Below are 57,671 nucleotides of genomic sequence, written 5' to 3'. Positions count from 1 at the left end.
TGCCTCCAGACTCAATCACTAGAGAGTCTGTCGCCTGCCAGTCTGAAACCTGTTGTCCATCATACCAGATACTCTGCTCCAAATATACCGACACGGACTGAGGCCCATTATTTGAAACCTTGCTTTCAAGCTGGGTTTCCACCCACCCAGCTCTTTGTTCCTTTAGCTTAGGACTTGCTATCGTAATCCCATACAAATCCAGATGCACCGAATCTGTCATCAATAATTTTACTTCTCGATAAATACCGCTACCAGAGTACCAACGACTGCTAGGTTGCTTATTTTCCACAAAAACCGCAAGCTGGTTGGCCGTCCCATCATTTCTTAGATAAGGGGTGATATCATAAGAAAAGGGTGTGTAGCCATTGGGATAATAGCCCAACACTTGTCCGTTAATATAGACTTGGGCATTCATGTAAACCCCGTCAAAGAGCAAACGCACCGAAACAAGACTGGCATCTTCTTCCAAGTAAAACTGTGTCCGGTACCAAGCTTGACCCCCGTTTAACTGACCACCCTCATTTTGCGCTGGCGAATACTGATCAAAATCATTGTAAATACTCCAGTCATGTGGTACTTGAATGGCCTGCCAATTTTCCCTCTGAAAATCCGGCGCCAAGGCCTCTTCTTTCCCCACCTCTTGACTAAAAAACCAGTGATTTCGTAAAACTTCTTCTCTTCTCATACAAGCATTCCTCGTTAAACAAGTCTATTGACTTGACTATAGCACAAAACAAAAGCGCTTTCAAGACTTCCTCCATCACTCCCTAAATCCTCAGAAAAGATTCTATAATTTGTGGAAAAGTCTGAAAATCACTCCATGTTCATATAAACTGTCATTTTCAAGAAACAAGGTCAAACCTTACAAGAGCGCAAAAAACACCTCTCTGAATGTTCATTCCAGAGAGATGTTCCTTTTGTCTTAGCTATTATAAATCGACTGTCTAAAGTCATCTGAATCTTTGAGATAAGCTTTATAAATCGCTTTTTTCAGTTTTTGAACGGGTGTTTCGATAAACATAAATTTCTGAGCTGTTGTGTTTCCTGCTTTTATTTGAGCAAGTTCCTCTTTAACAGCTTTATTCATAAGCTCTTGTAATTTTTCTTTACTATCAATCACTTCTTCTTTTCCGTTGTAATTTATAGTAATTGGTGTTAACTTACCTAATTTCTCAACACGCTCATTTATTTGCTCTTTTTTGAACTCAGCATATGTTTTTCCTAGAATTTTATCAAAAATATATTTATCTGATAACGGTACTCCCTCTGCTTCAGCTTCTTCTTTAAACTGATTTGATACATAAGGAACAAATCCTTCATAGTAGCCCAAAGCAGCCATCAATTCAAAGGCTTGTTTTCTAAAGGTGATGTCCCCACTCATACCAGAGTCATTTTGACTAACACCATAAATGGTATCAAACATATCAACGGTATAGTAACCATTTGGTGCAATTTTACCTTTATCCTTAAAGCCAGCAATGATATAACGATTGACCAGGATATGATTGTCAATTAAACTATCAATATCTGTCAAGTTTTTGGCATCTTCTAAGGTCAGAGCTTGAATCTCCTCACTCTTATGAGTCGGTTTAACTGCTGTATTACGGTAATCTATCCATCTTCTAAATGGTGAACTAATAGGAACTATTTTCTTGAAATATTTAGTTTTTTCTTCATCAGTTAGATTTTTCGTTGCCTCAGCTTCTAGATAATCTAGAGTATAAAGGACATCAAAACTTCCCTTCATGTAAGATTGCAAATCTTCTGCCGTTTTAAATCGATCAGGTGTCTTATTGTAAAATCCATCCTTATCACTCTCATCATATACAAAGTTGAGATTGAAATAAGTATCCTTTTCTGGATTATAGGAGTTTTCAAAAATACCACGCGCATAAAACTCTGCGGCTGTACCATCTCGACGACCGTGATTATTAAACAAGACCGTTCTATCTAGTAAGTGCGTCATTTCATGAGAATAAGTCGCTGAACCTCTATCATCCAGAACTCTATCTATAAAGTAACGGACGCCTAATCCATTAGCCTCAGCTCCCACCTTACTTACTGGAGAATAGTAATTCATAGGAGTCATAAATTGGTCGACCCCCTTATCAGCTCCACTACCAGTAGCTGGTGACCAAGTGCTATCAATCTGGGCATTCGGATTACTTGTATATTTCTTCATCGTATCAATAATCAAGCGATTTGTCAGCAACTTATCACGATTTTCTGGTTTTGTTATACGATAAAGAGTATCAACATAGTTGGCTTGTTGTACAGCCGCCTTTTCAATTAAAGACTTGACTCTAGCAAGCTCAGCCTGGTACTTAGTTGGATTAGACTGGGCGAGAGAAGTATCTATATAGGAACCAATATTACCGTAAGTAATCGTCGCCATATTACTAATCACATAAACATTTGGTTCTTTCACATTCAAAAGTCCCAAAATAGCAGCCATATTAGCCTCTTGTTTACGAGGATCCTTTTCCCCAGCTGTCAACTTGCTATACAGCCCGACATGCGCTGAAGGATTTTCCTTAGATGGTTTTTCAACAATCATAGCTTGGCTAGATTTTTTAAGCCAGGTATCCGCATCATCTGACATAAAGAGTTGGCGATTGCTGTCTAAAAATTCCTTCAAGCTAGCCTTACCGGTGATAGTCGATAAATATTTTGTAAATGTTTGAGGACTATTGGTCAATTTCATCTCTTCATAAGACATGGATCCTAATTTTTTCAAACTAGCCAAGGCTGTCATTGTCTTATTGCCAAATGAACTTGGATTAAAGGCCAGAATATCACGAATATTCGTGTCCCCAAATTGAATATTATAAAAACGATTGATATAAGACAGTCCCAACAAAATCTGCTCTTTGTATTGCTCCAGCTCTTGTTTGACCTTGCTGCGATTTTTAGGGGTATCTCCTATAATTCCTAATGTATGCGAGGCAATCTTTTTGAAACTTGACTCAGCTTGCCTCTTCGTCTGATCAAAGCTTTCTTGGATTGACAGTTTTTGAAGATACTCTATGCGCAACATATCTTTGACCTCTTGGTCAGTAATATTTGGTTGTGTTTTTCTGAGAAAGATTTTACGCAGGGTAATATCTCGAGGATCATAGGTAGGCTCTAACTGTGCTTTTAGTTTACTGTCATGTAAGAAGTCTACTGACCTCGCGCTTGTGGTCAGAGCAGACACATCCACAGCATCTTCTCTCTCACTATTTGTTGGAAGGATGTGTGGTTTATCCTCCTGACTACCAACTAAAACAACTCTCGGTTTCATTGGTTTTGTTATTTGACTCACTTCTCGAGGATTAACCAATTCACCAGTTTGTTCATTGATAGCGTAGGTTCTGGTCAGTGTATTCTCACCAACTTCTCCTTCAGAGGCTACCTTTTCCATCTTTTTAGCAAGAGAAGAATCCTCTCTTCGTTCCTCAGTAACAGCAATCGGTTGTATTACTTTTTCCACATTACCAACTTGAATCACTTTATCGACTGCTGGATTTACTTGTCTAGTGGTGTCAGATACCGTCACCTGACCTGTTGCCTGGTCTAGTTGATAAGTCGTCCTAGTTTCCACCGAACCATCACGCCCTGCAACCGCTACTTCCTCTTTTCTGAACTCCAAAGCAGGATTCACCTGGTAGATCATTTTATGAGATAGGACAGTGGTTTCAACACTCGGTTTAGTTCCAACTTCTACAACTTGATCAACTTTGTTGGCTACTATTTTGACAGTTTTACTCTCAGAAATATTGCCACTTGCTTGATCTTTGGTATAGGTAGTAGTAACTTGTTCTTGTCCCTCAACACCCGAAATTTTTACTCTTGTAACGCCGTGGTCTAGCGCTTCATTCTTTTCATAAATGGTTTCATAAGGAACAGCTTTGGTCTCTACTTTGGTCTGAGGAATTTGAGTGTCTTCTTTAGTACCAACCAAGATTACTTTTTGTCGCATAGCTTTAGTTATTTCAGTTTTCTCAATTGGATTTGTTAACTCTCCTGTCTCCGGATTAACTTCATAAGTTTTAGTGACGGTTGTTTCCCCTTGCTCACCTGCATCTTCAACCTCTTCTTTTCCTTTTGGAAGTTCAGGGTTATCTTTTCTCAACTCGGTGATTTCTATAGGTGACACGATCTTTTCTACATTTCCAACTTTTACTATTTTGTCTTTAGCTGGAGTGTTTTCTGTTGTAGTTTCTTCTGAGATAGCTCCTGTTTCTTGATTTACTGTGTATGTTGTAGTTGATACTGTACGCCCTTTTTCACCTGGTGTTTCTACTTTTTCCTTATAACTTAGCGTCTCATCTGCTACATATCGTGTTTCAAACGGAGTATCCTTTATTTCAACCTTAGACTTAGTTCCTACTGCCGTTATTTTCGCTTGCATTGGCTTAGCGACTTTTGTCGTTACATCTGGCTCAGTCAAGTCTCCTGTTTGTTCATTTACTTTGTAAACTTTTATTGTTGTCGTTTCTTCGTCCTGACCTTGATTTCTGACTTCTTTGACACCTTTATCAAGTGACTCATCCGCAACAAACTGTTCACCTCTTTTGGTTGTTGAGGTTGTTTCTTCTACATTTCCAACCTTAACAACTCTATCTACTGGATGTTTTTCTATCTTTGTTGAAGTGTTTTCTACTATTTTCCTAGTACTTTCATCAAAACTGTAAGAAGTAGTTGTCACTTCCTTACCATTTTCGCCTGCTACTTCTACTCGTTGCTCTTTGTAATTTAAAGCTGGCGATGCTGTATAGATTGTTTTATAGTCCAGTACTTTTTCTTTCATTACTGGACTTGGGACAGTTGGTTGCTCTTGGGGAGCTGAGGGTTCAGGCTGAACAGCTGGAGCTGGTTCGTTTCCTTGACTTGGGTTGACCTCTGGAGATTGATCTTCTTCGCGTCCTGATTCCATGGCTGGGGTTGCTGGTTCAGAATCTTTGGTCTCAGCAGTTTCTTTAGATGGTAGCTTAGACTCAGTACCTTGTTGGACATGAGTTTGATTCTCCTCGCCCCCTGATTCCATGGCTGGGCTTTCTGGCTCAGAATCTTTGGTCTCAGCAGCTACTTTAGATGGTGGCTGGGACTCAGTACCTTGTGGGGCAGACTCACCAACATCTTTTACCCCCTCAACTGAATTCTCCAGCTGTTTCTCCTCACCCTTTTGTTCCGCAAGAGATTGATCTTCTTCGCGTCCTGATTCCACGGCTGGGATTGCTGGTTCAGAATCTTTGGTCTCAGCAGTTTCTTTAGATGGTTGATTAGACTCAGTACCTTGTGGGGCATGAGTTTGATTCTCCTCGCCCCCTGATTCCATGGCTGGGCTTTCTGGCTCAGAATCTTTGGTCTCAGCAGTTTCTTTAGATGGTTGATTAGACTCAGTACCTTGTGGGGCAAGAGTTTGATTCTCCTTGCCCCCTGATTCCACGGCTGGGCTTGCTGGTTCTGGTTGCTTCGGCTCGGCTTTGGGTTTGTCAGGTGTTTGTTTCTCTCCTGGTGTTGCTTCTGTACCCGGCGTTTCTTCTGCTCCTGGTCCTGGTTGTCCTATTCCATCAGCTGGTTTTTTCTCTGTTTCATTCTCTACTATTGGAGTTTTTTCAGGTTGAACTGGTCTACTTTCCTCAGATTTGGGTTCAACTTCTTCCTTAGTCCCAACTGCAATCACCTTGTTCACCGGTTCTTTTGTGATTATATTTTCTATAACTTTGCTAGATTTTTCCCCATTAACGATAGTGACTTCCGTATAGATGGTGCGTTCACCAACAACACCTTCTTGAACAACTTTAGTTTGCCCTTTAGCTAAGGTTGCATCTTCTTGTTCTATCGTTTGGAAAGCAACCTCCTCTGCAGTGACTAGCAATTCTGGTTTCTCTACTGTGGCATTTAACACACCTTCCTCAGGACTTGTTTTATAATCACTATTATCTTCTGCTTTCGGTTGTTCTACTTTGGGATTTCCTGCAACTTCTTCCTTAGGCCCTATAGGCACAATTTCATCAGGAGCTTCAACAATTTTCTCAACTGCGTAGGATGGTTGAGGAGATTGCACAAGGTCTTCAGTCGAGCTAAAATGAGATGCAGTCTGTGGTACAATCTTCTTAGATTGAGGTTCTGAACTGTCCTCCTTTTGAGATAATGCTGGCGATTCTACCTTATCAACAGAAAGTTCCTTGCTAGCACTATCTCTTACCAAATAATATCCCGTAAATTCATATCCTTGGACTCTTTCAGGACTTGGTAGAAACTGACCTTCTACTCTCTTAACAAGGGCTGGTTGCAATTCTACCAGATTTTCAATAGCAGAGATGGATACTCCCCATCCACCAACAGCAAAGACGCTCACAAGGAAGTAAGACGCTCCCTTTTTTCTCTTGATTAAAGTAAAGGAAAGCAATAATAATCCTGCCCCCAAGATAAACATCCCATCATTAGAAAACAGACCTGTTTCTGGTAATCTTGTAGCCAATTTTCGATAGATAAAGTAGTATTCTTTTCCCTCTTTTACCTCAATCTTATTTTCCTCAAACCATTGCAACTCAGATTTCAGCTTTTCAGATAAATCCTGCTCATCCAAATAATGACTTGAAATTAGTGTTGAACTCGTTTCTGTAGCCTGTACAGGTTGAGCACCCATACCAGCAAAAAATAAACTCGTTCCTAGCAAGACTGAACAAGCTCCTATTGCATATTTCCTCAAAGAAAAACGCTGCTTTCTCTCAAATTGAAATTCTTTCATCCCATCTCCCATCATTCATTATTACTGTATATTTAGTATATCAGAAATAGTCTATATTCACAAATCTTTCTAGTTATTCCCTTATCATTCCAAGTTAAGGGCAACAACATACAATAATTTTTATTTAATACTCTTCGAAAATCTCTTCAAACCACGTCAGCGTCGCCTTGCCGTAGGTATGGTTACTGACTTCGTCAGTTCTATCCACAACCTCAAAACTGTGTTTTGAGCTGACTTCGTCAGTTCTATCCACAACCTCAAAACTGTGTTTTGAGCTGACTTCGTCAGTTCTATCCACAACCTCAAAACTGTGTTTTGAGCTGACTTCGTCAGTTCTATCTGCAACCTCAAAGCAGTGCTTTGAGCAACCTGCGGCTAGCTTCCTAGTTTGCTCTTTGATTTTCATTGAGTATAAATGTATATCAATATTTTTTGTTTTTCTTAATAAACGCAATGCAAAAAGAGCCTGTTGCCAAGCTCTTTAGTCTATTATTTCTTCTCAGCGCGAAGAGCTGACAAGATTTGTGTACGGATATCATCCACACCATTTGGCGTATTTGGTAAAAAGATAGTTTGATTTCCTTTAGAGGCAAAGGTGTTCAAGGTATCCAAATACTGGTTGGTCAATAGGATGGACATGATTTGTTCTTCTGTCATGCCAACATTGGCTTCCTTGAGTTCGGTGATAGACTCTGCTAAGCCATCCACAATTGCCTTACGTTGTTGGGCAATCCCCACACCATGAAGGCGGTCTTTTTCTGCTTCGGCTTCAGCTGCAGTGACAATTTTAATCTTATCGGCTTCTGCCAATTCTTGCGCTGCGACCCGTTTGCGTTGCGCCGCATTGATTTCATTCATGGATTGCTTAACTTCTGCATCTGGCTCCACCTTAGTAATCAAGGTTTTCACGATAATGTAGCCGTAAGTGGTCATTTCTTCTGCTACTTGGTGTTGAACTTCAAGGGCAATCTCATCTTTTTTCTCAAACAATTCGTCCAAGGTTAATTTGGGAACAGAAGAGCGAAGAGCATCTTCGATATAAGATTTAATCTGAGATTCTGGACGCATGAGTTTATAGTAGGCATCTGTCACGCTCTGCTCATTGACACGGTACTGAGTCGCTACATTCATCATCACGAACACATTGTCCTTGGTCTTGGTCTCAACCACAATATCACTTTGCAGCAAGCGCAACTGAATGCGTGCTGCAATCGAGTCAATCCCAAAAGGCAAGCGAATATGAATACCGCTGTTGGAAACCTTTTGGTATTTCCCAAAGCGTTCAATAATCGCCACCGACTGCTGACGAACCACATAAACTGTACTCAGTGTGACTATCACCAATAGGAGCACACAAACAATCAGAAAAATCATGAAAAATATTGCCATAATGGAACCTCCACAAGTATTTTTCTAGTATTATATCACATTTAAAGAAGGCTGTGCCGTTTTTACTGCGATTTTTCCTGAAATGTCAATAATTAGAGGTGAGACTGCATTTCAAGTTAGTAATCTCTTTTTTTCACTGCATTAACTTCTATAGAATCTTCATCCATAGTCAGAGAATGACTTGCCTTAACTTTTCTCTCGTGCTATACTATTTATGAAATTAATGAATAGGAGATATTTCATGAAATCAGCAAAAACTACTGTTACAATCCTTTCTGCACTTGCATCTGTCGTCTTATTATCTAGTTGTGCAACAAAGTCTACAGAAACACAGACAAGCAATAAGAGCTCATCTGATAATCAGATTACAATGACATATGACCAACTACGGTCAAGAGAAAATACTATGTCAACCCTTTGGTATCAAAAATCAGCTGAAACCAAAGCCTTGTATCTACAAGGTTATAATGTTGCCACAGATCGTCTAAAGGAATTACTGAAAACAGAATCAGACAAGCCTTATTCAATCATTTTGGACTTAGATGAAACAGTCTTAGATAATAGTCCTTATCAAGTTCAAAATATCAAAGACGGAACAGCATTCACACCTGAAAATTGGGATATTTGGGTTCAAAAAGCTGCAGCAAAAGCCGTCCCAGGAGCCAAGACGTTTCTTCAATTTGCCAATCAAAACGGCATCCAAATTTACTATATTTCTGACCGCTCAGTTAATCAAATAGATGCTACGATTAAAAATCTAGAAAACGAAGGAATCCCTGTACAAGGGCGTGATCACCTCATGCTCTTAGAAAGTGGTGTAAAATCCAAAGAAGGGCGTCGCCAAGCAGTTCAAGAGAAAACTAATCTAGTATTACTATTTGGTGATAACCTCGTAGACTTTGCAGATTTTTCGAAGATTTCTGAATCTGACCGTGATAAACAACTTGAAGAATTGCAAAAAGAATTCGGTGAAAAATTCATCATCTTCCCAAATCCAATGTACGGATCATGGGAAACAGCTGTCTACGCTGGCAATAAATTGGATGCTAAAGGTCAAGTGGAAGAACGCCAAAAGGCTTTGCAAGGTTTTAATAAATAAAACAAATAAGCTGATTCTATATAAACTAAGGTTAACTTACAATCTTCAAAAAGTGGATAGGAAGGAATTCTGATAATCAGAAAACTTTCCTATCCACTTTTTTAATTGATATAACATCAAGCTTTTATACATCTGATACTATACGTTTTTCTGATTTTAAAGACTTTGTCGCCTAGACCCTATATTTCAAGCATTAAGTGACCTTGATGATATAAATTTATTGTGGTATACTATTTTTGTCATCGGTTACCGATTACGTTCCTATGGGTTCGTGAGAGGAGGTGAAACTAATGAGCCTTATCATAGAGCTCGCTCTTACTATTATAGCGGATGTTATAGCTGGAATTATCTTGTATTTCGTCTGCAGATGGCTAGATAGTAAGGGGTAGACCGAGTGACTAGCCTATCAACACCCGTTAAATCGCTAAGATACGTCAAAAAAGCCCTTAACTACGGCAATAGTTAAGGGCTTTGGTGTTCTAATGAACCTTATCAACTAACTACATTTTAGCATATAATCTACAATAGTTCAAGCATTAAGTGACCTTGATGATCTAAATTTAGTGTGGTATAATACTTTTGTCATCGGTTACCGATTACGTTCCTATGGGTTCGTGAGAGGAGGTGAAACTAATGAACCTTATACCAGAGCTTGCTCTTACTATTATAGCGGATGTTATAGCTGGAATTATCTTGTATTTCGTCTGCAAATGGCTAGATGGTAAGAAGTAGACCGAATGACTAGCCTATAAACACCCGTTAAATCGCTAAGATACGTCAAAAAAGCCCTTAACTATGGCAGTAGTTAGGGGCTTTGGTGTTCTAATGAACCTTATACACTAACTACATTCTAGCATATAAGCCCAAATATTTCAAGAGTTTTATTTATTATTTAAAGTTCCTTAGCTCTGAAAGGTATTTGATTTTTCATCAATTCATTTAAAAATACTATACAAATTTCTTTACATTTTCCATAAGTGTGATATAATGAACTCAATAAGATAACTTGTGAAGGATAAACGCTGGGTCCCAGAATGGGGTAGACTGAAAGGTTGAGCATTCCTATGTGCCTGGGGTTATCTTTTTATTTTGATTTTTTAAGGCTCTCTACAAAGTTTAGAGGGTCTTTTTCTATTTCTGTAATGATAAAGTCAACAAATTGCTGTGAATAGGTATAGTGCTCAGACTTACCTATTTTATGGCAATATGCAAATTTCTCGTCAGTTTTTATTGAATAGAAATCAATGATTAAGGTTAGAACATATTGATTGAAACCAGATTTATAATTTAATTTGATATTCTTCTTGTTTAATCGATCATTTACAACTGAGATGATATTCCCGTATGAATATTTGTGAGTCTCTGATGGATCTTTTAAATCTTTTACTATTGCTACTTGAGAGGGAGATTGATTTGCAATTGAGACAACGAAGTCAGCTTCAGACTTTTTCTTTGTGATGTATAGGTTTTGTTTTACACCGATTGCAAATTTATCTGAATTATACTCAGAAACAAGAACATCTATAGCATTTGCTTGCTGAATAAACTTTTCTGCAATTTCCGCTGGGTATTTTAGTCTGATTTGTTCATTTGTCAGAGGCTCATAACTTGCTGATATAGTTAGGAAATTTTGTGCAATGGTCTCAGTGATGTCTCTACCATGAAATCTCTGAAGTTCATTGACATAGTTAAGTACACACGCTTGAAATAGTGGAGCGTACTTTAGTTCGTAATCCTCTGTAATATAATGTGTGCTGATATTTCTAAGCTCAATAATACGCTCCAGATTTAGTCGAATTCGTGTACTATCATCGGAATAAATTTTCTTGATAACATTTTCAAGGCTGAGAGTTCTATCTGGATTATCCTTAAAATAGATTGATAGATTTCTATTTAGCATTTCAGACTTCAACATCAACTCCCAAGCATTACATATGAAAAAACTGAATCCTTCAATACGATATTTGATTGTAGGCTTGTTGTAAATTTCCAGCCCCATAATAAAGGCCTCAACACTTTTATCAACAAGTCGTTGACTTAAATTTTTCATATTTTTCTTCCCTCCAATCTAACTATTAAGCAATCTTTTTAATAAAAACAGTTGCTTTTTATTTTTTTCTTATTCATTTGTCAAATTTGCTGTTTTTACAGTTTAGTTTATAAAGTCGGATTTCCCTTCCTCCATAATTTTCTTTTATAAAACATCAAGCCCTTAACTGACATCTGATTACTAAACAGGTAACTTACGAAAAATACGCAGACATATCAGAATTACAAGAGAATTTCTAATATCACTATATCGCTTCTTTTATTAAAGACTAACTTTTTTGTTAAAATGTTTATACTCAACAAAAATCAAAGAGCAAATTAGAAAACTAGGATTATATATTCCTGTAGAATATACCAAAACACCCCTTAACTATCGCACTAGTTAAGGGATTTGGTGTTCTAATGAACCTTGCCTATCGATTTTATTCTAACATACAGGTCCAGATATTTCAAGAGTTTTATTTATTATTTAAAGTTCCTTAGTTCTGAAAGGTATTTGATTTTTCATCAATTCATTTAAAAATACTATACAAATTTCTTACATTTTCCATAAGTGTGATATAATGGACTCAATAAGATAACTTGTGAAGGATAAACGCTGGGTCCCAGAATGGGGTAGACTGAAAGGTTGAGCATTCCTATGTGCTGGGGGGTATCTTTTTATTTTGATTTTTTAAGGCTCTCTACAAAGTTTAGAGGGTCTTTTTCTATTCCTGTAGAATATACCAAAACACCCCTTAACTATGGCAGTAGTTAGGGGCTTTGGTGTTCTAATGAACCTTATCCGATAAAATTATTCTAACATACAGATCCAGATATTTCAAGAGTTTTATTTATTTTTTAAAGTTCTGGAAAGGTCTATAATGAAGTTAGCCATCTAGTATCAAAAAACCAACTAGCTCCTATGAACTAGTCGGTTTCTAATCAATGTGCCAACATTTCTTGGGCGATTTCTTGTCCAGATAGGTTATCTGGGTAGTAGGTTGGCCAGTTATCCATTTCTTCAAAGAGGGCTTCTTGGCTGGTGCCTCCAAAGAAGATATGGAAATGTTCTGCCTTAACTGGGGCGATATTGTGGTCACTAAACTGAACATACTTGAACTGTCCAGCGTCCGCATCTGTCGCTTCAAAGAGGAAGCGCACACCACGATTACCTTTCTTGTAAGTTAAGATTTTCTTTCCAACATACTTATAAGTATATTTCTTACTTTGTCCACCTTGAACAAATTCCATAGTGTTATCAGTAATATTAATCTTAGTCACATCTGTCTGATAGCCTTTTGTATAGTAGGCCTTGTACTCAGCCTGAGTCATCTTACCAGTCAACTTAGCCTTGTAGTCAAAGACTTGATCAAAAGTTCCATCTTCAAGGAAAGGATAAACTGATTGCCAGTTACCTGCATAGTCACTCAAGGTGCGGTCCTTGACGTCTGCATCCTCAAAGTAACCATTTTGAACTGTCTTGGTATTCTGCCTTTTCAGGCTCGATTGCTGGACCTTCTTGGTCCGTTGTTTGTTTCAAAGCCTTGAGGTTTTTCTCCATGATAGAGATGTAATTTTCTCCCGCCTTGGTGTCCTCTTCTGTCAGACTTTCTAAAGGATTAAGGACATCTGTTTTGACACCTGCCTCTTTTGAAAGTGTGTTAGCAAGGGCTTGTGAGGCATTTTCTTCAAAGTAGATATAGGCGATTTTATTTTTCTTGACGTACTCTGTCAATTCTGCCAGACGTGCAGCTGATGGCTCTGCATCTGGTGAGAGACCTGAGATTGATACTTGCTTGAGACCGTAGTCCAAGGCAAGGTAGTTAAAAGCTGCGTGCTGAGTCACAAAGCTCTTTTGTTTGGCTTGAGACAAGCCTTCTGCATAAGCCTTATCCAATGTTTGCAATTTTTCGATATAGGCAGATGCGTTCTTTTCAAAGGTCTCTTTTTTATCAGGATAATCTGCCGATAAGCTGTCACGGATGTGCTCTACTAGTTTAATGGCACGAACTGGTGATAACCAAACATGGGGGTCAAACTCATGGTGATGGCCTTCTTCTCCATGGTCATGGTCTCCCTCTTCTTCCTCACCACCTGGCAAGAGCAACATATCGCCTGTCGCCTTGATGGTTTTCACTTTTTTCTTATCCAAAGTATCTAGCAATTTAGGAACCCAAGTTTCCATGTTTTCATTTTCATAAACGAAGGTATCTGCATCTTGGATTTTGGCAACTGCCTTGGCAGACGGTTCGTATTCATGGGGTTCTGTACCAGCACCGATGAGGAGTTCTACATTAGCAGTATCTCCTGCGACTTGCTTGGTAAATTCATAGACAGGGTAAAAGGTTGTCACGATATTGAGTTTGCCATCTGCCTGTTTTTGATTGGAACAAGCCACTAAAAACAAGGCACATAAACTGGCTAGCAATAAGCTAATTTTTTTCATCTTAGTCTCCTATTTGATAAAACGTCTTACTAAACTAATTAGTAAGAAAACAGTTACAAAAATAATGGTAATACTTGCACTTGCAGGTGTTTCTGCATAGTAGGAAATGTAAAGTCCTGCTACCATTCCCAAAAATCCAATAGCACTGGCTAACAGCATAACCGATTTAAAGTTTTTCCCCAGACGCAGGGCAATACTAGCTGGCAAGACCATGATAGTCGATACCAGAAGAGCTCCCGCAGCAGGAATCATAAGGGCAATGGCCACCCCTGTCACCATGTTAAAAAGAATGGACATGGTACGAACTGGCAAGCCATCCACAAAGGCCGTATCCTCATCAAAGGTCAGGATATACATCGGACGAAGGAAGAGGAAGGTCAAAATCAAGACAACCGCCGCAATGACAAAGAGGGAAATGACCTGCTCTTCACTGATAGTCACGATCGAACCAAAAAGGTACTGGTCCAAACTCATAGAACTGGAGCTTTTACCCTTGCTCATGACAATCAGAGAAACAGCCAGACCTGTTGACATGAGGATAGCTGTCCCGATTTCCATAAAGCTCTTGTAAACCGTACGGAGATACTCCAGAAAGACCGCCGCAATCAAGACAATGGCAATCGTAGAAACAGTCGGAGAAATCCCCAGAACCAGACCAAAAGCTACACCCGACAGCGAGACGTGGCTAAGAGTATCACTCATCAAACTCTGACGACGCAAGATAAGGAAGGTTCCAAGAACTGGCGAGAAAAGACTCATAGCAATAACCGCCAGAAAGGCGCGTTGCATAAAGTCATAAGATAATAAACTAAGCATGGCCCACCTCCTGTTCATTCTCATGAACGTTGAAACAACGCCATGGTGAGTCTTGGTTACGGACTAGATGGATATTGCGGTCCGCATAGTCCTTAACTTCTTCAGGGTCATGGGTAATCATCAAAACAGCCTTGCCATGATGATGGGCGCTGTGGTGCATGAGTTCGTAAAATTCATTTTTACTTCCTGCATCCATCCCCGTTGTCGGCTCATCTAGGATAAACACATCTGGATCCGAAGCAAACATGCGCGCAATCACCGCTCGCTGCTTTTGTCCCCCAGATAGAGAACCCAAGCGTTTGTCTCGATGTTCCCACATGCCAACTGAGTCCAGACTAGCCTTGATATGCTCCTCATCATGAGCATTCAAGCGACGGAACCAGCCTTTTCTCGGATAGCGACCCGACTTGACAAATTCATAAACCGTACTTGGAAAACCAGCATTAAAACTGGCAATCTGCTGGGGAAGATAGGCTATTCTCAATTTATTTCCCTGAGTATTTGTCTTTGAAATGGTCACCTTTCCAATGCGTGGCTGAAGAATTCCAAGACTGGCTTTGATCAGTGTCGTCTTAGCCGCCCCATTCTCCCCCGTCAAGGTAACAAATTCCCCACTATCAACACTATAATTGATATGTTCAAGAACGGGCTCCTTATCATAATAGAAGGATAAATCCTCTACCGTAATATATCTCATTATTTGATTTCTCCTACTAAAGCAGTCAAAAACCGCTGGATCACTTTTTGTTCATTTGGAGTAAACTGAGTCGCCACTTGTTCATAGGTTAAAAGTGTATGCTCATGGTGATGATGATGCTCCTCAGCGATTGGACGAGCCAAGTCAGTCAACTGATAAAAAACCACACGCGCATCCTTAGGATCTTTAGATGTTTCCAACATCCCTTCCTTGACCAAAGACTTAATGGCCTTGGTAACTGCCGCCTGACTGACATTGAGGCGACGTGCCAATTCTGAATTTGTTAAAGATTCCTCTGACAAAAGCATGAGAATGTGCTCCTGGGTATTGGTCAGGGCCACCTCACTAGTGCAATGACCTATTAGGATTTCATGTTGGTTTTCCGCCTGTAAAATCACCTCATTCAAAAAGCCATCGATATCCTTCGCTAGCTGTCTCATATCTGACTCCTTTCCTTTTGAACTTCTCTTTTTTAAGAGAAAAATACTATTCTGTTGAATTTTGTTTACCAGTTAATTATATCACAAGCAAAAAAAGAGTCAAGAAAAAACGTAAAAATCAGCTTCATTCTTGAACTCTTCTATATTATGATCTATTGAAATTCTTTGACATCTCCATCGTATGTCGCCCAGTCTTTGCTGAAAAAGCGCTCATTCAGATGGTAAGTCGGAGCTGGTGTGGGATTGGATAGGAAAGGATCAACTGCCTTGTCAAAAGCCAACCAACCCAACCAACCAAGGTGGATGGTATCCTTCATAAAGAAAGGATCCCCGCCATCCTTAGAAAAATCTGCTATATTGGTAAAACCTTGACTCTCTAACTGGTAGCGAATCTTCTGCACCGTTTGTTGGTACATATCCTCTCGTAGACCAGCATAATCCATCCATTTTTTATTAACAGGTGGAATGATAAAAATCGGGTTTACCTTGGATTTAGAAAACTGGGTTAAAACTAACTGCAGGTCATTATACTCTGGCGACTTGAGATAGGTGAAGTTTTTCTGAGAATCCTTTAATTTCTTCAAATCCTTCTTAATCTGCTTATTATAGAAATCATTCTCCATTCCCAGATCATTATTGGAAGTATTCTTTTCTGCATCTGATTTGACAACATCTTCTATTGCTTGATAAGAAAACTGGTCTGGCAAGGTCTTTAAATACTTAACTACATGCTTACCATAATTAACATAGCCTCTAACTGAAAACTGTCCAAAAAAGGAAGCCTGGCGTTCATTAAACCGAGCCAATAATTCAATCGTCTCATTGTCTGCCGTCGACAATTCTTCTTTGCTTGCCAACTTCTGAACCAAATCCTTCATAGCTACGTTGGGAAACTGCTGTAGTAAGCGAGTCGCCGCATATTGGCTAGCCTGATCTCCAGATTGATGTTCCAGAAAACTGGTCAACTGGTCTCCATTAAAATACTGCTGGAAGGCTGCTGGCTCATAGCCATTTTTACTGAACCACTGAGGTGAGATAACATACACAACTTGTTTATTCTCCAGTTGTGGCAACATCTGTTGCATTCCAAAATACTGGTTAAGCGATGCAGCTCCCCTCTGTCCTAAAAGATAAGGACGGTAGGAGCGATTGTATTTCTCAGCTAATACCGCAGGATGAGCACCGTCAAAACGAAGCCATTCACTAGAGCCAAAGAAGGGAACAAAACGTGTATTTGGATCAGATAGTGCTCTGACTTTTTGACTTCGCTCCTTAAAACTATCGATAGTAGTAGCCACTGCTGAACGCTTTTCAGCTCCTAGATTATGACGCATCTCAGTAGGATAAAAGAAAATGAGCAGAAAAACCAACAAACCAGCTATCAAGACCGGTCCGAAGATCATCCATAAGCGTTTAAGCATTTTGTAGCTCCACAATACCAGCTATGATTTTATTAGCTGTATTCCAGTCGTCGCGACCAAACTCTGTTACAGGGACACGAATGTCAAAACGGTTCTCAATCTCTACAATCAACTCAACCGTTCCCATACTATCCAAGACACCTGCATCAAAAAGATCTTCATCCATCATGTCAGAAACATCTTCCATAAACAACTCATCAATAATTTCGATAACTTCTGATTTGATATCCATATTTTATTTCCTTTTATTTTTTAAACCATAAATCATTCAAGAATCCAGAAAAGATTAAGAATGACAGCATGACGACATGGAAGGTGACAACCATGCCAAGCAACTGAATCCAGCGATTCTCAGGTAGAGCAGGCTTCCCTGCTTTTTTCCGCTCCTTATTGAGCGTTTTTTTCTTGCGAATCCAAGCGTCATTGATGACCAAGCCTAATCCATGAAAGAGTCCATAGGCGATGTAGTACCAAGTCACTCCATGCCAAAATCCCATGATTAGCATATTGACAACGTAGGCTACACTTGAGGTTACATTGCGATTTTTAAAGACCTTCTTTCTGGTCAATACCATGACCATTCGCATAAAGACAAAGTCACGGAACCAGAAAGACAGACTCATATGCCAGCGATTCCAAAACTCCTTCAAATCCCTTGATAAAAAGGGCTTGTTAAAGTTGATAGGGCTACGGATTCCCATTAAATTTGAGATGGCTAAGGCAAACATAGAATAACCTGCAAAGTCAAAGAAAAGTTCCAGACCAAAGGTATACATAACTGCCAAGGCATAGAGGTTAAAGAAGCCACCTGACTGCAAGGCTAAATTCTTCAAAGGAGGCAACAAGGTTTCTCCTAAAACATGAGCTAGGATAAACTTGTACAAAAAGCCCCACATGATATAGCGAACAGATTCATCCAGCATATCCATCAACTCATCCCGCTCAGGAATGGCCTGATAATTTTCATTAAATCGCTTAAAGCGATCGATTGGGCCACTTGAAAAAGTCGGCATGAAGAGAAGGAAACGAAGGAATTCCCAGAGGGTAAAATCCTTAATCACTCCATCTCTCAGCTCGATGATAATCCCAACCGAACGAAAGGTCAGGTAAGAAATTCCCAAAAATCCAAGCAAAGACTGCGTTCCATTGATAGCTGGTTGCACCTTGACAAAGATAATCGGAAGGAGGGACAGAAAACTAACTAGGTAGAAGACCCACTTGCCATCCTTACTTTTTCGATAATGCTTGTAGAAGAGTACGAGCAATATTTCCCAGCACAGATAAATACCCAAGGCAGCCAACTGATTAGTCTTCCCACCTACCAACATGGTGACGATAAAGAAGAGACTAACCAGTACTTCATACCAGGCAAAGCGTTTCTTGAAAAAGAGGCCGATAAAGATGGGCAAGGTTGCAGCAATCACATAGACAAAATACTGAGGATTGCCATATGGCTCTAAATGAGGAAGCTGTTGAAAGAACTCCATCATCTCTTATTCACCTCGTTAATCAATCCTTTGATGTCAATCTTTCCATTTGGAGTCAGTGGCAAACTGTCTCGGTAAAGGAATTTAGATGGCATCATATAGGACATCATGATGTCTGTCAAATCTTCCTTAATGGCCTTGGTAATATCGATATCACGCTCAAACTGCTCACGCACACCATCTTTTAAGATGACATAGGCCAGTAGATTTTGTACCTTGTGGTCCTTGTTATAACGTGGAACAGCAACAGCAGACTCGATAAAGCGAGACTTATTGAGGTTTTGAGAGACATCTTCTAACTCAATGCGGTAACCGTTGAACTTAATTTGGAAGTCCATGCGTCCGCCGTAGAGAAGCAAGCCTTCATCTGTCATGGTTCCCACATCGCCTGTGTGATAGGCTGGCAGACCTTCAAACTCAAAGAAGGCTTCTGCTGTTTTTTCAGGATTGTTCATATAGCCTTTTGAAACAGCTGGTCCAGAAACAATGATTTCTCCCTGTTCACCATTTGGCAGTTTATTTCCTTCCTCGTCAATGATAAAGGTTGGAGAATCAGCCTTGGTATAGCCGATTGGTAGGCGTTTGAGAGTCGCCAACATCTCGTCTGTCACAGCAACAGCTGACAGAGCCACTGTCGCTTCTGTTGGACCATAGGCATTGATAATACGGGAATTTGGGAAACGTTCACGCAATTTTTGAGCCGTTTTGACCGTCAATTCTTCGCCATCAAAGTAGAAATGCGTGATTCCAGGCATTTTTTCGCTATTAAAGTCTTCAGACAACATGGCCATATCTGCAAAAGAAGGGGTTGATGTCCAGATAGCAATCGGCAATGAAAAGATAGTCGCAAAGAGTTGCTTAAAGTCCTGAGTAATGGCAGATGGAAGAGCGAAAAGCGTCCCACCAAGTGCCAAGGTCGGTGCCCAGTACATGACAGACAGGTCAAAAGAATAAGGTGGCTGAGCCAGCATTTGCGGACGACTTGGCGTCGCAAATTCCTTATCCGTAATCATCCAGTTGGTAAAGCTGAGGAGGTTATCATGGGAAATCTGCACTCCCTTTGGCTTACCAGTCGTACCAGAAGTAAAGATGATATAGTAATTATCATCGCCCTTGACTGGATGCGTGATTTCATAGTTATTCCCTTGAGCAAAGGCTTCTTGAACCTGAGCTAGATTCATCATCGGTGTAGAAACCTGCTCTAATGGAAAGTCTGAAATGGCAATAATCAAACTTGGCTCCGCTACTTCTAAAATAGCTGAAACTCGCTCCAAGGCCGAATGGCTATCAATTGGAATGTAGGCGTGACCTGACTTAGTCAAGGCTACAAAAGTTGCCAACATTTCATATTCTTGGCCACCAAAAACGACCACAGGAGACTTCTCTGGCAAATTCAACTGGTCAATAACTGCAGCCAAACTATCCGAATCAGCCTTTAAATCGCCATAAGTGTGTTCCTGCCCCAAAACATTATAAACAGGATAGCTAGGCTGGGTCTGAGCAAAATGCTCAATGGTTTCAATCATATCTGCTATTGGTTTATTTGACACAATAGGGATTCTCCTTCAAGTTAAAATTCATTATAGATAAAGCTTCCTTGACCCTGACCAAGATAGCTAAAGAAGTAAAGCAGCCCTAGAAAGATAAGAAAATACAAGGCTGTCCGACCAAGAAAGAGGTACAATTCTTTTCTCTGTTTCATCAAGAAAAACCATTCATTTCTGTAATTTTTCGCTAAAATAAGAGTGATTCTTACTAGCTTATTTTTCTACCATTGTACCACTTTATATAGTATTTTTTCAATTGTTTACCGTATGTTTCCAATAGATTTCAGCTTATTTTAAGGATTATGCGGTTTTTCTATGTATATTTTAAAAGAAAAAAGCCTGAGATTTCCATCTCAAGCTCTATCAAAATAATTATTTTCTAAATTAGAAAAGTGAGAATACAAGCACAGCCAAGGCTGCACCAATAACAGGTCCCACAACAGGAATCCAAGCGTAAGACCAATCTCCGTCTCCCTTGTTTGAAATTGGAAGGATACTGTGCATGATACGAGGACCGAGGTCACGCGCAGGGTTCAAGGCATAACCTGTTGTCCCACCTAGTGATAGACCGATACCAACAATCAAAGTCCCCACTGCGAAGGTTCCGATTCCTGCTTGAAGGTCATAAAGTCCCAAAGCAAAGATTGTTAATACCAATACAAAAGTTCCTAGGATTTCACTAATCAAGTTTGATACAGTATCTTTGATAGCTGGTCCTGTGCTGAAAGTAGCCAAAATGTTTCCTGCATTTTCTTCTGCCTCATAATGCGGTTTGAATTGCAACCAAACCAAAATCTGACCCAGCATAGCTCCTGCGAACTGAGCTAGGATGTAAGGGAAAACGGAAGCCCAAGGCAAACCACCTTTCAAGGCCACACCGATGGTCACAGCTGGGTTTAAATGAGCTGGACTGAGCTTGCCAGATACAAAGACCGCAACGGCAACTGCAATCCCCCAACCCATAGTAATCACAATCCAACCTGAGCTGTTGCTCTTGGTTTTTGGAAGAACCACACCTGCAACAACACCATTTCCTAGAAGAATCAGGATTAAAGTCCCTAAAAATTCTCCAAATAATTCACTCATCATTTTTCTGTCTCCATTAAAAAGAAGGGGCGGGCGACAAGGAGTCCTACCCTCCACCTCTTTTATTTTTTCTTAATTTTTTAATTCTGCTAAGTCATTTTGAGCGAGAGCCGCTTCGACATCCGCACGGTATCCTGCTTTTTCTTCTTCTGACCAATCATAGAATCGTCCCATTTCATCCAAAACTGGTTCAACGATGCTATCCAAGCTATCACGCATAAAAAGCATATGGTTGGTACGACGAAGAAGGAAATCAACTGGGCTCAGAGTCAACTCATTGCGCATTGCATAGTGAAGGGACAAGGTATCTGCCAAGCTGAGTCCTGGTGCTTGTTCTAAACTATGAGCAAGAGCAAAGACTTTCGGTGCATTTGAACCGTAGAGATTTGCGAGATAGTGAGCTTCCTTGCTATCCAAACCACGTGACACTCCAAGTTGCGCAAAGGCTTCGATTTCTGAGTCCACATTTGCTGGGTTCAATTCTCCACCTGAAACAGGGTAAGTCTTAGAGTTGATCAGTTTAAAGCTACGATCAAATTCTGCTTTGAGGATGTCAACCACGCGCTCCATAGCTCCTTCAGCCATCTTACGGTAGTCTGTGATTTTACCACCAGCAAGGGTCAAGAGACCATTATCATCTCGGTCCAAGCTAGAACCACGAGAAACTGCAGATGGGTCCAAATGTTTCTCAGATGTGCTGCTTTCAAGCTTGCTGACAGCAGATTCAACATCTTCACGCGTTTTTTCTTTAGAGAGATAAGATTCAACAGTCGCAATCAAGTTGTTAAAGCTTTCATCACTGATGGTTCCGTTATTTCCTCCATTGTAGTCAGAAGCGCTATTGCCTGCGATCAATGGGCGAAGACCTGCCCAGCTACTTTCGATATCATCAATGGTAATGTTAGCTTCTGGGAAGCGGTTGTTGACAATACCAAGTAGATAATCTACATCTTCCTGAGTCACTTTTGGATGTTCCAAATCACCTGTGTAATCTGTATCCGTTGTACCAAAGTAAGTCTTGTTTTCACGTGGGAGAACAAAGACCATACGACCATCACCCAAACCTGTGTCAAAGTAAACTGGCTGTGAAACCTTGATCTTGCTTGAATCCACGACTAGGTGAACCCCCTTAGTTGGGCGCATTTGTGAGAATTGTGTTCCCTTATTAGACAAATTACGCACCTTGTCGCTCCAAGGACCTGTTGTGTTAATCACCAGACGCGCCTTGATTTCAAAGACTTGGTCTGTCAAGAGATCACGAGCTACAACACCTGTAATCTTGCCACTTTCGTCAAAGAGGAAACCTTCTGCCTTCACGTGGTTAGCAATGAGGGCACCGTCTTGGTTAGCACGTTTGATATTTTCAATCACGAGACGCGCATCGTTGTTACGGAAGTCAAGATAAACTCCACCTCCTACCAAGCCTTCTTTCTTCAAGTTTGGCTGGCGTTCCAAGACTTGATCCTTGCTCAAAACCTTGTTTGCAGCTGGCGTGTTGTTAACTCCTGCCAAGAGGTCGTACAAGTCCATGGCTACTTTAAGACGGAAGAGGCTGAAGGTTGCTCCATCTTCATCGTAAACTGGTAAGAGCATTGGGTCCGGTTTTGGAATGTGTGGGGCAATTTGTTGAACCACTGCACGTTCAGAAACTGTATCTGAGACCACTTCTACGTCAAATTGCTTAAGGTAACGAAGTCCTCCGTGAACCAATTTAGTTGAACGGCTAGATGTCCCTTCTGCGAAGTCCTGCATTTCAATCAAACCAGTCTCAAGACCACTGGCTGCCGCCTGCAAGGCTACACCAGCCCCTGTGATTCCTCCCCCAATAATCAAGAGGTCCAGGGTGCGTTCCTGCATTTTTTTAATTGATAATTCACGTGTTTTCTTTGAAAATTCCATATTTACACACTTTCTAACTGAGTCGCTTTATTCTGCCAGTATTAGTCGTCTACTTCCGCAAAGACTTGCGTTGCTTTCACAGCCTTCTTCCAGCCCTTGTAGAGTTGTTCCTTGCGCGATTCGTTCATCGATGGCTCAAAAAGTTCTCCTGTCTCGTTCAAGAGTTTCAACTCATCCAAGTCTTTCCAGTAACCTACTGACAAACCTGCTAGGAAGGCCGCACCTAGAGCTGTTGTTTCCAAGTTTTTGGCACGTGCGATATCGATTCCCAAAATGTCAGCTTGGAACTGCATGAGGAAGTTGTTCATAGCTGCACCACCATCCACCTTCAAGACTTGGATAGCTGTCTGAGCATCCACTTGCATGGTGTCGATGATGTCACGCACTTGATAAGCGATAGATTGAAGAGTTGCCTTGATAAAGTCTTCCTTACTTGTTCCACGAGTCAAACCAAAGACAGAGCCGCGAGCATTTTGGTTCCAGTATGGTGCTCCTAGTCCTGTAAAGGCTGGAACTACATAAACTTCATCATCATTGTGAGAATCACGAGCGTATTTTTCAGATTCTGGTGAGTTCTCTACCATGCGAAGACCGTCACGAAGCCACTGAATGGCACTTCCTGCGATGAAGATAGAACCTTCCAAGGCATAGTAAACCTTGCCATTGATACCGTAACCAATGGTTGTCAAGAGGTTGTTCTCAGACAACTGCATCTCTTCACCAGTATTCATGATGATGAAAGAACCTGTTCCATAAGTATTCTTGACCATACCAGGCTCAAAGGCCAACTGTCCAAAGAGGGCTGCCTGTTGGTCACCAGCCATACCTGAGATTGGGACTTCTCCACCGTAGAAATGGAATGGGGCTGTCTTACCGTAGATTTCAGAGTTAGAACGAACTTCCGGAAGCATAGCCTTAGGAATGTTGAGAATTTCCAAAATCTCATCATCCCATTTAAGTTCTTTAATGTTATAAAGCATGGTACGAGCTGCGTTTGAGTAGTCCGTCACGTGAGCCGCACCGTCAGTCAATTTCCAAACCAACCAAGTATCGATAGTACCAAAGAGCAATTCTCCCTTTTCTGCTCGCTCTTGAGCGCCTTCTACATGGTCCAAAATCCAACGAACCTTGGTAGCTGAGAAGTAAGCATCGATGATCAAACCAGTCTTTTCATGGAATTTTTCCACATAACCTTGGCTTTTTAGTTGCTCAGCCAAAGGTGCTGTCTGGCGTGACTGCCAAACGATTGCGTTGTAGATAGGAAGCCCTGTTTTCTTATCCCAGACAACCGTTGTTTCACGCTGGTTGGTAATCCCGATTGCTTCGATTTGATTTGGCTTAACACCACTTTCGATGAAAGCTCCAGCAATAACAGACTGAACGGAATTCCAAATTTCATTGGCATTGTGCTCAACCCAACCTGCCTGAGGGAAAATCTGAGTAAACTCTTTTTGACTCGAGCTAACTTTTTCTCCTTTTTTGTTGAAAATAATGGCACGAGAACTTGTAGTTCCCTGGTCAATGGCCATGATGTATTTTTCTTGTGACATGTGCTGTCCTCCTGATAAAGATCTTGAGGATGTTTCCTCTTTACACTAACTAGTATACAAAATAAAGCGTTTTCTTGTTTATCAACTTTTTTTAATTTTTTAAAAAATGTGAGTAGATTGTGTGAATTTCACAAAAAAGACCTGGAACAACCAAGCCTTTTAAGTGAATAATAACTGACGAATCCCTGCCAAATCCTCCATATCCAAGTCGTTTTTTAAATAATAGACTGGTGTCTGTTCCTTCTTATGAATCGGGTTATTGGTAACCAGCAAATCATAATGCCGAGTTCGGTCATAGGCTTCAATGGTAATAAAACGATTGTATTCCAAATACCGTTTCAAAATGGCTGCCATCCTTGAAAAGACAAGAAAACCAGATGTCAAATCCAGACCAATCCGCATATGCTGGCCACCGTTTTCAGCCATATATTCGATTAACTGCAGCCATTCCCAGAGAATCTTCTTATCTAAATCTGTCCCCTGATGAAAGGCAGGTAGAGCATGAAAAATCTCCTCTGCTGTCTCTTTAAAATCATGTTCCATCAGTAAATAGGGATGACGATTCTCTAACTGGTACTTGTAGCGATCCTGTAAAATATAGCCCTTATAGAGGTAGACTTGAGCACAAAGCTGACTGAGTTCATAGGTGACATGGTCCTCTGTATAATCCCCCAGTAACTCCTCTTTCTTCATTTCTTGAATCAATTGCGTCAGTAAACCTGCCAACTGTCCTCCAAAACCAAGGATATACTCCATAGTATGAAGAGGAAGAATGCGATGAGATAGGAGGAAAGAGAAGAATATCATCATCTCCCCATCCTCAGTTCCGAGAGGGAGGTGTTGCCCAGCAAAAAAGGACGGAGCCTTTCGATGCAAACGAAGGTAGAAAATATTGTCAAAATACCCTCGCATTTTTTCTTCTATGACTTGGAGATGACAAGCATTGACCCGAAGACGTTGTTGACTGATATGAGCCCAGAGAACCAAGTCCAATTTCTGACCCGAAGACAAACTTGCACCGCAGATTTCTTCTAGTGTAGCAATTTCCTGCTTTCTCGCTGGTTTCTGCATGTGACCTTCCCACTCCTGACTAGACCAGACCTTGCGGAAAAGACAGAAATAGAAATAGCGAATCTGATGCTCTGGACCTCGCCAACGTCCATTTTGGATGGATAAATCAAATTCTGACAAAATCTGTTTTAAACCAGCCAAGTGACGCCCAAGCGTAGCCTCGCTAATCATCAATTCTTGAGCCAGCTGATGGGCTAAAAACTGTTGGTGGTAGAGAAGATAGACCACAATCTGGTATTTAACAGCATTCTCCAAAAATAAGCTCCGAATATCTCTCCCCTTGGTAGCTGCACCGATCGACAGGCGCAGATTTTCATTTTCTAAGTGAATAGTCAGCTCTAAACCACTATCCAAAGCCTTGTCATTGAGCAGGGTGACATATTTGGTTAGGGTTGCTTTTGAAAATCCTGTTTCTTCCATTACAGCCTTGACGGTCGTCTGAGACTCTTGTAATAGAAAGGAAAGGATTGAAAATTGACCACACTCGGCTTTCTCCATCAAATCTCCTAAATACATTTGTTACCCCTTTCATTTTCTACCTTAAGCATAGCATAAATCTTACAAATGCTAAAATAATCTGTTTCTCTTTTTATTTACCTGCTGATTTCCTGGTCCATTATCCTGAAAATCAGTAAACACACGGCTCCCCCTTTGGGCATTTTTATGCTAAAATAGTAGCTATGGATAAAATTATTAAAACTATATCAGAAAGCGGAGCCTTTCGTGCTTTTGTCCTTGATAGCACTGAAACCGTCCGCACTGCTCAAGAAAAACATCAAACCCAAGCTAGCTCAACTGTAGCGCTTGGTCGAACTCTTATCGCTAGCCAGATTCTCGCAGCCAATGAAAAAGGAAATACCAAACTTACAGTTAAGGTGTTGGGATCTAGCTCTCTAGGTGCTATTATCACCGTCGCTGATACCAAGGGGAACGTCAAAGGCTATGTTCAAAATTCTGGTGTTGACATCAAAAAGACTGCGACTGGTGAAGTCCTAGTCGGACCTTTTGTTGGAAATGGTCAATTCCTCGTTATCACAGACTACGGCATTGGAAATCCTTATACTTCCTTGACCCCACTTATCTCTGGAGAGATTGGGGAAGACCTTGCTTTCTACCTAACAGAAAGCCAACAAACCCCTTCTGCAGTCGGTCTCAATGTCCTTTTGGACGAGGAAGACAAGGTCAAGGTTGCTGGTGGTTTCCTAGTTCAAGTCTTACCAGGAGCCAAGGAAGAAGAGATTGCTCGCTTTGAAAAACGCATCCAAGAAATGCCAGCTATCTCGACCCTTCTGGAAAGTGAAGACCATATTGAAGCTCTTCTCAAGGCTATCTACGGGGACGAGGCCTACAAGCGTCTTTCTGAAGAAGAAATCCGTTTCCAATGTGACTGTAGCCATGAACGCTTTATGAACGCTCTTGCTAGCCTTCCAAGCTCAGACTTACAGGAAATGAAAGAGGAAGACCACGGGGCAGAAATCACTTGTCAATTCTGCCAAACGACTTACAACTTTGATGAAAAGGACCTGGAGGAACTCATTCGTGACAAATCTTAATACACCTTTTATGATTGGCAATGTTGAGATTCCCAATCGTACCGTTTTAGCACCTATGGCTGGTGTCACCAACTCAGCCTTTCGTACTATCGCAAAAGAGCTTGGAGCTGGACTCGTTGTCATGGAGATGGTCTCTGACAAGGGAATCCAATACAACAATGAAAAAACCCTGCACATGCTTCATATCGATGAAGGCGAAAACCCTGTCTCTATCCAACTTTTTGGTAGCGATGAAGACAGCCTAGCACGCGCAGCAGAATTTATCCAAGAAAACACCAAAACCGATATCGTGGATATCAACATGGGCTGCCCTGTTAACAAAATCGTGAAGAACGAAGCTGGCGCTATGTGGCTCAAGGATCCAGATAAGATTTACTCTATCATCAACAAGGTCCAATCTGTCCTTGATATTCCACTTACTGTCAAAATGCGTACCGGCTGGGCTGACCCATCTCTTGCAGTAGAAAATGCCCTCGCTGCTGAAGCAGCAGGTGTTTCTGCCCTTGCTATGCATGGCCGTACCCGTGAGCAAATGTACACAGGCCACGCAGACCTCGAGACCCTTCATAAGGTTGCCCAGGCCCTCACCAAGATTCCATTTATCGCCAACGGTGACATCCGTACAGTTCAAGAAGCCAAACAACGCATTGAAGAAGTCGGTGCTGATGCAGTCATGATTGGCCGCGCTGCCATGGGAAATCCCTACCTCTTCAACCAAATCAACCATTACTTTGAAACAAGAGAAATCCTACCTGATTTGACCTTTGAAGACAAGATGAAAATCGCCTACGAACACTTGAAACGATTGATTAACCTCAAAGGAGAAAACGTAGCAGTTCGTGAATTCCGTGGACTCGCTCCTCACTACCTCCGTGGAACATCTGGTGCAGCTAAACTTCGTGGAGCTATTTCACAAGCTAGCACCCTAGCAGAGATTGAAGCCCTCTTGCAATTGGATAAAGCATAAAATGGTTCATACTGCTCTACTGATTATCGATATGCAAAAAGCATTTGATAACCCTATCTGGGGAGAACGGAACAACCCTCAAGCTGAACAACAAGCATTGAGGATACTGGCATACTTTCGTAAACACGCTCTTCCAGTCTTACATGTTCAACACATATCTGACAATCCCCAGTCACAATTTCATAACAAACAAAATCAGGTGTTTAAAAGTGGATTTGAACCAGTTGCTTCAGAACCTGTCTTTCAAAAAACGGTTAATAGCGCCTTTATTGGAACAAATCTTGAAGCCTATTTACGAAAAAATCAGATTTGTCATTTAGTCGTTGTTGGTTTGACCCTGCCTCATTGTGTATCTACTACGACACGAATGGCAGCAAATCTTGGTTTTGAAGTCACTTTACTAGCAGATGCTACTGCCAGTTTTACCCTATCTAACAAAAACGGTCAAGTCATCTCTCCTGAGACTATCCATGAGATTAATCTCCTTTCTCTACAAGATGAGTTTGCTCAAATTCTTACTACAGAAGAATTTTTAACCCAAGTACAAGTATAAAATAAGAGTCTGGGACAAAAGTCTAGCCTTAAATATAAAAAGCGAACAAAACGAGTTATCTGACACTCAGAATTCTGTCTTGTTCGCTTTTTTGTCTAATCTATCGATTTTTAAAATTTATAATAAAGAATTCCTAAAATCAAAATCTTTTTGTCCCAGACTCTTTTATTTCAATCGATAGGTTTTTCTTGGTTTCTTTTTAGGTACTCGTTTGAGTCCGACTTCTTCTACATATTCTCCATATTTTACGAGAAAGTTATTGCTGACGATTGGACGACCGGGGTTGATAAGATTGACCAGTTCAGTCCCTTCGTATACAGTGAACTCCTCCTCTAGCAGATAAAGGAAGGTCGGATTCCAGTCAAGTCGACCTTGGATTCGTTTGATGGATTCTTGGATAATGGCATAATGGTCAAAAGCGAAGGCTTGCTCCTCCAACTCTACTCCCTCTAAGAAGCACTTGCCCGTCTGAAAATCGACATCTACGAAAACGACATCCTTGGCATCGTCTCCTGCTTGAACAAGTTCTAATGCACGACTAGGCAAATAAACCAAGTGGGCAATGGTCACTGTCCAGCCCCGTGGGTCACGGCCGGGAGTCGATACGGTCATCAATTGCTCGATTTTTTCCAAAGGAAGATCGAGATTGACTTCTTCTCTCACCTCACGCTGACAGGCATGCGCAGCGTCTTCGCCCTTGTCCATAAATCCTCCAACCAGAGCCAAACAATTTTGATAAGGGTGAGCCTTGCGACGAATTAATAAGAGCTTGATTTTTCCTTCGACAAAGCAGTAGGCTACCATATCCACCGTTACACTTGGTTTTTCGTATTGAGGGAGTTCCTGCTTGTGGTACCAGTCTAAAAATTCTTCCTGACTAGCATGAATTTCAAAATATTCTTTTTCCATCCCTGCTGGAATCATCGTGTCCGTCATTTTATGCCTCCTTACGAACTGCCTTGGTCCATTGGTACCAACCTACTAGACTATTGAGAGTGTAAACCCAGTACATCCCTTGGATGTGGATATTTTCACCCCACCAGAGATAAATACTAAAGAGATTGGTTGCAATCCAGAAAATCCATTGCTCACGATAGAGACGGGTCATCAAGAGCTGACCGACACCATTGGTCGCATCGGTAACACTATCACGGAAAGGGCGAGCACTATGGATGCTTTGATAAGCCAAGCCCATACCAATCCAAATGATAGCAGTCAAGACCAAGTACTTGAGCCAATCAAAAATAGATAATTTCTTAGCTTCAAAATGAGATTCTTCTGCTTTTCCTTGGTCATTAATACGGTTGGACAGCCAAGCATAGAGGCCAATCGGCTGCATGACAAAGAAGTAAACGGTCGTCAAGACTTCGCCATAAAAAGTCGCATCCATGGCCAAAATCAAATAGATAGCAGAGTTAATAGCCCCAAAGAGATAATTGCTTGCACGACCTTCTGCTACCAAGATAACACAGACAATCCCAGTCCAAGATGCAAACAAGCTTAACCAGTCATGACTATCTATATTTTGAGTGAATTCCAAGATAAAGGGAACACTTGACAAGGCGATGAGATACAACCACTGGAAGAGGCTACGACCGACAAAGAGATCTTTCCAGAGCAAGTGCATGATTCCTGCAAAACCAATCTTGCGGGCTTCCGCATGGACATTTTTAAAGTTTTCGATAAATTGTGTGATTTTTTCAGTTAGTTTTTTCATAATTTTCTCCTAATCTGCTTGATAAATGGCATCAATAGCCTCTTTTGCAGTTTCATAATTTCCTAGATAATCCTCTGCTAGATAAACTAGTGGAATATTTGCTAAGTAGCGCTCCCTCATCTGATCCAAATGCTGGGAAAAACTATGACGAATATGGTCTTCTGCCATAGTCATATCTCTAAATCCGTCATTGACATAGGAGCCGACAGGCTGCACAAAGAGAATCAAGTCCCATTTCTCCTTAGCCAATATCGAGACAAAGAGATTATCAAAAGTCTCTCCCGATAAGTCCCCTTGATCCTCAGTCTCCATGTAATAATCATAGTAGCCCTTGGTTACTAAGGAGTTGGTGTCTGCTACCACCAGTCCCCTATTGGCATTACTGTCAATTAACTTAGAGGTCTGGTCATACTGCCCCAACAGGATATAATAGTAATCTTTTGGAGTCAATTCATCGTCGCGGACATTGTTTTTGATCTGGTATTCACGCGCGTATTCCAGACTAACGGGTGCATCGTAATACCTAGCCAAATCCTTGGCCAAAGTTGTCTTCCCATTGCTAGCACTTCCCATAATCAACACTTTCTTTGTAAACTGACGTCGGAAGGGTTGAGCAATATATTTCCAATATTTGCTTGGATTTTCTCGAATCATAGTCGCTGAGATACCAAACTTTCTTTCTTGCAAGACAGTCTCAAAGCCACGATTAGACAATTCTTGCTGGTAGTCTGCTTCTCCCACAAAGAAAATTAGTTCTTGCTGGTTTTTATCATAGGAAATCTCCGCTAACATTTGGTCCAACCACTCCTGCCAACCCATAGGGTAACGAGGAAGATTGATTTCATCTAACTTGCAGACAGAGGTCAACTCGTCATCACGAAAGGCCTCTCGGATATAGCGAAATCTTTTTTGAAGCGTTAAGCCTACCTGTTCCCCTCTGTCTCCCTCATAGCCTGAAACGACAACCCAAACCTGGTCACACTGCCGCTTTGCACACTGGATCAGATCGATATGCCCTTGATGAAGCGGAGCAAAGGTTCCAAATACCACTGCTGTTTTCTTTTTCATAAATGCATTGCCTTTTTATAATTTTCGATATTTTCATTGTCTATGTTTTTATTATAAACTATATTTTTATTTCGTCAATAGATTTTTATTATTTTTATACTTAAACAAAGTATAAATTTCTAATTATCTTTTTATATTTTCTTAAATGCTCGTAAAGCCTTATTCTATGTGCTTTCGAGTATTTTTACTGTAGGAAGATACTTCACGTTTCTTTGCATATTTCCTCATGTCTTAGCTGTCAGAAGTGGTAAATAAGTAGTAAATTCATTTGTACTACTAAGCAACAAGACGCTCCTGTTGCTTCTCTTTATTCAAGCGTTTCATTTCTGCCATTGCAGAATCGAATGTTGCATGTGCGTAATAGTTCAGCGTCATGGCTATATTAGCATGTCCCATAATGTACTGTAATGCCTTTGGATTCATTCCTGCATTTGCATAGTTGGTACAGAATGTATGTCGCAAACTATGTGGAGTGATGTGTGGCAATTTATCCTCGTTATACTTATTGTATTTCTTAACAAGACCTTTCATCATGCCGTTGTAATCACTTGCCACTTTTGGATAGTTCTTTCTATTAAGAAAGAGGAAATCACTATATCCATCAATCTCAACACGCTTATCATTCTTTCGATTCGCTAACACTCGCTTAAATGCTTGATAGGCTTCTTCAACCATAGGAACTTGACGTTCGCCACTTTTGGTCTTTGGTGTTTCAATGTAGTACCCAATTTCAGTATCTCTCAATAGCTGATGGTCTATATTGACAAGACGATTCTCAAAATCTAAATCTGGAAGTGTCAAACCACCAAACTCTGAAATACGAAGACCTGTTTTTAAGAGTATCAGAATTTCATCATAATTTTTGCTGTAGGTTTTATCAGCTTTTGCAAAGGCTAACAGTTTTTCTTCCTGTTCTTCTGTTAGTACGGTCTTAGGGACAGTATCATCATCAAGAACTGCTTTCAGTTGAAAGTCAAATGGATTCTTCCGAACACAATCATCTTGTATAGCAATATAGAATGAAGCCTTTAAAGAACGTTTGTAGTTATTGATGGTTTGATAAGCATAACCATTTTCACTCATTCTAATAGCCCATTCTTTAGCGTCTGATGGCTTAATACTGTCAATACTTCTTACACCTAACTTGTCTTTCTTCAAAATATCCATAAGATATTTGCGTCCAGTTTCAGTGTTTTTTCTAACCTTTGGTCTTTGAGCGTTCTGTTTTGCGTAAAGCTGGCAGAGTGTCATTTTCTTTCCTACAACATCAATACCATCATGAATGTCTTTCTGTAACTCTGCGATTTTCTCTCTAAGTGAGATACAATCACGCTTTCCTGCTGGTACTCGGTCTGTAGCCACAAGTTTCCACGAGTAAACAAATTGCGGTTCTCCAAATGAATCTATATATTTGTATAAGTATCTTCCGTCTTTTCGTTGGCTCTCTCCAGTCTTTAAGATTCGACCTTTATTGTCACGTCTTTTTTCTGACATGGCATTTGCTCCTTTCCTTTATGGAAAGAGCCTTGATACGACTTAATACTATTTTATCATATACAAGACCCTTTGGCGACGCTAGATTGCGTCCAATGTATCTATAATTTTTTCAAATTGTTTTCGTTTAACCTGAATACGATTGCCATTCATAATCAGCCAGTTTGCATTTTTATTTTCTTCTGCCAAACGACGCAGCTTGTTTTCGCCAATACGAAAATATTTTGACGCTTCTTCAATAGTTAGGGTATAACGCTCCCAAATCGGAATGTCAGTCTGCTTCATAAAATCCTCCTTTCCAAATCACTTATTGGATTTCATAAAAGTTGTTTTACAAGCAATCGAACAGCTCTAGCAAAGCTCACGGGAGTTCCACCCCTGCATGGTTCTCATGTAGCCATACTCATTGCCTGCGACGCTTTTAACGCTCGGACTATTGACTGTATGGGAGTATCATTATCACGATAAGAAAGTCGTCGCTGGCAATCCTGCTAAAGATTGTTTTTCGGAACACTAACTGAAACGCTCGCTATCTTTAGAAGATAGGTCATGGCGGTTAGCTCCGTTGGCTCTTTTCTTATCGAAACGTATTCAATTACTTTTATTCAGTTTTCAAAGAACAATGGCTCGTTAGCCTATCAAAACACATTGAAAGCTCAATATGCTTTGATGGAATAACAAACCTCCCTGTTCGGGAAGCGTGGAATAGTATGGCACGCTTCCACGAAAAGAGAGAGGTTATTACTTAATTTCAAATGACAGAATCTTTGTAATCAGTCTGGTTTCCATTCTTCCACGTAAGACTTCATCAACGACCATACTTTGATTGCCATATTCATCTTTCATAAGTCGTAGGGAACGTTTCGTTATGTACCCTCTGTAATGATGTAGAATCTGGTTAATCGCTTCTGTATCGCCATCTGTTGCCTTTACAATGAGAGGAAAGGGAATCATAGGATATTGTGTTTTCATTCTTCAAATTCCTCCATAAACTTTTTGATTAAGGCTAGTCCACTGGTTCTATGCCGATAGACAGTAGAACGGTTCAATTTCAACAGGTCTGCAATTTCTGAATCGCTCATGTCCATAAAGTAAAACAGCAGTAGAATTTCACGTTTCTTGTCTGGCAACTCACGTAATGCTTCACTCAATAAATCATTTTCAACACCAACTGATATTCCATTGAGTGTAAAAATCTGAAAGTCAGTTGAATAGTTATCTGTTGTCGCAAACTGGCTAACAAGATAATCGCCAACATCAGAAAAGGACACTTCACGCTTTGCGATCCTTGAAAGATAAAGCAGATAATTCTTTCGCTCGTCTTCCATAGCACGTTTACAGATATAGTCAAACTGATTTTCTATTGTGGTCTGAAAAAAAGATGGTTTCATGTTTCTCACCCCCTTTCTGTCTAGGAAAGGAAGTGAGCCTTGCTCTTTTATCTCCTTTCACTCTTAGTCCCAATGTGAAAGGGGGATTTGTTGCATTACTGATGAATAAACTTTGTAAAAAAGTTCTGAATAACCAAAAAAGCACACAAACAGATTGATTTCTCTGTTTACATGCTTTTATTTTTCTATCTATATGATTTATAAAACCACATTGGTGGACGTACTTATCTATTGCAGATAGACGACTTTTTTTGATAAATACTCAATGTGGGGAACTTGATTGTATGTGATATACTTCATGGCGACTTTGACCTCCAACAAACCGCCATTTGGAAGTAAGATACAATATTTTAACAGCATAAATAGCACTACCATATAACGGTTTTTTTTATTGGCGTTTAGTAGTGCTTTTTATTAAATATGAACCTATAAACTATATAACATGTTTTTCTATACCTGTTTCTAATTCAATAGGAACAGTAAAATGTATAGAGGTGGTCTACTATGCGTAAAAAAGAAGATAAATATGATTTTAGAGCCTTTGGTTTAGCCATTAAAGAAGCTCGATTGAAACGAGGTTTAACTCGTGAACAAGTGGGAGCATTGATTGAAATTGACCCACGTTACTTAACTAATATTGAAAATAAGGGGCAACACCCCAGCATACAAGTTCTTTATGACCTTGTATCGTTACTTCATGTTTCCGTTGATGAATTTTTCTTACCTGCTAATAACTTGGTAAAAAGCACCCGACGATTACAGATAGAGAAATACATGGATAGCTTTACAGACAAAGAACTATCCTTAATGGAATCTTTAGCCAGCGGTATCAACGAAGCAAGAAACATCGAAGACTAATTAAAAGAATCCATACATAACGGAAAGAGCCGATAAAATGAGATTGTATTAATCTCATTTTATCGGCTCTGCGTCTTTGCGTCTGGCTCTGTAATCACAGTTACTTTGAACTGCTTTATTTCAATTAAATTTTCTTGTCTGCATTTCGGACAATAGAGGGGGAATTTTTTTAATTCAGTATCTTCCCTTATCTTTAATCGTGTTTTATTTCCACATACAGGACACAATATCCACTTGTAGTTTATAATAACTATCTCCTCCTTTACACTTTAATTCAAATCTTTATTAAAGAATATTTCATCTTATTTAACAAGAAACCATATTTATATAACAACATAAAATACACTAAGTTATTTTATTGAACATATATCGTACTTTATCTATCCGACTATTTGGACGACGGGGCTGGCAAACAGGTTCACCGGTAGTAACATGGTACCCTTTTAACTCTGTTAAACAAACACTACGTCCATTTGTAAAGAAAGTTAAATCACTACGATATTCTTGAATACACCGAGCAGGGATTTCTCCACTAAGAATGACCTCATTATTTTTCAATTGAGTGTCTACGATGTTCGCACAATATTTAGGAGCATCGGTGTATGCTCGTGAAAGATATTCCTGTGGCGCATAAATTTTAAAACTAAGATATGGCTCTAACAATTCTGTTCCAGCTTTTTTTAAGACTTGTTCCAATACAATAGGAGCAAGCATCCGAAAATCTGCTGGGGTACTAACAGGGCTATAGTATAAGCCATACTTAAAACAGATTTTACAGTCCGTCACATTCCAACCATACAATCCTTGTTCACAGCCATAGCGTATCCCCTCCATAACTGCATTTTGAAACGATTGATTTAAGTATCCAAGAGAAACCGAGCTCTCATACTGTACTCCGCTCCCTAATGGAAGCTGTGCTACAGATAGACCAATGGAAGCCCAGAAAGGATTCGGTGGAACTTCGATGTGAATGGTATACTCTGCTTTTTTTAACGGTCTTTCCATATAAATGACTGTAGGCTCTTTTATTTCTATCTCCACATGATACTTTTCTTGCAGCAGAGCACAAGTCACTTCCATTTGTACTTTCCCTAAGAAAGAAAGTATGATTTCATGTGTCGCAGAATCCACATAATATCGCAGAAGCGGGTCACTGTCGGAGATTTCTAAAAGTGCATCAAGTAACATTTCCCTTTGTTGAGGTTTGCTCGGTTCAACAGTCGTTTGCAGCAGAGGGAGGGGATTTTCAATTCTCTCTCTCTGTGGCAATAGCTTTGTATCTCCAAGAACACTATTTAACTTCAAAAACTCATTCTGCAAAATAACAATTTCCCCGGAATAAGCCTTATCAATTTTACATAATTCACCATTTATTGAAGTATACATTTCTGTAATTTTTATTTTTTCCTTTTCCGATATTCTAACCGAATCTCGCAAATGCAGTACGCCACTATAAAGACGTATATATGCAAGACGCTGTCTTTTTTCCGAATACTCAATTTTGAAAACTTTTCCGCAAAGTTCAGACTGACCTCGATGTGTTGATGAATAAAATTTATTAGTAATAACTTCTATAAGGTTATCAATCCCTATATTACTTTTTGCACTTCCATGATAAAGAGGGAACAGAGAACAATTCTGAAATCTTATGCTTTCCTCTTGTTCGAGTTCCAATGCTTCTAATGATTTACCGGACATATATTTCTCTAAAAGGTCATCGTTTCCCTCTATTACCGTATCCCATTGTTCAGATTCGGTAAAGTTCGTCACACACATATTAGGATACAGTTCTACCTTCTGTTTGATTACAATTTCGGCAGAAAGTTTCTCTTTAATATCCTGATAAACCGTTGATAAATCAATTCCATTTTGGTCAATCTTATTGATAAAAAAGATTGTGGGAATCCCCATTTTCCTAAGTGCATGAAATAATATACGAGTTTGTGCTTGTACGCCATCTTTTGCAGAAATCAGTAGAATTGCCCCATCTAAAACTGATAATGAACGATATACTTCTGCTAAGAAATCCATATGTCCTGGCGTGTCTATGATGTTCACCTTCGTATTTTCCCACTGAAAAGAGGTTATTCCTGTCTGAATTGTAATTCCTCTCTGACGTTCTAAAAGCGTATTATCCGTCCTCGTTGTACCTTTGTCCACGCTTCCTAATTCTGTAATCGCTCCACTGTTATATAATAAGCTTTCTGTTAAGGTAGTTTTTCCTGCATCAACATGAGCTAAAACTCCAATATTAATAATTTTCATGTGATTTTCCTCCATTCAAAAACCCAAAAGGGCATAAAAATCCCAGTGATAAATACTTTTATCACTGGGATTTTTATGCATAACCATAGGCATACAAAGCATACAGATATTCTCCGGATACTTTAGAATCACATGATAAAGGTATTCTTAAACTGGGTACAAAAAACTAAGCCCTCCTAAAAAAGGACATCCAATTATTTGTTCCCACTATCAAATTGACAGTTTATTTAAGAATACCTTGCCGCATATTTATTAACTCCTTTTAAATAGATACTTAAATAATAGCACGTAAGAGCATATTTGTCAAGGAATCTCCAATTTTTTATCAAAGAGAGTACGTGATTACAAAATAGCTGTAATAATGTACCAATATTTGTTATTCTATAATCTTCCAATTACTCCCGTTCTTTTCAAGTACCAAATCAAATTGAGATACCTGCGTTGCTTTGGTCTGCTGGTCGATATACTCCACTGTCAGCGATACCGTGACTTGATTATCCTTACGATTGTGAATAGGATTTACCAGTTCTTGAAAGATGTACTCTTTTCCGATTGGTTTTAATATCCCGTCATTCACATAGTAGGAAAGTTCACTGGCTGTCGCTGTAGGATAGAGCTTGAAGAACGTCGTTAAAAACTCATTGATTTCATTGGTTGTAATGGAATCAACCGTCCCCTCACTTTCAATGGCTTTTGGTTTATAACTTGATTTCTTAGGTATGTTGGTAATGGTCGGATTCTTAACCAGTACCATATTTCCAGAACCATCTACATAGACACTCACTATATAAGCAGAGTGGACGGTCTTTGTATTTTCTCCCTCTGTAATGAGCTGGTCTACACTGTAGGTTACATTAAACTCATTGTCGCCAGTTGGCTCTACCGTCCATATCTGAAATCCTCTTACAGAAGACGATACAGGAATATCTTTGCGTACTGTATCAACATTGAGAGCTTGAAGTTCATCTGTCAGATAGCCTTTTAGACTTTCCATTCGATTATCAATGGACTTATCGGATTGCTCCCATGAATAGTAGACTTTCGCAAAGTTCTCTACAAAATTTTCTACATGATGAGTATCAACGTATTCCTTTTCTATGATAGTTGTTTCGTGAATAGTATGAGTATCTATAGCTGTAAAGTGCTTGAATATCGCAAAGCTGAAACTAAGCCCTAAAAGTACCCACAAGGCAATCACAACCTTTTTATGAGGATTGACCTTATAGACACGAGGTTTCTTTTCCTTTGGTATCTGTTTTTCTTTATTCTGATTTTTTCTAAATTTCATCATTAAATCTTCCTTTCTCATTGTTTGATTCGTCCTGCTCCCACTAAATGCTGTTGCCAGTAGGGGCTTGTTAAGTCGGCATAACCGATTGGGTCGCCTGCATGAAACATACGGTTATTGCCAAGGTATATCCCAACATGAGTAATATAAGAGCCAGCGTTATAGGTAGAATGAAAGAAAACCAAATCGCCAGCTTGTGCTTCCGATAGTGGGATATGCTGGGTCACATCATATTGCTGTTGTGCGGTTCGTGGTAAGTTAATTCCAGCTTTTCCATACGTCCATTGTGTCAGTCCGCTACAATCAAAAGAAGTAGTCGGGGAAGCTCCACCGTAAACGTATCGCCAGCCCCCATTGATAGGTATGGCTATGGGATTGGGGTAAGACACTTTTTCGCCACCTGAATACTCTTTTGAGAAACTTTGAGCCAGTTCAAAGGTATATTTATTTCCACGATTAGCCACATACCCTAAGAAACCACCACCATAATTGTAGGACTGGATAACCGATTCTAAATCTACACTGAGCCTTTCGCTACTGGCTAATAATTCACTGAAATACTTCACACCTTGCTTAATGGATTCTTCTGTACTCAATGAATTAGGTGGAAGACCGAGGGATTCCGAGGACTGCATAACATCTTCCGCAGTACCGCCCGATTCCACCTGTATAATCGCAAGAAGTATGTTGACATATTCTTCAACGCCATATTCTTTGGCATATTTTTCTACCATAGGCTTATGAGCCAGCACTTCTGCGGAAACATTCACACCTCCATAATGAATATTGGAAATTCCGCTGTCCTGTTCATCTGAAAATAAAATGGCAACAAACAGAAGCAGTGAGAAGACCATCAAGAATAATCCAGAACCACCAATCACTAAAGTTTTCAACTTCATGGTTTCTTACCGACTTTCTTAATGGTGGCGGTTTTGATTGGTGGTCTACTTCTTGTATTTTGTAGTGGTACTCTTTGAACAGTAGACGGACGTTCTTTTGTGATTGGACGTTGTGAAGTTCTATCTGCTGTAGTGGTTGAAGTTGCTGGCTTTTGAACGGTTTTTTCTTGAACGGTATTGCCTTGGCGTTCCACTTTTGGACTTGAAAAATCGGACTTAACTGCTGGACGCTCTTGTTTGGCTTGTTGAGATTCCTTATATGAAGTCTGAATATTAGACTGTTTTGAGGTCTGTTCATCATGATATTGTTCTTGTCTTGTAGTCGGTCTTTCATGAACAGAAGAAGCAGGCTGTTTTTTCTGTTTGACCTGTTCCATTTCAGAGCGACGCTTCGCAATGGTTTTTCGCCTTTGTTCCTGCTGTTCCTTGCGTCCACTGGCTCTGTCCGCTTTGGTTTGAGAAATACTACTGGTTAAATCACGGACATTCTCTTTTACTTTGGATTTTCCTTGATATACTGCATATCTTGCATTGGTCGGCAAATCCTTAACCTGTTCTTTCAAATTACCAGCAGTATCTACCATTCTGTCTTTGGTATCAGCTACTGTACCGATGGTTTGACCGATACGCTTTCCTAGTGTTGATTTTTCCTGCCCGTTTGGTCGAGAGTGATCTGCTTGTGTACTCGCAGAACTTCCCGAACCCGACTGTCCTTTTTTACCCGTAGCACTGGCAATGGCAGACCCAGCCCCTAAAGCAGTCACGGAGCGTCCAAGTTTCCGCTGTAGACGGTGCATGTGAGCGTGCATAAGCATACGAGGTTTTCTCATCATACGACTTCCCACACTTTGAGAATCGTTACTCTGTAGAGAAAACATACTCATTAAATCGCCCAGCTTAAAGTAGATTCCTGCAAAGGTCACAATCTGTAGAAAAGCAATCAAAAAGAACGGATAACCAGCCGATAAGGTATAGAGCATGGTTGAAATACTAAATGCTGTCGTAATAATCAATGTGATTCCAGCTCGTGTCAAAATGGTATTAAAGAGCTTTGTTATGGCTCGTTTTGACATACCATCAAATGATGGAATCATGCTTAAAATAAAGCTCACAGGCAGAAACATAGCATAGATGATAAAAAGTACCTGCGAGAAAATCATGATTCCTGTTAATAGGAATACAAATATGGAAATCCCAATATTGAAGACAAATAGGAAGAAGACTGTACCTAAACGGTTAATCGTCTTTGTAATCGTCATATTGGTATTGCTTCTATCTTCAATTTCTTCCGCAACAATTTTTTCTCTGTCTTCCCCATTGTTGGAATCTGGACTGGTTGAGAGCAGGCTTTCCACACGGTCAATACCAATACTTTCAATGTCTGAACTGTTATATTGAAGCAGTAGCCACGGTTGCTGAACCTGTATGGAAAATAGGCTGTCACGTATCAAGTCCACACTGTCCTTGCCTTGACTATCTGAATGGGGCATGACAATTTTTGTACCCAGTGACAAACTAGCGTTGCTGATGTCTGATGAAAAGTCATTGATTTTCTTAATATAATCGGGAGCATAGGAAATAAAGGAAGCCGATAGGATAAAAACCAGCACAAAATTCATGAGGGCATGAATTGCCTTTGTGGTTTCTCTCTTTATCAGTCCTGTATAGGCAACATAAACCCCAAGAACCAAAATCAAGAGTAAAAGGAATCCAACATAGAAACCCTCTGTTGATAGTCCACTAGGCGTAACCCCTGCAAGGGTCTGCATATTCTTGCCAATGGAATCTGCTGTAGCGGAAATGAAGTCTAAGGAATAGGCTTCCTGTACTAAGTAACCCGTCGCATTGGAAACATAAAGACTGATTGTCCAAATAAAATTGGTAATGGCATATAGTCCATACATGACTTGTTTTCCAATTCCGTCCGACCAGTTCCACGGTAGCCAGCCCCAGCTATTATCCACATAAAAATCCAGTTGATAGTTTTCAAGTGGGTATCGGCTGTATTCATTTGCCACATTGACCGTATCATCTACCAAGCCCGCAGCTTGAACCACCGTTCCCAGCATGGCTAAAAGAAAAATGGCAATCACAAGTGTGAAAGCCACTGTCATTGCCACTTTACCTAGACGTTTCAGCGTCCAGTTTGATTTTATTCTGTTTAATATTGATGGTTTCACATTTACACCTCTTTTCGCACAGGTGGTCTGGTATCAAAGGCATGGAGCAGTTCTTCAAATACAGGGTGGAACTGTATCACACCGACACGACCATATAAATCACTGATAAGGCATTGCCCGTTTTCCAAATCACGCAATCGCTTCTGATTGTTTTCGTCCTCTGGGTCTACACCAAAAAAGGCAAGGGTTTTTTTAATCTCGTTAAGGTCAGTGGAACGAAAGGCAAATTTTAAGCCGAGGTTATTTTTCAGTTTTTCATCTAAGAGGTCATCTGTATTTTGGGTCACGAAATATACCCCAGCGTTCATAGCACGACCAGCACGAACCAGCTTCATAGATAGTGTTTTCCCTTGTGCCACCTGTAAGAAGCTCCATGCTTCGTCTAAGTCTACAATCTTGAAAATACTTCGGTCTGTATGGATAAAGTCCAACGCAAAGGTACTAATGACAATCAGCATTGCTACCGATAGTAACTCCATTGTGGTATATTCCTCAAAGGAAGTTTCCTTGTCAGGAAGTACCAAGTCGGCAACCTGTATAATGTTCAGTTGTTTTTCAAGGCTGATAGACTGCTCTACATAACCATCACTAAAAAGCAGATGGGCAAAGTCATAGTCTGTAAAACTTTCGATATGGTCGGCTATGCTGGTACTTAGTGGCGTATTCTCAACCCGTAATTCTTCAATCACTTTCATCAACCCTCGCACTTCACTATTGGTTACTGCACGAATGGCTTTTCTAAGGATTGGGAAGCGTTCCCCATCACGAGAGGAAATCCCCGTAAGGAATGTCAAAATATCAATAGCCAGTGATTCAGAATCTTTGGTATTTTTCATAATTACATAAGGGTCAAGTAAGCCTTTGTTTTTCTCATCAGAAGTCAGATTGACGATATTGATTTCATGGGAAATCTCTGGCAAGGTTTCTTTCCATCTGCCACGTTCTGCTTTTGGGTCTACAATCACTGCTTGTGCCCCATAAAGCACTGCATAATAGACGATAAGGTTATTCGCAAAGGATTTACCACCACCCAGCGAACCAACAAAAGCCGACGCTAACGCATTGGTTACTGAACCCTTAACCCCTTGACTGGCAAGAGCAGGTTTCAGATAGACATTGCGTCCAGTATCTAAGCTGTAGCCAACATAAATCCCCTCATTTTCCCCCAGCATTTGAGTAGCACCAAAACCTAAACCAGCGAGGAAATCAGAGGTCACGTATTGAATATAATCATTCATATAACGCTTGCTGGCAGGTAAAAATTCTTCATGTAAGCCGAGCATATCCCCAAATGGTCGTACCAGTTTTACGCTTAAATCGTCATAAAAATCTTTCACTTCATTACAACGACGTTTGAGTTCGTCAAGATCATTTGCTGATACCCTTACCACATAAGACAGCTTGTACATAGATTCCTTGCTTTGGTCTAAATTGGTTTCCAGCTCATTCACACTTTCCAGAGCTTCCGCCACATTGGAGCTGGTTTCATTATCACTTTGCCAAGCGTGGTTATCCAAGTCTTTCAGTTCTTTCTTTTTATTGCGGACAGTAGATAGGGCTTTACGATTCGCTACAATTTCCACATTCATTGACGTATCAATCGGGAATGTAAATTGCTGTTGCTGGTAGTAGAAGATTTCAGAGGACGGGAAGTCCAGTTCTCCGACAATGCTGTTAATGGTAAAGTAAGCTACATAGACGGTTTCATCTTCCTGCTGGATTTTCAAATATCGCTGTTTTTCTTCCACCAAACAGCGAGTAGGCTTAATCAAGTCATAGTATTTAATCAGCGTTTCATTATCCAGCTTTTTCTTTGATAGATGGTACTCATACTCTTCATAGGCAGTGCCTGTCTGTCCGTAAAGGTGTTCAATCAGATAGCCGAAGTCGTCCTTATCTAACCTGCGGATTTTGAAACGACGAGAGATTTTATTTTCTAAGAGCTTTTCCATCTTCTGAAAACGCAGGATTTCATCATTACTCATACTAACAAAATCGCCCATCAGCTTATGGTTCACATCATAGACAAAATCAGACAAAGCATTTTTTGCTTCAACGGTAAGACTTTTCATAGAAAACTCCTGATCGTTGAGAAGCAACTTAAAGCCGATAAAGAAACGGTAGTTCACTTGATTTTCGCCAATCATGGATATTAAAGCGTCTGTCTGTTGGTCGATTTTGTCATAGGCAACCGCTTTGAGCTTGCCAGTGACTTCATTTTTGGAACGCTCTTGTGCAGAACGTATGCTGGATTCTGTACTGATTTGTAAAGCATGAATTTTGCCATCACGATTTTGTGCGATAAGCTGTCTGAAAGAATCATGCACTTGTATTTTCTGTTCTGGACTTAGAAATGAGTAATTGTAAGGAACAAGCTCATAGTAAGCATAACATTCCCCGTCTTTATTCCAGACGAGATTGTTTTCAATGTATTTAATTGGATATGCCATAAAATTCACTCCTAACTGCTGTAATGGCTTCTTGTGGCTGGTTTCTGCCAAGCGTTACTTTTTTTCCTGCATAGGTCAGCTTTGGTCGCAGTGCATAAGCAATGACAGACTTCAAAAATCCATAAGGCTTTTTACCATCAAAAGTTTTTGTAGACATAAACCATGTGAAAGCCACAGGAATCCCAAAGTATTTGAGAAATGCTCCCTCTATCATGGAAAGAGGGGGCAAGTTGCCAAGTATCATCACTGCAAAGAGTGACACGACAAACCATGTCATTTGCGTAAAGGTTATGGGAAACGGAAGTCTAAAATCATTGATAGAATACAGTACCTTTTCCACAGACCAGATACTGGTATAGCTTCGTATTTTCTTCATGTAATCAATCCTTTCATAAAAAATAGGGGTAGCTGATTGAGCCACCCCGTAAAATAGAAAATCTGCCAGTAGTAATGTACCGACAGATTTAATAGACGATTTCAAAAATCCCATGATTGGTTGAGATAAACGTTCCTGAAAGGTCTAAATCCCGACCATAGGCTTGATAATCAATATAGTTTTGAAGACTAGCTGGTACTTCGCCTAAAGCACCCGTTTCTTCAATGTAGTAGCGTGCCACGTCATACATATCATCACAATCGGAATGAATGATAATATCCTCTTGATGTTCGCTTAGTTCTTCAATGCTTGAAAAATGAGTGAGCAGAGCAGATAGCTCCGATTGTAATTCTTCGGGTAATTCCGATACCATTTCCCATAGTCGATTGAGTTCGCCAATGGAAGTGTATTCGTCAACCGTAAAGGGTAACTCGTAGTCATGAATGGCGTATTCCTCATATTCATCATTCAAGCCGATTTTCTCTTTGACTTCCTCAAAGTCAATGGGAAAGGTAAACCACGCACCGACCAATTCGCCCTCATTGTATTTGCCTAAATTCGCAATATAGACTTGCATATCGTCCATATATTCACGTCCTTTCTTTGTAGAGATTCAAAAATCCCTACCGCACTTCGTTTGGTGTACCATTCCTTTGCGGAACATAAGAAAACCACTTATATTCCACAAAAGAACGGTTTTATTTAAGCACCAATAATGCGATTGAATAGCTCTAGTAAAATGTCTTTTACTCCAGCAGCGTTGAAGACTAAGCCAACCGCAATAATCGCAATAATTAAAAAGCCAATCAGTTTGCTAAACTCACGCTTGAAGCCAAGATACAAGCCAATCACAACGATTGCTAAAAGCACCAGTGATTGAGCGTTTGATAGAAACCAGTTATAAAGGTTTTGTCCAAAATTCATAAAAATGTTCTCCTCTCTATATTCAATGAATTTGTATTTGAGTTATTTTTTTGTTGTTATCACGTCCTGTTCTTTTACTGACTGTTGCTTCAAAATCTGCTTGTGTCGGTCTGTCAGTTTCGCATGGTCGAGAATGTCTTTTACAACCTGCGTCTGGTTGATTTCATCAAGTTTAATCGCAACCTTTAAGGTCGGGGCAACTTGATGAGATAGCCAGTTCAGCGTCCTTTGGAAGGAGTAAGGCTCTGGTTTTGTGGTTAGTTTTAATCGTTCACGATTGTTCCCAATAAACCAAGCCCATTCTTCATTCAGTTTCCAATCAGAACGAGGTTTGGAATCGTCTTTATCTACAAAACGGATATACCGATTGATAATTTTAAAGGCGGTATGCTCTGGATTGTCATAGACGAGTAAATCACGGACTGCATAATAGGCACGCTCATTTTTCAATCGAATCTCAAAACGGTTTTTTACTTCTGCGTCTTCAATGGGAATATCATTTTTCTTGTACTGCTCGTAGTCCTTTTCATAGATACAGAAATAAACTTCACTTTGTAATGAACCGATATAGAGGGTGTTTCCCATACATTCCTTTTCCTCTTTGCGTACCAGTTCGCCACTGCGATAGCTTTTAAAACTGCGGAAGACGGAGATACATTCTTCCTGTTGGCACTTTTCAGTGAGTACAGGGATATTCAAAATCCCTGTCTTATCGTTAATGGCAAGGTCAAGGCGTTTCATCACACCGCCAGCCACCAAAACGTCCATAAAGAACTCATACCAGCTTCTTTGTTGTGCCAGAAGATAGCTTTCAAATTGTCTGCACCCACGACCTTTCAATTCCACCAGAACTCCTTTGTCCAGTTCATGGGAGCAAAGGACGAATATGTCGCCTAAAGCATAATGCTCTGAATAAGAATAGAAACCATAGTCCTCATGAAGAAAATAGGACAGTTTCAGTTGTAAGATGTTTTCGACCACCTGCTGTACGTCTGTTGTCGGAAAGCGAATCCTTACATAATCAAACAGCATTTCAAGGGGAGCGTCGGGATTGAAGCGTTCCAGAGCTTCCCAAAGGGACTGCTGTAAATCCTCTGATGGCTTGACTTTTCCTGTTTCAATATCGCTTAGATACTGCCTTGTAATACCAGTCGCAACAGCTAAACGGTTTTGAGATAGTCCATAAGCCAAGCGTTTTTCTTTTAAATGCTGTAACCAAGTTTGTTCATTCAGTAAAAATCCCTCCAATCAAAAAGGCGTATGTCAACTTTTAAAGCCCATTTGACATACGCTGAAATTTTGTAAATCCCTTGTAACCAAAGGATTTTCTAATGTTTTTTTGACTGTTTCCTGTCGATTTGTACCCCCCTGTTAGATACGGGGGGTTAAGTGCTGGCGTGGCTATTGCCACACCAGCCAGCAAGATCAGTCCACACCTGCGACTTCCGCTTCGCACGTCGCCTGCGTGGACTGTCTGCTGTTGGATAACTTTTTAATTTCCTCCAAGAAATCATATCCTTTTGGTACAAGGGGAGTATAAAACTCTGATATGACACTTGTTCCTACATCAACATAGCCACGACCTTTGATTCGCTTTAAGAAGAAATCCTTTTGTACGTCACTGCCAAACATCATGCCATAGCCCATTTCAGACATACGACCTAAAGCCACTCTGAAATTAAACTGATCACGGATTCCGTCGCCTAAATATTTTGCGTCTGGACGTTGACAAGCCAGTATTAGAAAGAAGCCAGCTTGACGACCTAACATGACAATCTGTTTCAGCTTATTCATAACTGCGGTGTTTTCTTTTGTTCCCAGCATTTCCATGAAAGCGACGTATTCATCAAAGATTAAGAAGTGTGCCGGGAGACCTAAGTAAGCATAATTTTTGCCAGTCTTATAGTTCTTCATCTGCTTCATTTCCTCACTACGTTTCATCATTTCTTCATAGAATGTTTCAATGCAAGAAAGCAAGTCTTCTTTTCTATAGTAGACATTTGCCATCACAGAACCTAAGTCCGCAAGGTCAGCATTTTTCGGGTCAAGAATATACAGTTTTGAATCTGTATGAAGCAAGGCTTCAATCAGTGTCAGTATAAAGTAAGTTTTACCGCCACCTGTACCACCAGCAATCAACATATGAGGGAGCTTATCATATTCCCACCATACGTTTTTCATTAAGCGAAGTTTACCATCTTTAGCTTCTACTTCATCAATAGAAATACGACTGGCTATGGTGTCATAGAGCAAAGTATATTCCACATAGGAATCCTTTAACTCTTTATCCGTCAGCTCACAGTACAAGCCACTCTCTAATTTCTTTTCCAAGTGTAAGAGTTGGTCTTGATATTTTCCCAGCGTGATTTCCACCCGTATCTGTATCAAGCCATTTTTAAGTCGATAATACATTTTAGGGAAGTAGGTTATCTTTTCCTTTGTACGACCAGCACTATCTTTAAAGAAACCCTCTGTTTTGACCTGTTCAGATTCATACCACTTGTTTTCAAGTATCATCTTTGCCAGTTTTTGACGGTGGTAAAGTTGTTTAACCGTATCATAGCGAACCCGTTTGAATACAAACGCTACCAGCAAGCAGATAAGAATTGCGACACTGAAACTGATAATTAAATAGGGAATGTCAATCTTATCTGCTTGTGATAGGTTAAAATCCTGCCAGTTGATCTGCTGGATTGTCTTCACATGAAACAGTCCGACAACCAGCAGGAAAACAGGCAGGAGTGACGCTATCGTAAAATGAAAGACTAAATCTTTACCAGATGGGCGAATCCTTTTACCACGCTGTTTCATGCGAAAAAGTCTCCTTTCTACCTAGCGACTATTTGTCTTGTGTCGGTTCTTTCTTTGCTTGTGGTTGAGCTTTGAATGAACTAGAATCCTTTGTCAGCACAATATCGTCTGCCTTGATATACCAGTCAACATCTGCTCCTTGATAGGTGGCAGTAGCAACGGTGTCCGCAATGGGATTGATAAGTTCCACCCGTGCGTTATAATCAAACTCTTTCAAAGGCACGCTGGCAGGAATACTTACTTGAATCATGCGTCCTTGTCCTTTGGATTTTAAGTCATAGGTACGTTCCTTGATTTCATCTGAAACCGACCCGTCTTCATTTTGGATTCTCACTTCACGACGTAGAGCAGAGAATTTCAATTCTCCAAAAGTCGTGTCTTTATCTAATACAATGCCATTTGCTAATCTCATCATTTTTCCTCTCTTTCTTTATTCTTTTATCATGTCGTCAGCATGTAAAAGGTAATTTGTAAAACCACGAGTGCCGATTTTGTAGCCCTCTGCGGTAATACGTGGATTGACTAACTTCACACGTTCCTCAAAGCCGAAATGTTTTTCGCCAGCTTCAGCAGGAAGCACCACCACAATATCATCTGCTCTTTGAACATCAGAATAGAGATTATAGCTTCTTGATAAGACAGTTAGCCGTCCGTTGATTCTTCGCTGAACGACTTTATCCTCGCCAGCAAATTCTAAATTGCCGAATGTTTTTTCCATGTTGGGAATCACAAATTTAAGTTCCATATTTTTACCTATCCTTTCTTTTTTATTGGCTGAATGAATGTTTGATGGTCTTAAAGAGTGGGGAACGACCTTTTGATTCTTGATTTTTTGTTTTCATAAGTTCACTTCCTTTCAAAATCGGGTAAAAAAATAGACACCTCATTTTTTGAAGTGTCTACCTATTAAATATTCAAATTTTATTGGAAGTATCTTTATATCTTCACTTTTCAAGGATAAATCGTCGTATCAAAGCTCATTCATAAGTAGTAAATTAGTAGTAAATTGAGTGGTTTTGACCTTGATAAAGTGTGATAAGTCCAGTTTTTATGCGGATAACTAGATTTTTATGCTATTTTTTATAAAAAAGTAGCAAAAAAGAGAATCAAGATTTCTCCTGATTCTCCATTTTTATGCAATATCAAATTTTAACTGGCCTGCTTTGACACCAATCTTAAGTGTGCTGCCTGCCTCTAATTCTCCATTGAGAAGAAGTTCTGCTAACTTGTCTTCCACTTCTGTTTGTAGGGTTCTGCGAAGTGGACGAGCTCCCATCTCTGGGTCATATCCTTGATTGGCCAACAATTTCAGTGCGGAAGTTTGTAATTTCAAGTCAATACCTTTTTCAGCCAAACTTGCCACTAAAGGTTTGACCATAATCTTCACCACTTCCTGCATATGGTCGCTAGACAGTCTATGGAAGACCACCTTTTCATCAATACGGTTGATAAACTCCGGTCTATAAGCCTTTTTCAGCTCTTCAAACATGCGTTTTTCCATATTTTCCTGGTCAAAACGAATATCCTTAGCTCCAAAACCGACGGTCTTGTCATCCCGAAGGGCTGTCGCACCAAGATTTGACGTCATGATAATAATGGTATTTGAAAAATCGACCTTGCGTCCCTTGCTATCTGTCAAGACACCGTCATCCAGAACCTGCAAGAGAACATTAAAGATGTCTGGATGGGCCTTCTCTACCTCATCAAAGAGGAGAACGGAATAGGGTTTGTTGCGAACCTTCTCTGTCAACTCCCCACCTTCTTCATACCCCACATAGCCCGGAGGAGCTCCATTGAGACGGCTGGCCGCGAATTTCTCCATATACTCACTCATATCAAAGCGAATAAGGGCTGATTCGTCGTCAAAGAGGACCTCTGCCAGAGCCTTGGCTAATTCAGTTTTTCCGACACCCGTAGGCCCTAAGAACATAAAGGAACCAATCGGGCGCTTATGACTACGAATCCCTGACTGGTTGCGGCGAATCGCACGGCTAATGCTTGAAACTGCTTGATCTTGACCGATGACACGTTTGTGCAGTTCAGCTTCAAGATTCAGGTACTTCTTAGCATCCGTTTGAGTCAGTTTTTGAACGGGGATACCTGACAAGCGACTCAAGGTGGTCAAAATATCAGACTCTGTCACCAAGTCTTTATAGACAGGCACTTCCTCTTCTTTTGCGATTAGCTGAGCTGCCTGTTTCCACTTACCATCCATCAAGGCCTTGTCAGCTGGACTCAAACCAGAATCGTCTGCTTTTACATGCCTTGACTTATTTTGCACTGTTGCTGCTGCCTCATCCAAGAGATCGATAGCAGAGTCTGGCAAGTGACGACTAGTCAAGTAACGATGCGCCATCTTGACGGCTGTTTCAACCGCTTCATCTGTGATTTGCACACGATGATGTTTCTCATAAGTCGCCTTCAAACCTTGCAAAATGGTCATGCTGTCTGCAACACTTGGCTCTTCAATCGTTACTTTGGCGAATCGACGAGAAAGGGCCGCATCTTTTTCGATGTGTTTTTGGTACTCTTCCTGAGTGGTGGCACCAACCGTTCTCAAAGTTCCACGCGCCAAGGCTGGCTTCAAGATATTGGCCGCATCCAGAGTTGAGTCAATCCCACTACCAGAACCCATGATAGTGTGAAGTTCATCGATAAAGAGGATAACTTGACCATCTTCTTCAATATCCTTGATGATATTGTTCATGCGTTCTTCAAAGTCACCACGGAAACGTGTCCCTGCAACGACATTCATCAAATCAAGCTCTAACACGCGCATCTTAGCCATTTCCGTAGGCACATCCCCACTAGCAATACGCTGGGCAAGACCAAGCGCCAGAGCAGTTTTCCCGACACCAGCATCCCCAACCAAGACAGGGTTGTTCTTAGTCTTCCGACTCAAGATTTGAATCATACGCGAGATTTCCTTGTCCCGACCGATGACTGGTTCTAACTTGCCAAAACGCGCTTGCTCTGTCAAATCATGCGTATAGTCCTCGAGACCACCACTAGGAGTCTGGGGCATACCCATCATATTGGCCATAGAATTTTGTTTGTCAGCTACTGTACGATGGCGTTGGCGTAAAGCCTTGAGGTCTTCACGAGTCCAGCCTGCCCGTTCTTCTAGATTTCGACGAAGGGCAGCAATCTTGACCTGATCTTTCTTGTCTTCATAAGAAAAACCAGCTCTCTCCAAGATACGAGTTGCCAAGGCATTGCCATCATGCAAAATCGCATAGAGGACATGCTCTGTCCCCAGCACCTTAGCATGAACCACTGACGCTACATATTCGGCTTCATCAAAGAGAACCTGCAAACGATGAGAAAACGGCAATTCCGTAAAGGTTTCATCCTGGCTATAGTCCGTTTCAGTCAGTTCCAAAGCGACTTCTTCTAAACGGTCCATCTCATATGGATAATCATTTAAAGTCGCCCCTGCCACACTATAACTGTGATTGGACATGGCAATCAACAAGTGCCAAGACTCTAGATAACGAGCTCCAAAATGGCCAGCCACCATGTAGGCACTTTCGATACATTCATTCAATGCTTTTGAATAGTTCATCTTACTTCCCTTTTCTATCTACCTCTTGTATGACCTGTCGTAGCATATTAGCACGAACAACTGGAGCTTCTTCTCCTAGAACGCGATCCAAAGCTACTGCTACCAGCAAATTCATCTCCTGCTTGGTCATCAATTCCTGCTCAACCAAAAGCTGTAGAATATCCTCATAAATTTCTTGACTGACCCGCTCACCAATTGAGTAAAGCAAATCGCGGAGCATTTCATGATGACTAGAAAACTCAATCCGTCCTATACGAATGTAGCCTCCGCCACCACGCTTACTTTCAACCAAGTAGCCTCTACTTTCCGTAAAGCGTGTCTTGATCACGTAGTTAATCTGACTAGGAACAACCTGAAAGGTATCTGCCAACTGACTCCGTTGCAACTCCACAATACCAGATTGATCTAAAATCGCCTTGATGTAGGCCTCAATATGATCCGATGTATTTTTAAATCTCATTACAAACCCACCTCTCTCTTTAAACCTTGACCTTGTTTGACTATTATACCGAAATTTTCTCATTTTTAAAAGAAAAAGGGCGCTGGTAAAGGATAATCTTCACCAACTCCCTATTTTTCTACTTATCTAAGCCTAATTCTGCCAAGATTTGACGTTTGTAGGCAATCTTTTGGACTTCCTTGTCCTCATCTTCAGACCAATCTAGTTTAATTTCTGAAACAATCTGCCCAGGGCGATTTTTCAAGATATAGATGCGGTCGCTGAGATTGAGGGCCTCCTCAATACTATGCGTGATGATCAGGGTTGTTAGCTGCAACTGTTTGTGAATCTCAAGGTACCAAGCGTGTAGTTCCATCTTGGTCATCTCATCCAAGGCGCTAAAGGCCTCATCTAAGAGAAAGAGCTTGTGCCCAAAAAGGTAGGTCCGGAGTAAGGCTACACGCTGGCGCATCCCACCGCTAAGTTCATGAGGATACTTGTCTCTTACAGCTGTCAGCTGGAAGGTTGCAAGAATTTTATCCGCTCGGGAAATAGCTTCTGCCTTATCCACCTTTTGAATCAAGAGGGGCAGAATGATATTTCCAAGCACCGTCTTGTGCTCCAAGAGCAGATCCTTTTGCAACATATAACTCACGCGCCCCTGGGGATTTTCTTCACCATCAAGGACAATTCTCCCTGACTGAACTTCTAAAATCCCAGCGATTAGATTAAAGAGAGTGGTCTTTCCAACACCACTTGGGCCTAGGATGGAAACCACTTCGCCTGAAGTCACCTGTAGGTTGATATCCTCTAAAATCCTCTCCTGACCATAGGCATAACTGACGTGCTCTAGTCTAATTTCTGTCATTATTTCACAAATTCGTTGGTGAAGCCTTTGTCTGTCAAGTCTTCTTTAAGGATACCATTTTCTTTATCCCATTTGTAGAAAGCATTCCAGCGAGCTGCGTCAAATTGACCCCATTTTTCCTTGTCGCTTGCGTATTCTTTTGACAAGTATTTTTGAGATTCGATGACAAAGTCACGTTTTTCCTTGAGTTCAGGTGCATTCTTGATGAGAATATCTGCAGCTTCTTCTGGATGTTCCATGGCATATTGGTAGCCTTTTTTGATGGCTTGGATGACTTTGCGAGCTTCTTCTTTGTTATCTTTCAGATAGTCGTTATTTGCGATGATAACTGGTGAATAGTAGTCAAACTCCTTGACATAGTCTTTCAAGTACATGAAGTTAGCATCTACACCTTGAGATTTAGCAAGGATACCATCCCAACCGTAGTAAATCCAAGCAGTATCAAAGACGCCATTGGCAATCGGTGTGATTGAGTTTGAGTCGTTATTTGGTACTTTTTCAACCTTCTCAAAGTCTCCACCTTGAGATTCTACCAAGGTTTTCAACATAGCAAGTTCAGTTGGGTCATTCCAAGTCCCGTATTTCTTACCAACTAAGTCTTTTGGACTGCTTACATTGTCAGATTTACGTGAGATGATTCCTGATGTATTGTGTTCAACAATAGCTGCAACGGCAGTGATTCCTGCTCCTTTTTCCAATTTTTTAGCCATGTAGTCTTGGAAATAGACTGCAAATGGTGCCTTACCATTGATAACCAAGTCAGATGAGCTTTCTTCTGGTGGCAATTTCAAATCAACATCCACTCCAGCTTCTTTGAAATAACCTTTTTCCTTGGCAACATATAGCCCTGTGTGGTTAGTATTTGGTGTCCAGTCTAGGATAAAGTCGATCTTCTTGAGTTCTGCCTCTTTGTTATCCTTAGAAGCAGTTCCTTGACCACAAGCTACAAGCACGACAGCTACAAGAGCTGTTAAAACAGTTAAAAACACTTTCCATGTTTTCTTCATTTTGATTTCCTCTTTTCTTTTTTGAAACATTCTTATTCTACGAACGTTTCCATTTAATAACATATTTTTCACTGACATCAACCAGCTTCATACCGAGAAGACTGATAATCGATACCAGAATAATAATAGCAAACATGGTATCATACTGAAACAGTTTCTTGGACTGAATCATGTAGACACCTAGTCCTTCAAAGCCTCCCAACCACTCAGATACCACTGTTGTGATAAAGGCGTAGGAGACACTGACCCTCAGACCTGCATAAAAGTAAGGCAGGCTGACTGGAATTTTAAAATGCCACAGGATTTGCCAAGGCTTGGCCCGCATCAGACTAAACAAGGTCAGCATATCCTTGTCACAATGCCTAAAGCCGTCCAAAATACTGACGATGATAGGAAAAGTTGTTGTCAAGATAATCAAGACAATCTTGGGCAGAATCCCATAACCTAGCCACAAGACCAGAATAGGGGCTATGGCAATTGTCGGGATAGTCTGAACAACCACCATCATAGGGTAAATCAGGTCATTGAGCCAAGTCAAACTATCCATGAGCACAGCCATGAGACAGGCAATCAAGACTCCCAAAATCAGCCCCAGTAAAGCCACTCTCAAAGTCGCCCAGCTATGGTGCCAGAGAAATTCTCTATCACGCACAAAAGACTGGAGGATTTCAAGAGGTGTCGGCAGGATAAACTTGGGGAGAAGTTTAAGAAAACCTGCTAACTGCCAGATTGACAAGACTCCCAGAAAACCCAATAGACTAATGTGTCGTCTCAGCATACTTTTCAAGCTTCTCATCAATACTTAAAATCTCTCCTACATTTATTTTGACATTGGCAAAGACATTATCTGCCTCCTGCCCTGCCACTTCCAGCGCTTCTTTTAGAATGCGCATAAGCTCATCAAACTCCCCTTCCAAGACCGTTTCAAATGGTGTCACCACCATGGTCACTTCTTGAGCTTGCAGATAAGCAATGACCTGATCAATAACAGCTATCCGATCAATCCCCTGTGCTAGGGGTAAAACTTGCAAGGCGATGCTTGCTTTCATAAAAACCTCCTCTTCTCGTTTTCCTTTGACAAAAAGAAAAACCTTTACCATATATGGAAAAGGTGCAAAATCAGACTAAGTATCGTTCCCTCCGCTGGCATTACCCAGATCAGGTGCGGTCGAAGTTTAACACTTCCTCTCAGACTGTACACAGACTCCCATATATTATATGTACATATGATAGCGCAAAATAAGAAAAATGTCAAGGAAATTGCTTAATCGAGTAGGGGATAATCTCTAGCCCCTCTCACACCACCGTACGTGCCGTTCGGCATACGGCGGTTCAACTAACTTTTAACACATGTCGTTCAAGGTAATAATCCAAACACGAAACCAGTCCACGTTTTTCAAGGACTGGTTTTGATATAGCACGTTTAAGTACCGACTTCTGAGCTACTAATTGATAATGGTCGCCCCAGCCAGATACCTTATCTGCTATCCATTTAGGAACTCCTAACTTAAGCAATCCCCATAATCGTCTCGATTTCTTCTTCCATTGCTTCCAGATAATCACTCGTAGGCGAGTACGCAAGCGCTCATCTATGCTGGTGACAATACTTTTCATATTTCCCAATGAGAAATAGTTTATCCATCCTCGAATGGACAAATTCAGTTGTTCAATACGTCTTGTTAAGTCTATACTCCATTTCCTCTATGTTAGTTTCTTCAATTTAAGCTTAAATCTCCGAACACTATCTTGATGTGGACGACTTTTCCAACCAGATGATGATTTCCAGAACCCAAAACCTAAGTATTTCAGCTCTCTTGGTCTGGTAATCTTAGTCTTGGTCATATTTACTTTCAAACCTAGCCGTTTCTCAATAAAACGACTAACTGAATACATCACACGCTTAGCGGAGGCCTCGCTTCCGACCGTCATCACACAATCATCTGCGTAGCGCACAAATCGAAGTCCCCTCTTTTCTAATTCCTTGTCCAATTCATTAAGCATGACATTGGATAAGAGAGGAGATAAATTTCCTCCCTGTGGTGTACCAACTAGCGTTTTATGACGCTGACCATTAATGATAACACCTGAATGAAGATACTTACGAATCAAGGATTCCCTATCTCCGTCTTCGATAATATTATGTACTAAGGACATCAATCTATCTTGAGGAACCCTATCGAAAAATTTCTCTAGGTCTATATCCACTATCCACTCATAGCCGTCATTTAAGTACTCTAAGAGCTTTATGATGGCTTTTTCACATGACCTATTTGGTCTGAAGCCATAACTCGTATCTGAGAAATGGGGTTCACAAATGGGGCTCATGACTTGGACAATGGCCTGTTGAATCATTCTATCCATAACTGTTGGAATTCCTAGTTGACGGATGCCTCCGTTTGGTTTAGGAATCTCAACTCTAAGAACTGGTTGAGGCTTATATTTTCTCTGTTTTATCAGTTCCTTAGTCAAGCGCCAGTTTTGTCTGAGATAATTATCCATCTCTTCTATAGTCATTCCATCAATCCCAGCTGAGCCTTTATTGGATTTTACTTGATTGTAAGCTTCCAGCATATTTTCGCGTGATACTATCTTATCTAGCAATTTTGACATGTGCCTATTCCTTTCTTGTTTTGGTGCCTGAGGGACATCTTATATTGGTGAGCCTTCAGCTAGTCAATACGTGACAGAGTCCAGTTCTATCAGACCGTTCGTTTTACAGACACAAGTGAAGTAGGATTACTTCGATCTGTCGTTTTCTCTTTCTAGCGACAGACCTCAAACAGTCTCTCCCCAGACTGTTTGAGTATTCACCCCTTCGCTCCACTTCCATTACAGAAGTTTCCTCACTACTATGGGTTCGGCTGACTTCTCATGATTCCTTGTTACTACGCTTTCAGCGCTCATGAGACCTCACGGGATAAGTCCTACATCTTTCCTCGTTTATACAAGATATGAGGACGTTAAAAGGTTAGAGTGAAAATAGGAAATCTGACGCAGAGTCTTTAGACTCTAGAAAGATTTATCTTTTTCACACAAACCTTAGTCCGAATTCAATTACTCTCGTGATTTACGCATATGGGTTACGACTACCTTTTTGGACTTTAGAGTTTCTGGCCCCCTTATCCGCTATATACGCCTTACTATCACCTTCCTGTTCGTAGAGCCACGATTTCGCTATCCCTTCCTCTGACGATTCTTATTTCCAGTGTCAGACTTAAAACGGTCTATCCCTAGACCGTTTTAATCCGCTACCTCACGATAGTCAGGCTTGGGAATCGCT

At 40.5% G+C, this 57,671-nt stretch carries 50 protein-coding genes, 3 pseudogenes and 1 riboswitch (1 of these 54 running past the window's edge); of the genes and pseudogenes, 6 read left to right on the top strand and 47 right to left on the bottom strand.

From position 1 onward, the window contains the following. The 4 genes from HT709_RS01325 to HT709_RS01310 all read right to left on the bottom strand — a co-directional run. Positions 1-685 carry the beginning of a sugar-binding domain-containing protein gene (locus HT709_RS01325; RefSeq protein ID WP_172925437.1) on the bottom strand. The gene continues 3,104 nt to the left of window position 1, outside the view, so the window shows 685 of its 3,789 coding nt (coding positions 1-685); it begins with the start codon at positions 683-685; its stop codon lies beyond the left edge, outside the window. A 237-nt stretch (positions 686-922) separates the two neighbouring features. Beyond that, positions 923-6,739 carry a ZmpA/ZmpB/ZmpC family metallo-endopeptidase gene (locus HT709_RS01320; protein ID WP_172925436.1) on the bottom strand — a complete coding sequence of 1,939 codons (5,817 nt, stop codon included), beginning with the start codon at positions 6,737-6,739 and terminating at the stop codon, positions 923-925. 124 nt (positions 6,740-6,863) lie between these two features. Then, positions 6,864-7,145, bottom strand: a complete 282-nt coding sequence (locus HT709_RS11620) for a hypothetical protein (RefSeq protein WP_023939029.1) — start codon at positions 7,143-7,145, stop codon at positions 6,864-6,866. 83 nt (positions 7,146-7,228) lie between these two features. After that, the gene (locus tag HT709_RS01310) at positions 7,229-8,128 is read right to left on the bottom strand and encodes an SPFH domain-containing protein (protein ID WP_000963957.1); all 900 of its coding nucleotides are present in this window, start codon (positions 8,126-8,128) and stop codon (positions 7,229-7,231) included. Between the two features lie 241 nt (positions 8,129-8,369). Here HT709_RS01310 and HT709_RS01305 point away from each other — a divergent pair, with 241 nt between their 5' ends. Further along, entirely contained in the window at positions 8,370-9,227 is an 858-nt protein-coding gene (locus tag HT709_RS01305) for a 5'-nucleotidase, lipoprotein e(P4) family (protein WP_000833516.1), read from the top strand. Positions 9,228-10,311: 1,084 nt separating this feature from the next. On the opposite strand, the gene HT709_RS01300 is transcribed toward HT709_RS01305, so the two are convergent. The 14 genes and pseudogenes from HT709_RS01300 to HT709_RS01235 form a co-directional block, all read right to left on the bottom strand. Beyond that, positions 10,312-11,277 (bottom strand): DUF3644 domain-containing protein, encoded by a 966-nt coding sequence (locus tag HT709_RS01300; protein WP_000793783.1) that lies wholly within the window; start codon positions 11,275-11,277, stop codon positions 10,312-10,314. Positions 11,278-12,200: 923 nt separating this feature from the next. Continuing rightward, a pseudogene (adcA, locus tag HT709_RS01295) lies at positions 12,201-13,704 on the bottom strand (zinc ABC transporter substrate-binding lipoprotein AdcA). 9 nt (positions 13,705-13,713) lie between these two features. Continuing rightward, positions 13,714-14,520, bottom strand: a complete 807-nt coding sequence (locus HT709_RS01290; protein ID WP_000950038.1) for a metal ABC transporter permease — start codon at positions 14,518-14,520, stop codon at positions 13,714-13,716. Beyond that, the gene (locus HT709_RS01285) at positions 14,513-15,217 is read right to left on the bottom strand and encodes a metal ABC transporter ATP-binding protein (protein WP_172925435.1); all 705 of its coding nucleotides are present in this window, start codon (positions 15,215-15,217) and stop codon (positions 14,513-14,515) included. Before HT709_RS01285 ends, HT709_RS01290 begins: the two co-directional genes overlap by 8 nt. Further along, complete coding sequence (gene adcR / locus HT709_RS01280; protein ID WP_050208104.1) at positions 15,217-15,657, bottom strand: zinc-dependent transcriptional regulator AdcR; 441 nt, start codon at positions 15,655-15,657, stop codon at positions 15,217-15,219. The genes HT709_RS01285 and adcR overlap by 1 nt, the downstream gene beginning before the upstream one ends. 152 nt (positions 15,658-15,809) lie before the next feature. Continuing rightward, a complete protein-coding gene (gene dltD, locus HT709_RS01275) occupies positions 15,810-17,078 on the bottom strand; it encodes a D-alanyl-lipoteichoic acid biosynthesis protein DltD (protein WP_050208102.1) in 1,269 nt (422 codons plus the stop codon). Next, complete coding sequence (gene dltC / locus HT709_RS01270) at positions 17,071-17,310, bottom strand: D-alanine--poly(phosphoribitol) ligase subunit DltC (RefSeq protein WP_000351967.1); 240 nt, start codon at positions 17,308-17,310, stop codon at positions 17,071-17,073. Before dltC ends, dltD begins: the two co-directional genes overlap by 8 nt. A 13-nt stretch (positions 17,311-17,323) precedes the next feature. Continuing rightward, positions 17,324-18,568, bottom strand: coding sequence for a D-alanyl-lipoteichoic acid biosynthesis protein DltB (gene dltB, locus HT709_RS01265; protein WP_172925434.1), 1,245 nt, complete (start codon positions 18,566-18,568; stop codon positions 17,324-17,326). Continuing rightward, positions 18,565-20,115, bottom strand: a complete 1,551-nt coding sequence (dltA, locus tag HT709_RS01260; RefSeq protein ID WP_172925433.1) for a D-alanine--poly(phosphoribitol) ligase subunit DltA — start codon at positions 20,113-20,115, stop codon at positions 18,565-18,567. The genes dltB and dltA overlap by 4 nt, the downstream gene beginning before the upstream one ends. Before the next feature lie 20 nt (positions 20,116-20,135). Then, entirely contained in the window at positions 20,136-20,267 is a 132-nt protein-coding gene (locus HT709_RS01255) for a teichoic acid D-Ala incorporation-associated protein DltX (protein WP_000813667.1), read from the bottom strand. A gap of 229 nt (positions 20,268-20,496) precedes the next feature. Then, positions 20,497-21,201 carry an MIP/aquaporin family protein gene (locus HT709_RS01250; protein WP_164226147.1) on the bottom strand — a complete coding sequence of 235 codons (705 nt, stop codon included), beginning with the start codon at positions 21,199-21,201 and terminating at the stop codon, positions 20,497-20,499. A gap of 69 nt (positions 21,202-21,270) precedes the next feature. Next, positions 21,271-23,097 (bottom strand): type 1 glycerol-3-phosphate oxidase, encoded by a 1,827-nt coding sequence (gene glpO, locus HT709_RS01245; RefSeq protein WP_164226146.1) that lies wholly within the window; start codon positions 23,095-23,097, stop codon positions 21,271-21,273. Between the two features lie 41 nt (positions 23,098-23,138). Next, positions 23,139-24,647 (bottom strand): glycerol kinase GlpK, encoded by a 1,509-nt coding sequence (glpK, locus tag HT709_RS01240; protein ID WP_049511829.1) that lies wholly within the window; start codon positions 24,645-24,647, stop codon positions 23,139-23,141. Between the two features lie 159 nt (positions 24,648-24,806). Further along, entirely contained in the window at positions 24,807-26,234 is a 1,428-nt protein-coding gene (locus tag HT709_RS01235; protein ID WP_172925432.1) for a helix-turn-helix domain-containing protein, read from the bottom strand. A 164-nt stretch (positions 26,235-26,398) separates the two neighbouring features. Between HT709_RS01235 and hslO the strand changes: the two genes are divergently transcribed. Genes hslO through HT709_RS01220 form a run of 3 tightly spaced genes read left to right on the top strand, consistent with a single transcriptional unit; the run spans position 26,399 to position 28,791 of the window. Continuing rightward, complete coding sequence (gene hslO / locus HT709_RS01230; RefSeq protein WP_119948247.1) at positions 26,399-27,271, top strand: Hsp33 family molecular chaperone HslO; 873 nt, start codon at positions 26,399-26,401, stop codon at positions 27,269-27,271. After that, positions 27,258-28,238, top strand: coding sequence for a tRNA dihydrouridine synthase DusB (gene dusB, locus HT709_RS01225; RefSeq protein ID WP_172925431.1), 981 nt, complete (start codon positions 27,258-27,260; stop codon positions 28,236-28,238). Before hslO ends, dusB begins: the two co-directional genes overlap by 14 nt. A 1-nt stretch (position 28,239) precedes the next feature. Beyond that, the gene (locus HT709_RS01220; RefSeq protein ID WP_172925430.1) at positions 28,240-28,791 is read left to right on the top strand and encodes a cysteine hydrolase family protein; all 552 of its coding nucleotides are present in this window, start codon (positions 28,240-28,242) and stop codon (positions 28,789-28,791) included. A gap of 165 nt (positions 28,792-28,956) precedes the next feature. Here the strand turns inward: HT709_RS01220 and HT709_RS01215 are convergent, their stop codons facing one another. From HT709_RS01215 to HT709_RS01195, 5 genes are all read right to left on the bottom strand, one after another. After that, the gene (locus HT709_RS01215; RefSeq protein ID WP_172925429.1) at positions 28,957-29,727 is read right to left on the bottom strand and encodes an NUDIX hydrolase; all 771 of its coding nucleotides are present in this window, start codon (positions 29,725-29,727) and stop codon (positions 28,957-28,959) included. Position 29,728: 1 nt separating this feature from the next. Continuing rightward, a complete protein-coding gene (gene pnuC / locus HT709_RS01210) occupies positions 29,729-30,508 on the bottom strand; it encodes a nicotinamide riboside transporter PnuC (protein ID WP_023934043.1) in 780 nt (259 codons plus the stop codon). Between the two features lie 9 nt (positions 30,509-30,517). Continuing rightward, entirely contained in the window at positions 30,518-31,576 is a 1,059-nt protein-coding gene (locus tag HT709_RS01205) for an AAA family ATPase (protein WP_172925428.1), read from the bottom strand. Positions 31,577-31,852: 276 nt separating this feature from the next. After that, positions 31,853-33,070: a tyrosine-type recombinase/integrase gene (locus HT709_RS01200; protein WP_001291561.1), complete on the bottom strand. Its 1,218-nt coding sequence runs from the start codon at positions 33,068-33,070 to the stop codon at positions 31,853-31,855. An 81-nt stretch (positions 33,071-33,151) separates the two neighbouring features. Beyond that, positions 33,152-33,355 (bottom strand): excisionase, encoded by a 204-nt coding sequence (locus HT709_RS01195; protein WP_061825251.1) that lies wholly within the window; start codon positions 33,353-33,355, stop codon positions 33,152-33,154. Here HT709_RS01195 and HT709_RS11615 point away from each other — a divergent pair. Continuing rightward, positions 33,339-33,587 (top strand): annotated as a pseudogene (locus HT709_RS11615) (hypothetical protein). The gene HT709_RS01195 and the pseudogene HT709_RS11615 overlap by 17 nt on opposite strands. Positions 33,588-33,811: 224 nt before the next feature. On the opposite strand, the gene HT709_RS01190 reads toward HT709_RS11615, so the two are convergent. Together HT709_RS01190 and HT709_RS01185 are read right to left on the bottom strand one after the other, a co-directional pair. Further along, the gene (locus HT709_RS01190) at positions 33,812-34,042 is read right to left on the bottom strand and encodes a helix-turn-helix domain-containing protein (protein ID WP_000857133.1); all 231 of its coding nucleotides are present in this window, start codon (positions 34,040-34,042) and stop codon (positions 33,812-33,814) included. Further along, complete coding sequence (locus HT709_RS01185) at positions 34,039-34,461, bottom strand: sigma-70 family RNA polymerase sigma factor (protein ID WP_000804599.1); 423 nt, start codon at positions 34,459-34,461, stop codon at positions 34,039-34,041. The genes HT709_RS01190 and HT709_RS01185 overlap by 4 nt, the downstream gene beginning before the upstream one ends. Positions 34,462-34,965: 504 nt before the next feature. On the opposite strand from HT709_RS01185, the gene HT709_RS01180 reads away from it, so the two are divergent. Continuing rightward, on the top strand, positions 34,966-35,319 hold the full coding sequence (locus HT709_RS01180) for a helix-turn-helix transcriptional regulator (protein WP_001227347.1): 354 nt from the start codon (positions 34,966-34,968) through the stop codon (positions 35,317-35,319). Positions 35,320-35,378: 59 nt separating this feature from the next. On the opposite strand, the gene HT709_RS01175 is transcribed toward HT709_RS01180, so the two are convergent. From HT709_RS01175 to ltrA, 22 genes and pseudogenes are all read right to left on the bottom strand, one after another. Continuing rightward, on the bottom strand, positions 35,379-35,546 hold the full coding sequence (locus HT709_RS01175; RefSeq protein ID WP_000336323.1) for a cysteine-rich KTR domain-containing protein: 168 nt from the start codon (positions 35,544-35,546) through the stop codon (positions 35,379-35,381). 118 nt (positions 35,547-35,664) lie between these two features. After that, the gene (gene tet(M) / locus HT709_RS01170) at positions 35,665-37,584 is read right to left on the bottom strand and encodes a tetracycline resistance ribosomal protection protein Tet(M) (protein WP_172925427.1); all 1,920 of its coding nucleotides are present in this window, start codon (positions 37,582-37,584) and stop codon (positions 35,665-35,667) included. 15 nt (positions 37,585-37,599) lie between these two features. Further along, the gene (locus HT709_RS01165; protein ID WP_001814923.1) at positions 37,600-37,716 is read right to left on the bottom strand and encodes a tetracycline resistance determinant leader peptide; all 117 of its coding nucleotides are present in this window, start codon (positions 37,714-37,716) and stop codon (positions 37,600-37,602) included. A gap of 244 nt (positions 37,717-37,960) precedes the next feature. Next, on the bottom strand, positions 37,961-38,893 hold the full coding sequence (locus tag HT709_RS01160) for a conjugal transfer protein (RefSeq protein WP_001224318.1): 933 nt from the start codon (positions 38,891-38,893) through the stop codon (positions 37,961-37,963). After that, positions 38,890-39,771: a bifunctional lysozyme/C40 family peptidase gene (locus HT709_RS01155; RefSeq protein WP_006150747.1), complete on the bottom strand. Its 882-nt coding sequence runs from the start codon at positions 39,769-39,771 to the stop codon at positions 38,890-38,892. The genes HT709_RS01160 and HT709_RS01155 overlap by 4 nt, the downstream gene beginning before the upstream one ends. Continuing rightward, the gene (locus tag HT709_RS01150; protein ID WP_172925426.1) at positions 39,768-41,951 is read right to left on the bottom strand and encodes a YtxH domain-containing protein; all 2,184 of its coding nucleotides are present in this window, start codon (positions 41,949-41,951) and stop codon (positions 39,768-39,770) included. The genes HT709_RS01155 and HT709_RS01150 overlap by 4 nt, the downstream gene beginning before the upstream one ends. 2 nt (positions 41,952-41,953) lie before the next feature. Then, positions 41,954-44,401, bottom strand: a complete 2,448-nt coding sequence (locus HT709_RS01145) for an ATP-binding protein (protein ID WP_000331154.1) — start codon at positions 44,399-44,401, stop codon at positions 41,954-41,956. Next, positions 44,385-44,777, bottom strand: coding sequence for a conjugal transfer protein (locus HT709_RS01140; protein WP_000723888.1), 393 nt, complete (start codon positions 44,775-44,777; stop codon positions 44,385-44,387). Before HT709_RS01140 ends, HT709_RS01145 begins: the two co-directional genes overlap by 17 nt. An 88-nt stretch (positions 44,778-44,865) precedes the next feature. Then, positions 44,866-45,363 (bottom strand): antirestriction protein ArdA, encoded by a 498-nt coding sequence (locus HT709_RS01135; protein ID WP_000342539.1) that lies wholly within the window; start codon positions 45,361-45,363, stop codon positions 44,866-44,868. Positions 45,364-45,479: 116 nt separating this feature from the next. After that, positions 45,480-45,701: a hypothetical protein gene (locus tag HT709_RS01130; RefSeq protein ID WP_001009056.1), complete on the bottom strand. Its 222-nt coding sequence runs from the start codon at positions 45,699-45,701 to the stop codon at positions 45,480-45,482. A 42-nt stretch (positions 45,702-45,743) separates the two neighbouring features. After that, positions 45,744-46,949 (bottom strand): MobT family relaxase, encoded by a 1,206-nt coding sequence (gene mobT, locus HT709_RS01125; protein ID WP_000398284.1) that lies wholly within the window; start codon positions 46,947-46,949, stop codon positions 45,744-45,746. A 22-nt stretch (positions 46,950-46,971) separates the two neighbouring features. Further along, positions 46,972-47,124, bottom strand: a complete 153-nt coding sequence (locus HT709_RS01120) for a hypothetical protein (RefSeq protein ID WP_000879507.1) — start codon at positions 47,122-47,124, stop codon at positions 46,972-46,974. A gap of 2 nt (positions 47,125-47,126) precedes the next feature. After that, positions 47,127-48,512: an FtsK/SpoIIIE domain-containing protein gene (locus HT709_RS01115; protein ID WP_000813488.1), complete on the bottom strand. Its 1,386-nt coding sequence runs from the start codon at positions 48,510-48,512 to the stop codon at positions 47,127-47,129. A 28-nt stretch (positions 48,513-48,540) separates the two neighbouring features. Then, positions 48,541-48,927 (bottom strand): YdcP family protein, encoded by a 387-nt coding sequence (locus tag HT709_RS01110; protein ID WP_000985015.1) that lies wholly within the window; start codon positions 48,925-48,927, stop codon positions 48,541-48,543. A 15-nt stretch (positions 48,928-48,942) separates the two neighbouring features. After that, positions 48,943-49,257 carry a YdcP family protein gene (locus HT709_RS01105; RefSeq protein WP_000420682.1) on the bottom strand — a complete coding sequence of 105 codons (315 nt, stop codon included), beginning with the start codon at positions 49,255-49,257 and terminating at the stop codon, positions 48,943-48,945. Between the two features lie 387 nt (positions 49,258-49,644). Further along, complete coding sequence (locus tag HT709_RS01100; protein WP_172925425.1) at positions 49,645-52,077, bottom strand: ATP-dependent Clp protease ATP-binding subunit; 2,433 nt, start codon at positions 52,075-52,077, stop codon at positions 49,645-49,647. A gap of 1 nt (position 52,078) precedes the next feature. After that, positions 52,079-52,537, bottom strand: a complete 459-nt coding sequence (locus HT709_RS01095) for a CtsR family transcriptional regulator (RefSeq protein WP_001211265.1) — start codon at positions 52,535-52,537, stop codon at positions 52,079-52,081. A gap of 118 nt (positions 52,538-52,655) precedes the next feature. Beyond that, positions 52,656-53,384, bottom strand: coding sequence for an ABC transporter ATP-binding protein (locus HT709_RS01090; RefSeq protein WP_000136232.1), 729 nt, complete (start codon positions 53,382-53,384; stop codon positions 52,656-52,658). After that, entirely contained in the window at positions 53,384-54,391 is a 1,008-nt protein-coding gene (locus HT709_RS01085; protein WP_004261900.1) for an ABC transporter substrate-binding protein, read from the bottom strand. The genes HT709_RS01090 and HT709_RS01085 overlap by 1 nt, the downstream gene beginning before the upstream one ends. Before the next feature lie 37 nt (positions 54,392-54,428). Continuing rightward, positions 54,429-55,187, bottom strand: a complete 759-nt coding sequence (locus HT709_RS01080; RefSeq protein ID WP_162199268.1) for an ABC transporter permease — start codon at positions 55,185-55,187, stop codon at positions 54,429-54,431. After that, complete coding sequence (locus tag HT709_RS01075; protein ID WP_000647658.1) at positions 55,150-55,440, bottom strand: thiamine-binding protein; 291 nt, start codon at positions 55,438-55,440, stop codon at positions 55,150-55,152. The genes HT709_RS01080 and HT709_RS01075 overlap by 38 nt, the downstream gene beginning before the upstream one ends. Before the next feature lie 69 nt (positions 55,441-55,509). Then, positions 55,510-55,612: riboswitch (TPP riboswitch) on the bottom strand. Positions 55,613-55,723: 111 nt separating this feature from the next. After that, a pseudogene (gene ltrA / locus HT709_RS01070) lies at positions 55,724-57,001 on the bottom strand (group II intron reverse transcriptase/maturase). Positions 57,002-57,671: the final 670 nt, after the last annotated feature.

This window comes from Streptococcus sp. 1343 (genome assembly GCF_013277355.1).
Taxonomy (GTDB): domain Bacteria; phylum Bacillota; class Bacilli; order Lactobacillales; family Streptococcaceae; genus Streptococcus; species Streptococcus pseudopneumoniae.
This window is presented reverse-complemented; position numbering and strand designations above follow the sequence as displayed.

What these genes read in the sequence shown, in the direction of transcription:
- HT709_RS01320 (WP_172925436.1), bottom strand. Translation starts at nt 6,739, where the DNA reads ATGAAAGAATTTCAATTTGAGAGAAAGCAGCGTTTTTCTTTGAGGAAA.
- HT709_RS11620 (WP_023939029.1), bottom strand. Translation starts at nt 7,145, where the DNA reads ATGAAAATCAAAGAGCAAACTAGGAAGCTAGCCGCAGGTTGCTCAAAG.
- HT709_RS01310 (WP_000963957.1), bottom strand. Translation starts at nt 8,128, where the DNA reads ATGGCAATATTTTTCATGATTTTTCTGATTGTTTGTGTGCTCCTATTG.
- HT709_RS01305 (WP_000833516.1), top strand. Translation starts at nt 8,370, where the DNA reads ATGAAATCAGCAAAAACTACTGTTACAATCCTTTCTGCACTTGCATCT.
- HT709_RS01300 (WP_000793783.1), bottom strand. Translation starts at nt 11,277, where the DNA reads ATGAAAAATTTAAGTCAACGACTTGTTGATAAAAGTGTTGAGGCCTTT.
- HT709_RS01290 (WP_000950038.1), bottom strand. Translation starts at nt 14,520, where the DNA reads ATGCTTAGTTTATTATCTTATGACTTTATGCAACGCGCCTTTCTGGCG.
- HT709_RS01285 (WP_172925435.1), bottom strand. Translation starts at nt 15,217, where the DNA reads ATGAGATATATTACGGTAGAGGATTTATCCTTCTATTATGATAAGGAG.
- adcR (WP_050208104.1), bottom strand. Translation starts at nt 15,657, where the DNA reads ATGAGACAGCTAGCGAAGGATATCGATGGCTTTTTGAATGAGGTGATT.
- dltD (WP_050208102.1), bottom strand. Translation starts at nt 17,078, where the DNA reads ATGCTTAAACGCTTATGGATGATCTTCGGACCGGTCTTGATAGCTGGT.
- dltC (WP_000351967.1), bottom strand. Translation starts at nt 17,310, where the DNA reads ATGGATATCAAATCAGAAGTTATCGAAATTATTGATGAGTTGTTTATG.
- dltB (WP_172925434.1), bottom strand. Translation starts at nt 18,568, where the DNA reads ATGATGGAGTTCTTTCAACAGCTTCCTCATTTAGAGCCATATGGCAAT.
- HT709_RS01255 (WP_000813667.1), bottom strand. Translation starts at nt 20,267, where the DNA reads ATGAAACAGAGAAAAGAATTGTACCTCTTTCTTGGTCGGACAGCCTTG.
- HT709_RS01250 (WP_164226147.1), bottom strand. Translation starts at nt 21,201, where the DNA reads ATGATGAGTGAATTATTTGGAGAATTTTTAGGGACTTTAATCCTGATT.
- glpO (WP_164226146.1), bottom strand. Translation starts at nt 23,097, where the DNA reads ATGGAATTTTCAAAGAAAACACGTGAATTATCAATTAAAAAAATGCAG.
- glpK (WP_049511829.1), bottom strand. Translation starts at nt 24,647, where the DNA reads ATGTCACAAGAAAAATACATCATGGCCATTGACCAGGGAACTACAAGT.
- HT709_RS01235 (WP_172925432.1), bottom strand. Translation starts at nt 26,234, where the DNA reads ATGTATTTAGGAGATTTGATGGAGAAAGCCGAGTGTGGTCAATTTTCA.
- hslO (WP_119948247.1), top strand. Translation starts at nt 26,399, where the DNA reads ATGGATAAAATTATTAAAACTATATCAGAAAGCGGAGCCTTTCGTGCT.
- HT709_RS01220 (WP_172925430.1), top strand. Translation starts at nt 28,240, where the DNA reads ATGGTTCATACTGCTCTACTGATTATCGATATGCAAAAAGCATTTGAT.
- HT709_RS01215 (WP_172925429.1), bottom strand. Translation starts at nt 29,727, where the DNA reads ATGACGGACACGATGATTCCAGCAGGGATGGAAAAAGAATATTTTGAA.
- pnuC (WP_023934043.1), bottom strand. Translation starts at nt 30,508, where the DNA reads ATGAAAAAACTAACTGAAAAAATCACACAATTTATCGAAAACTTTAAA.
- HT709_RS01205 (WP_172925428.1), bottom strand. Translation starts at nt 31,576, where the DNA reads ATGAAAAAGAAAACAGCAGTGGTATTTGGAACCTTTGCTCCGCTTCAT.
- HT709_RS01200 (WP_001291561.1), bottom strand. Translation starts at nt 33,070, where the DNA reads ATGTCAGAAAAAAGACGTGACAATAAAGGTCGAATCTTAAAGACTGGA.
- HT709_RS01195 (WP_061825251.1), bottom strand. Translation starts at nt 33,355, where the DNA reads ATGAAGCAGACTGACATTCCGATTTGGGAGCGTTATACCCTAACTATT.
- HT709_RS01190 (WP_000857133.1), bottom strand. Translation starts at nt 34,042, where the DNA reads ATGAAAACACAATATCCTATGATTCCCTTTCCTCTCATTGTAAAGGCA.
- HT709_RS01185 (WP_000804599.1), bottom strand. Translation starts at nt 34,461, where the DNA reads ATGAAACCATCTTTTTTTCAGACCACAATAGAAAATCAGTTTGACTAT.
- HT709_RS01180 (WP_001227347.1), top strand. Translation starts at nt 34,966, where the DNA reads ATGCGTAAAAAAGAAGATAAATATGATTTTAGAGCCTTTGGTTTAGCC.
- HT709_RS01160 (WP_001224318.1), bottom strand. Translation starts at nt 38,893, where the DNA reads ATGAGAAAGGAAGATTTAATGATGAAATTTAGAAAAAATCAGAATAAA.
- HT709_RS01155 (WP_006150747.1), bottom strand. Translation starts at nt 39,771, where the DNA reads ATGAAGTTGAAAACTTTAGTGATTGGTGGTTCTGGATTATTCTTGATG.
- HT709_RS01145 (WP_000331154.1), bottom strand. Translation starts at nt 44,401, where the DNA reads ATGGCATATCCAATTAAATACATTGAAAACAATCTCGTCTGGAATAAA.
- HT709_RS01140 (WP_000723888.1), bottom strand. Translation starts at nt 44,777, where the DNA reads ATGAAGAAAATACGAAGCTATACCAGTATCTGGTCTGTGGAAAAGGTA.
- HT709_RS01135 (WP_000342539.1), bottom strand. Translation starts at nt 45,363, where the DNA reads ATGGACGATATGCAAGTCTATATTGCGAATTTAGGCAAATACAATGAG.
- HT709_RS01130 (WP_001009056.1), bottom strand. Translation starts at nt 45,701, where the DNA reads ATGAATTTTGGACAAAACCTTTATAACTGGTTTCTATCAAACGCTCAA.
- HT709_RS01115 (WP_000813488.1), bottom strand. Translation starts at nt 48,512, where the DNA reads ATGAAACAGCGTGGTAAAAGGATTCGCCCATCTGGTAAAGATTTAGTC.
- HT709_RS01110 (WP_000985015.1), bottom strand. Translation starts at nt 48,927, where the DNA reads ATGATGAGATTAGCAAATGGCATTGTATTAGATAAAGACACGACTTTT.
- HT709_RS01105 (WP_000420682.1), bottom strand. Translation starts at nt 49,257, where the DNA reads ATGGAACTTAAATTTGTGATTCCCAACATGGAAAAAACATTCGGCAAT.
- HT709_RS01100 (WP_172925425.1), bottom strand. Translation starts at nt 52,077, where the DNA reads ATGAACTATTCAAAAGCATTGAATGAATGTATCGAAAGTGCCTACATG.
- HT709_RS01095 (WP_001211265.1), bottom strand. Translation starts at nt 52,537, where the DNA reads ATGAGATTTAAAAATACATCGGATCATATTGAGGCCTACATCAAGGCG.
- HT709_RS01090 (WP_000136232.1), bottom strand. Translation starts at nt 53,384, where the DNA reads ATGACAGAAATTAGACTAGAGCACGTCAGTTATGCCTATGGTCAGGAG.
- HT709_RS01085 (WP_004261900.1), bottom strand. Translation starts at nt 54,391, where the DNA reads ATGAAGAAAACATGGAAAGTGTTTTTAACTGTTTTAACAGCTCTTGTA.
- HT709_RS01080 (WP_162199268.1), bottom strand. Translation starts at nt 55,187, where the DNA reads ATGAGAAGCTTGAAAAGTATGCTGAGACGACACATTAGTCTATTGGGT.
- HT709_RS01075 (WP_000647658.1), bottom strand. Translation starts at nt 55,440, where the DNA reads ATGAAAGCAAGCATCGCCTTGCAAGTTTTACCCCTAGCACAGGGGATT.